The sequence below is a fragment of the Methanobrevibacter arboriphilus JCM 13429 = DSM 1125 genome (assembly GCF_002072215.1).
In the GTDB taxonomy this organism is placed as follows: domain Archaea; phylum Methanobacteriota; class Methanobacteria; order Methanobacteriales; family Methanobacteriaceae; genus Methanobinarius; species Methanobinarius arboriphilicus.
In genome coordinates this window covers 230,687-288,357 of record NZ_JXMW01000006.1, presented here as the reverse complement: position 1 = coordinate 288,357, position 57,671 = coordinate 230,687, and the positions used below count along the sequence as shown (strand labels likewise).

The following is a 57,671-nucleotide window of genomic DNA, read 5'->3' as shown; positions in this document are numbered from 1 at the left end:
CATTTGATACTTAATAAAGATACTTATAATCCAGATCCTGAAAAAAGTAGAAAAATGATTGGTATAATTAAAACAGAAAAACCATTTGACACATCTAAAGCAATAAGAGAAATAAGAAATATGGAGTATTGATTATGATTTTTTTAGATGCTAACTTCTTAATTAATTTATATGTTGAAACAAATAATGAGCATGAAAGAGCTAATGAAATATATAATTTAATTGAGAATGAAGAAAAGATAATATCTAATCTTGTAATAATGGAAGTTATAACTGTTATGAACATTAAATTAAAGCTAGACCTAGATTTAATATCAGAAGTTTATGAAGAATTGAATATTGCTTATAAAGTTTTAAATGATACTAATTTTTATAATAAAGGATTTGATATACTTAAAAGGGAATTTAATAGAAATAAAGAAAAAATATCTTTATTTGACTGTGTATATGTGGCATTAATGAAAGATTTAGGTATTGAAAAGATAGCTACTTTTGATGATCATTTTGATAATATTGAGGGCATTGTTAAAATTTGTTGAGCTTATTTTTCTAATTATTATTAATGATTATCCTTATTTTCAATTTATTTATACTTTTAAAAGATTTTATAGGTTTTAAAAAGAGAATTTCATTTTTTAATCATGTTTATATTTGTTTTTACTCTATAATTTAAAAATATTTAATAATTATTTTATAATTTAAAATAGATGAATTCATGTTACTATTTTTTATCGTATATGTTTTTTAGACATATATTACTTTTCATATGCTTGGTATTTCTTTATATTAGTAAAAATTTAAATTATATGTTAATGATTTTTATGATAAACTTAGTTATAAAAGTTATATCGGTATAAAGAAGCAATTATATATGAAGATTGGTTTGATTTAATAGATTGATTATATTTAAATCATTAATAAAAACCAATTAAACAAAAAAAAACATTTGGGATAACATGGAATCTAAACAACTTTTAAAGAATTATTTTGGTTATGATTCATTCATTTCAGGTCAGGAAGATTTGATTAATTATATTTTATCAGGTAAAGATGTTTTAGGGATAATGCCAACTGGTTCTGGAAAATCTATTTGTTATCAATTGCCTGGGCTAATTTTTGATGGGCTTACTATTGTTGTATCTCCACTTATTTCTTTAATGAAAGATCAGGTGAATATTCTTAAGGCAAGTGGTATTGATGCTGCTTATATTAATTCTTCTTTATCTCCTAGTGAATATTATTCTGTAATAAATGATATCAATAGTGGAAAATATAAAATTATTTATATTGCTCCAGAAAGATTGGAATCAGAGGATTTTTTAGAAATTGTTGAAAAAAATAAGATAAGTATGGTTGCGGTTGATGAAGCACATTGTGTTTCTCAGTGGGGGCATGATTTTAGACCTTCTTATCTTAAAATCCGTGATTTTATATCTAAACTTGAAGGAACCCCTGTTATATCTGCTTTTACAGCAACTGCTACTGAAAATGTTAAAAAGGATATTGTTAAAAAAATTGGTCTTAAAGAAGCTGAAATTGTTAATACTGGTTATGATAGGGAAAACTTGTATTTTGAAGTTCGAAAACCTAAGAAAAAATTTCAAGAACTTCTTAAGATATTAGTGTCTGAAGAGGGCAGTTCTGGTATAATTTATTGTAATACTCGAAAAGCAGTAGAAGAAGTATATAGTAAATTGATTGACGATGGATATAATGTAACTCGTTATCATGCAGGTTTAGCTAAAAATGAACGTAATATTAATCAAGAAAAGTTTATTTTAGATGAAATGCCTATTATTGTAGCTACTAATGCTTTTGGAATGGGAATAGATAAATCTAATGTAAATTTTGTTATCCATTATAATATGCCAAAAAATTTAGAAAATTATTATCAAGAAGCTGGTAGGGCAGGAAGGGATGGTTCACCAGCTAAATGTATTTTACTTTATTCTCCTCAAGATGTGATGATAAATAAATTTTTAATAGAGAAAACAGCTGAATATGATTATAAAAATGATGAATTAAAAAAGAAAGTGATAAATCAAAATTTTCAATTATTAAATAAAATTCAAGAATATTGTACAACAAGGGACTGTTATAGACAATATATACTAAATTATTTTGGTGAAAATACAAATGGTTATTGTGGGAATTGTTTTAATTGTACTGGAGATTTTGATGAATTAGATGTTGAAGAGGAAACATTTCACATAATCTCAGCTATAAACTATATCAATAATCTTAATAAAAGCTTTGGAAAAGGAATAATAACTAATATTTTAAAAGGAAGCAATACTAAAAAAATAAGAGATTTAGGGCTTGATAAAAGTCCTGCTTTTAATAAATTAAATCATAAGTCTAAAGAAGAAATTGCTTTAATCATTGATTTTTTAGTTAATAAAAAATATCTTAGGATTTCTGGTAATAGGTATCCTGTAATTAAATTAGGAAAGAATTATGAAGATATTATTAATGGTTTAGTATCTCTAAATATGAAAATTTCAAAGGATGAATTGAATACATTTAAAGAAAAAACAAACAATGGTAAAAATAATTCAAAAATTGTTCCTAATATTGATAAAACTAATATTGATAAAAATTTGAATAAGATAGATAATAATAATATAAATAATGTTAAGATAAATAATGATAAGATAGATAAGAATAAAATAGATAAAAGTAAGACTGATAAAAATAAAATAGATAAATCTTCTCAGGGTAATCAAAATAATGATATTTTGTTTGAAAAGCTAAGAAAACTTAGATTAAAACTTGCAAGAGATAAAAATATTCCTCCTTTTATGATTTTTCATGATTCTACTTTAAAAAATATGTGTAATGAATTGCCTATTTCTAAAAGTGAATTCTTAGAGATTTCTGGTGTAGGTAAAAATAAGTTAAAAAACTATGGAGATTTATTTATTAATGTGATAAAAGAGTATATTGATAAATCCACCGGATCTCAAGAAAATACTTATAAATCTGGAATAAAGAAAGAATATAGCTTTAAAAAAATTAACTCAATTAATTCAGATAATTATGGACCTGAAAATCTATATAACAATATTAATGTAGAATATATAGATAATGAAGTAAAAAATAAATTAGAAGAATCAAAACCTCAGGATGACACTTTTTCTCCTATAGAATTTAATAATAAAGGAAAAATCACATTTAATAATAATTCTAATAAAGCTTTTAATAATATTATTGATAGTGATATTGGTACTGATAATATTAATGATGTTAATAGGGATATTGATAATAATATTGATTTTAATAGGGGTATTAATAATATTAATAATATTATTGATAGTAATGAGAGTATTGATAATATTATTACTAGTACTGATAATATTGGTGATGAAAAAGATAATTCAATTATTAGTGATTCAATTGATAATGGTTTGATGGAAAAAATTAAAAATTTTGTTTTGGAAAATGAAAGTAAAAATATTGAAAATCCTTTTAATTTAAGTTATGAAGATCTATTAGAAAAGAAAGTAGATTTGTTAAGTTTACTAAAAGATGGTGATAGATATTTACTCGCAATTAACCATCAGATTAAAGAAGAAGACATTAGAATAATGAAAATTTTTAATAATTTACCTAAGAAAGAAAAAGAGAAACATGGAAAGAATAAAGATACAATAAACGTATTTAAAGAATTTAATCTTAATGTGGAAGTTAAAGTAATAAAAGAAATGCAAAAATATGTCAATTTTTGTCATGGATTATGTCAAAAGAGAAATAAATTTAATTGACCAAACAATTAATATAAAATTAGGATTGTTTAAATTCAGAAAACAAATATTAATATTTATTAAGCAATTAGATTTAAACAATTACTATATAGATTTTTTAATTTACCTATTCAGCTATCCATCTGTTTACTATTCAGCTATTTAGCTATTCATCTGTTATTATTCAGTTATTTGCCTATTTAGCTATTATTATTTTTATTGTAAAGTTGAAATTAATATAAAAGATAAATTTATTTATTAAAATAACAAACAATTAATAAAACAATAAGTTAAAAATATAAATTATAATATTTAATTTAAAAAATAGATGAATTGATGATACTGTTTTTTTATTGTATATGTTTTATTTTAATATCTTAGGTTGAGAAGATAGTTGTGGGTATCATACACATATATTAAAAACTAATACATCAATTCATTTTCTACCTATTAGAGAGTATTTAGGTAGGTAAATTATGACATATATTGAACTGTATATATATTCACATCGTTACTTTATTCTTTTTAATATATAAATCTTTCGAAATATTTTTTATAATTATTAAAAAATCAAAGATTTCTTAATTTTATAAAAATAAAAATTTTTATAATTATAGAAAACTATACTTATTTTTAAAGTATCTTAGCTAATATTTTTAGTATTTAAAAAAAATAATTATCTAAAATGAGTTTTATCTATAAATTTTATTATTAAAACCTTCTTTAAAAATAGATGGGTTGATGATTAATTATTATATGCATATGTGTTTTTAACAGTGTTTGTTTTTATATCCTAGGTTGAGAAGATAATTATGGGTAACAGACATTTGCATTAATTAAACATCAACTCATAGTTCTACCTATTAGAGAGTATTTAGGCAGCTGAATCATGACATATATTGAACTGTATATATGTTCACATCGTTACTTTATTCTTTTTAATATATAAATCTTTCGAAATTTTTCTAAAAAAGTATATGATTTATAGCTAATGACTTTTAACTGTTCATTATCTATAAATCCAAATTATATATTTTATAGTATTTTCTATTTTTAATTAAAAAAACTAGTAATAAGGGCTTTTATATCTCCGTTTGCATTATCTCCAGACCAACTTATAGCTACAGTACTATTTTTAATCTTGAAAAATGCTTTTGATGTTCCCTTATCACTAAATATTTCTACTTCATGTCCATTAATATCTAAAACAGTCATAATTGCTGAGTCTGAATCCATAAATTTGTTTAAATCATTAGTCCAATTTGTACTGTTGATGATGATACTCAAATCTTCAGATTTATAGCTATTTCCTGTATTTACTCCATCAATTATATTTCCACTTTGGATCGTTCCTTTTTCATATTTTGGAGGAATTTTAAATGTTATTCCAGATAAATTTTTGACTTCCCAATCACTACTATCACTAGTTTGATTATTATCAAAAATTCCAAGTGTAAATGCCCCTACTAAAGCTATTATAGCTATTATAACAACTATAATTATAGCTAAATATTTATTTTTCATTTAAACACCTTTATATTTATATTACTGTTATGTTTACATTTATATATTCATATTTACTATTATGCTTACATTTATTATTTATTTTTAAAATTTCGATATTAAAATTATTAATATAAGCTAATATTAAAGCTAATATTAATATATTTAGTATTTAGTATCAATATAATCTATTAAATTAATATAATTTAATAAATTACAATATTATTAAGTATATAATTGAATTAAACTAATATAATTGAGTATTTTCTTGTAAATAATCTTGATGATATTTATCTAGAATTCTAAGTGCAGATGCATTTTGTGGACTTGTAACTCCTCTTTCTTCAATGAGGTTTCTAAGAGCCTTATTTTTCATATGTTCTCTTACTTCACTTGTTACAAAGTCAAGAGTCTTCTTGTTACATTCAGTTATCTGTTTTTGATTCATTTCAGATAGTTTATAGACTTCTAAATCATAATTTTTAGTCGGAGTTGTTAATACATTTAAATAGCTATAATATTCATCTGATCCACTTAAGAATCCATCTATTCCCATATAGGAAAGCAGGGGTATGAATGAACATTCTGCAAATGTAAATATGAGGTAAGTGTTTGGTTTAAGGTTTTTTCTAAGTTCTACTATTAAGTTAACAAGGTCTCGGGGATGTAATAACAAGTCATCTCCATTAGCTATTATGAGTCCATTGTATCCAAGCTCTTCAAGTTTTTTTCCACATTCAATTCTTAAATCAACATATTTTGAGCCTTGAATAACAGCTATCCTAGAGTTGGGATTTTCATTTTTCTCATTTTTAGCTTTCTCGATAGTTCTTCTAACTCCCCATTCAGCTATTTCTCTTTCAATATTATATGCTGTTTGTTCATCATCAGCTAATATATTTTTGATCTCTTTTTCATCGAATATTGCTGGTGTTTGGATTTCTCCAAGTTTTCCAAGTCTTCCTGGTCCATCATGACTTTTTATTTCAAATTTTTCTACCATTTGTTATCCCTTTATAATCTCTTTATGAGAATATTTTTTATAATAAATTCTTGTTATAATGAATAATTCTTTTAATATAACAATTTATTGTTTAATAATTTTTAATATTAGTAATTTATGTATTATGTAATTTTAGGTATTATGTAATATGATATATAATAAAATTATAATTTTAGATTATAATATTATAATTTTAGATTTTATTAATAAAGAGATTTTATCAATGAAATATAAAAAATAAAAAAACTGTTGCCTTTTGGGTTACACTTTAGAAATTTTTAGTAACCTTTATATATAGAGTTTTTCTAATTATAATTAAGGATTTAAGAAATGTATTAAATACTTTTCAATGATTTTCCAAGGTGTGTTTTAAATGTCTGTTTTCAAACGTCTAAAGGCTCTATTTACAGGGTCAAACAATGATGTAGTTGAGAATAATTCTGAAGATAAGGTATTGGATCGGAAAAAATCAGGTGAACCATCTGATTTGAGACCTGAACAGACAAACTCAAATACAAAAGAAGAAAAAGAAGCTTTATCTTCTACAAATAAAAATTCTCAAGATGTTTCTAAAAAAGCTAATTATACTAAATCTACTGAAACTGAAAATATTAAAATTGAAGTAGTTGAGGTAGAAAATCCAACAATAACTTCTAAAAATAAATCTAAAAATAAACCTTCTGAAACTAAAGAAAAAATTGAAGAAAAGGTTGAAGGGGTCAAAGAAGATATTAAAGAAGTTGCTGATGAAGTTAAAAATAGTATTGAAGATACTATTGAGAAAGCTGATAAAGTTAAATCTGTAGATGAAAAAGCTGATGATTCTGAAGATGAAGATACTGAAGATCATTCAGATAATGATTCTAAGAATAAAGAAGAAAAGAGAGATACTATGACTCTATTAAATGAAGAAGAAAAATTAACATTAGGAAATGTTGATCCAGAATTTACTCAAATATTTAAAGATGCTGGAATTGACTCTGTAGAAATTTGTTTCCAATGTGGAACTTGTACTGGTGGATGTCCTTCTGGAAGAAGAACTCCATACAGAGTAAGACAATTAGTACGAAAATGTCTTATGGGATTAAAAGATGAAGTAATTTCTGATGATTCCTTATGGATGTGTAGTACTTGTTATACTTGCCAAGAAAGATGTCCTCGTGAAATCAAAATTGTAGAAATAGTCAAAATGGCAAGAAATGTTGCTGCACAAAACGGATTTATGGCTCCTGCACACAAGGCTACTGGTTCTTTTGTTATAAAAACTGGTCATGGTGTACCAATTAATGATGCAACCAAAGAACTTAGAAAAAGAGTTGGACTTGATGAATTACCACCAACTACTCACTCCCACCCAGAAGCTTTAGAAGAAGTACAAAAAATCTGTGAAATTACTGGATTCGATGACTTAATTGGATTCAACAAAGCTACTGGAGAGCTTGAATAAATTTTTTACTGGAGGAATAATAATGGAAATCGCATATTTCTTAGGTTGTATTATGAACAACCGTTATCCTGGTATTGAAAAAGCAACAAGAATTTTATTTGATAAACTTGATATAGAACTCAATGATATGGCTGGAGCTTCCTGTTGTCCTGCTCCTGGTGTATTTGGTTCTTTTGATAAAAAAACATGGGCTTCTATCGCTGCTCGTAATATTACTATTGCAGAAGATATGGGCTATGACATAATGACTGAATGTAATGGATGTTTCGGATCTTTATTTGAAACTAACCATATGCTAAAACATGATAATGAAATGAAAAATGAAATTAATGAAGTTTTAGCTGAAACTGGTAGGGAATATAAAGGTTCTATTGAAGTAAAACACCTTGCTCAAATTTTATACAATGATATTGGTGTTGACAAACTTTCTGAATTAGTAACCAACCCATTAGATTTAAATGTAGCTGTCCACTATGGATGCCACTTTTTAAGACCATCTGATGAGATTCAAATTGATAATGCAGAAAAACCAACTATTTTAGATGAATTAGTTGAATCTACTGGTGCTAAATCTGTACCTTACAAAGACAAAATGATGTGTTGTGGTGCAGGTGGAGGTCTTAGATCTAGAGATTTAGATGTAACTGCAAGCTTTACTAAAGAAAAACTTGATAATATGACTGCAGCAGGTGTAGATGCTATTGTAGATGTTTGTCCATTCTGTCACTTACAATTTGACGTAGGTCAAACTGAAGTAAACAAAATGTATAATACTGATTTTGGTATTCCTGTTTTCCATTTAGCTCAACTATTAGGATTAGCATTTGGATTAGGTGCTGATGAGTTAACTTTAGATTCTCATTTAATTGATTCTGCTCCAGCACTTGCAAAAATAGTTGCTAGTTCTGATAAAATTACTGGTGGAGAATAATTAATCAGTAATTTACTATTTTAGTGGTTTTTCCACTTTTTATTATTTTTTTTTTTAGTATTTTTTAGTATTTTTTTAGTATTTTTTTTTGTTTTTAATTTTGTTTTGTTTTTAATTATCATCTTATTTTTAGTTTTATAATCATACATTGTTTTGATTTATATGATTTTTTAATAATTATTTTATATTTTACCCATAATTTTTATTAATAATAGATTTATTTCACAAAAAATTATAAATCAACAACAAATCAATAATTTTTTATACTAGTTAAACCAATAGATATTAAATGAGTTATATATTGATTGATAGATTTTTAAAAGATTGAATGGTGATTATTAATGTTTATAGCGACATTGGGTGGAATATTTAAGTTTAAGGATATACCTGAGGAATATGGTCCTTATGTACAGTTTAAAGCTACAATTGAAAAAAGAGAAGTCAAAGATGATGATGAAATAGCTATATTGGATATTACTGGGACAGAAAGTCATCATGTTCTTTTTTTAGATTCTTATGATAATATTGAGCAGATTAAACATGAATTAGAAGATGCAGATGCGAAAGTTAATCATACTACTCTAAAGATAATAGAGGGACATTTAAGTTAATAAAAAGAATCAATTTTAATTTTTGATATTATTCTTTAAATTATTAATATTATTATTAATATTATTAATATTAATACTATTATTAATGCCATTATTAATACTATTAGTAATACTATTAATAATACTATTAGTAATACTAGTATTAATATGATTATTTAAATTATTATTTAGATTAAATATTATTAATTAAATATTATTATATAAATCAATTATATTATTATACAAATTATTTATATCATAAATTATTCATATTCAAATTAATTATATTACATTTAATATACTGTATTTAGCATTGGGATGATTTTTAGTGTTACCTATTGAACAAAATTGGTTAATTTTAGTCGAACTTCTTACTGACCTTAAAAAAAGAGGAATGGATATTCCTAGTTCTGTTAATAAAGATATAAGTCTTCTCAAGACGTCTATTAATTTCTATAAAAAAGACATGTCACATCCTGACATGATTAAAGAGTTTGATAAAGCTAATATTAAAATTACAGAGATTCAAGATAAACTTCTTGGATATGCTGAAGAAGTTAATGATGATTATTATAAGGATTGGATTGATAAATTAAGAAGAGCTAATCTAGGTGAAGAAATTTACAAACAGGCAGAGTCCTCTTCTAAATTTGTTGGAGGTGCTCCTCCAGGATTTTCCTCTGCAAAGATTCATCTTAAAAAACCAATATCTGAAGATCGTACTCAAGAAATAGCTGAATATTTTAATCTTATAATAGAATTTGAGGATGATATTACTATAGCTATTTATGGTGATTCTGAAAATATAAAAAAAGCATTAAAAGAGTTCGCTCCTTTTTTTAATGAATAACTTTATTTTATGATTATATAATTAATTTTCTATTATTTTTTCTTTATTTTTTTATTATTTTTTTATTATTTTTATTATTTTTATTTTTCTTTATTTTTTTTCTTTATTTTATTATTTTTTTATTATTTAATCATTTTTAGTTTATTATCTTTATTTTATTATTTTTTCATTATTTAATCATTTAATTTTATAATTATTTTTGTTTATTTTTTCTTATTTTCATAAAAATTATTATCTAAAAATTAGATATAAAAGTTTAATAATATTAAAACATAAATTAAATATGATTATTAAGGAATTTTTTTGAGGTGCTATTTTGAATATTCTAGCTATTAGTGATGTTCATGGTAATGAAAATAATAAGCTATATTCTTATTTAAATGATAATAAAATTGATTTATTGATTGTTTCTGGAGATATAACTAATTTTGGACCTGTAGATTTTGTAGAATACTTTATTAATAAACTATCTGAGTATGTAACTGAAATTTTTGCTATTCCTGGAAATTGTGATCCTGATGATGTAGAAAGAAATATAATTGATTCTAATGCTGTTTGTATTCATAATACTGTAATTGAATATGAAAATTTAGTTTTATATGGTTTTGGAGGGTCTAATCCTACACCTTTTGATACTCCTGGTGAATTTGATGAAGATACTCTTTATAAATCTATTAAATCTGTTTTAGAATCAAAAAATATTGATTCTGTAAAAGAATCAACCGATGAATTTCCATATGGAAAAATCCCAATTTTAGTTACTCATGCTCCTCCTAAGAATACAGAAGCAGATAAGATTGCTGATGGTTCTCATGTAGGGAGTGAAGCTATTAGAAGAATCATAGAAGAATATAAGCCTAGCTTAAATATATGTGGTCATATACATGAAGCAATGTCTATGGATATGTTGGATGATACTGTAATTATTAATCCTGGAATGCTTGAGGGGGGCCATGGATGTTTAATTGAAGTGGATAAAAATAATAACATTATAGCTAATTTTATTAAATTATAAATAGGGGTATAAAATGGTAAATGTTCATGAGTTTCTAAAAGATATTCCTAGAACTATTAGCAATACTTTTGAAAATAATACTTCTGAAGATAATGGTATTTCTGAGGATAAAAAGATTTTTGAAGATAAAAATAAGAATATTTCTTCTTTTAACTTAAATGGAAATGAAGATGGTATTTTGAAGAAAGATTCTTCAAAAAACTTAATTATTTTTTTAGCAGCATTAACATCTTTTATCACAGCATTTTCAACATCTGCTATAGCTGTTGCTCTTCCAGCTATAGCTAGTCAGTTTTCTATAAATGCTATTCTTCAAAATTGGTTAGCTACATCTTTTTTACTTTCTATAGCTATATTTTCAGTTCCATTTGGTAAATTAGCAGGTAAATATGGATTGAAAAAATTTTTTATATTCGGAATATTGATTTTCTTTGTAGGGTCTGTTGGAGCATCTATTTCATTTTCTGCTTATCATTTAATATTTTTTAGAGTTATTCAAGGAATTGCAGCATCTATGTTAAATATAGCTTCTCTTGCAATGGTAACTGAAGCTTTACCTCCTAAAGAAAGAGGAAAGGGGATTGGAATAACAATATCTAGTGTTTATATTGGATTAACTCTTGCACCTGTTTTAGGAGGAATATTGACTAAAAATTTAGGATGGCCTAGTATTTTTTATCTTACTTTACCTTTATTAATTATACCATTAGCTATATTAATATTTAAGGTTAAAAATGAATGGGTCACTGGTAAAGAAGATCCATTTGATTTTATAGGTACGTTTGTTTATTCTATTGGAATACTTTTATTTATGTATGGTTTTACTATATTGAATCAGTTAACTGGAGTATTTTTAACAGTTTTTGGTTTGATTCTTTTAGCAGGGTTTGCTTTTTGGGAATTAAGACAGAAATTTCCCGTTTTTCATGTTGAGTTTTTTAAGAATTTAAAATTTTCTTCATCTACATTAGCAGCTTTAATAAGTTATCTAGCTACTTTTATAGTAACTTATATATTGAATTATCATTTACAGTATATAAGGCATATGGATCCTCAAACAACTGGTTTGATTCTGATTGTTACTCCTGCACTCATGGCATTAATTGCACCATTTTCAGGTAAACTATCTGATAAGATTGAGCCTCAAAAACTCGCATCTTTAGGTATGGTTTTTGTTACAGTGGCTATCTTTATCTTAATATTTTTAGATAAATCTATGCCTTTATATGTTATTGTAGCTTCTATGGTATTACAAGGTATTGGTTATGGGATATTTTCTTCACCGAATACTAATTCGATTATGGGTTCAGTTCCAAGGAAGTTTGCATCTCTCGCATCTGCAACTGTTTCTACAGTGCGGGTTATTGGTCAGACAATGAGTTTAGGTATGCTTACTGTTATTTTTGCCGTGATAATGGGCTCGGTTCCGATTATTCCTAGATATTTCTCACTTTTAATACTAAGTTCTCAAATAGCTTGTGTATTTTCCACTGTTCTTTGTTTCATAGCTGTTATAGCTTCTTTGGTAGGGATGAAATCTAATAAAAAAATGATTGGCTGATAAATTAACATTTTATATTAAATTTTATAATATTAAGTTAATTATTAATTTAATTATAAATTTAATTATTAATTTAATTCTGATAAAAAAATATTAAGGGATTTATTAGATTCTAGGTTAATTATTAATTTAATTACTAATTTAATTATTAAGTTGATACATTTTTTATGATATTTTATTTAAATATTTAATTTTTATTATATTTTTTAATATTTTTTTTATTAGAAATGATTATTTTTAATTGTTTAATAGAAACTATTTTTAACAGAAATAAATAAAAAATTATATTAAATGCTTTAGATAATATATAATTAGTTGTGAATATTTTAGTTAATTATCTATTTTTAACTAAATATTAGTTGAGTTATCTGTACTTATTATAATTGATTAAGCATTTTTATTTAACTAAGGTTTATTCAAATTTAGTGTTAGTTAATTCAATAAATTATTAAATTAGCTATATTATTTAAATAGCTATTTTTCATAATATATAAATTAAAATTTGAATTATTTATGTTATTTATCATTTTAGCTAAATTTTCATTTTTATTTTCATTTATTAACAGGTGATTAAATGATTATGGTACAAGGAGAAGTTAGTGGAAAAGTATATACTGAACCTTTTTCAAAAGGCGTTCTTTCAAGATCACTTACAAGGGCAGAAATGGGACCTAATAAAGCTTATGCTTTTGCTTCTTGTATAGAAGCTAAATTAAAAGATAAAAACTTGAGTTTAATCACTATTGATGAATTAGTTGAGCTTATTGTAGATGATTTAAGGGATGAAGACCCAGAGATAGCTGAAAAATATATTGCTTGGAGACAGATAAAAAAAGGGACTGAACCTTTAATTATATTAATTGGTGGGGCTTCTGGTGTTGGAACTTCTTCAATAGCTTTTGAAATAGCTAATCGTTTAGGTATTAGAAATATGATAAGTACTGATATGATTCGTGAAGTTATGCGTAAAATTGTATCTAAGGAATTAATTCCTGTTATACATGAATCAAGCTTTACAGCATATAAGGGAATGAGAGTTCCCCCTCCTCCCGAGTTTGATGATGTTTTAGCTGGATTTAGAGATCATGTAGATACTGTGAGTGTTGGAATTGATGCGGTTATCGAAAGATCTTTAAAAGAAGGGATAAGCATTGTCATTGAAGGAGTTCATGTAGTTCCAGGATTTATTAAACAAGAATTAATTGAAAAAAATAATGTTGTAATGTTTGTATTGACATTACAAGATAAAGAAATACATAAGGGTAGGTTTTACTCAAGGTGTAGGCAGATGTGGGCTAGAAGACCTCTTCAAAGATATTTAGATAACTTTTTTGCAATTAGAAAAACTCATAAATATTTTGAATCACAAGCAAGTAAGTTCGATGTTCCTGCTATTGAAAATATTGATGTTGTAACTACTATAGATTCAATAATAAAACATATAACTGAGACTTATGGAGGTATAAATGATGTTAAAAAATAAAAAAATAAGTGAGGTAATGACTAAAAATGTTTTCACTACGAATCCTGATGAAGATGTTGTATTTGCATTTGAAAAATTAATGAAAAACAAGGTCAGTGCTCTTCCAGTTTTAGATGAAGATGGAAAGATGATTGGGATCGTTACAGCTTCAGATTTAGGATATAATTTGATATTAGACAATTATAAATTAGGAACAAAAGTTTCAAGTGTAATGGTTAAAAATGTAACTTCAGTAAGTCCTGAAGAATCTTTATATGATGCTATTTGTGCTATGGAAGAGAATGCTCCTGGTGGTAGCATTGTAAACCAGCTTCCTGTTTTAGAAAATGGTAACCTTGTTGGGATAATATCTGATGGAGATATTATAAAAGCTCTTAAATAATTATGGCGTTGATATTTAGGAGTTTATATTGTTATATACAATTAAATAATTGTATTATAAAATTGTAATATTCTTACATTATTTCAGATTATTATTACTTTTTCATTTATTTTTCATTCATTATTTTTCATATTGCTTTTCATATTGTTTTTTATATTACATTTCATATTATTTTTGTAATTTTTTTCTTTTTTATCTAACTATTTTTAATTTTTTAATTTGTTTTTAATTTGGTTTTGTTTTTATTTTGATATTTGAGAATAAATGCATTTTTTAATCATTATTTTGTTTCTAATTTTTAAAAAGATATTTTTAATTATTTTTAACCACTTCTATTATTTTTAAACATTTTTAAATATTTTTAATCATTTTTAAATATCTTTGAGTATTTTTTAATAGAATTTTGATATTATTTATAAATTTTATTTATAAATTTATAACCAATTTAAAAACATTTATATAACATTAAAAACAATATCTTTATTGGCTAGACTGGAGGGTTAGGGGTCCTCTGTAAGCACACACCCCCTTAGGTGCAGTTGAAGTTCAGAAGGCGGCTTTTGGATTTAATAACAGCCTTGAAAATTGATATAGAAACCTCGTCCTACAGGATCATTGGTCATAAGGTTTTAACTGGAGGGTTAAGATTAATTATGTTTTTTGTGGGAACGTGTCAGGCCTGGAAAGGAGCAGCTCTACCATAAACACTTGATGCTTGTAGATTAGCGGGGCGGAGTTGATTTTTGAGAGTACTGTTATTATTGATACTAGTCCACTTCTGAACATGCCGTTTATGATTATTATAATTTCAAATATTATACTTAATTGATAAATTGAATATTATAATTAAATAATTAAACTAATTATTTTGAAATAATATTAAAATAGATTTTTAGAGTTTTTCAGCTAATATTAATAGAGATACTAATATGGTGTTTTAATATAAACAATTATAGTCTTTTTATATATAGTATGTAAATGAAATAGCATAAGGTTTATAAGTAAAATCATACAAATACAAGATAGCTGTTTTAAATAGCATAAATCATTAAATTAAAATAGTAAATTACTAAAAATAAAATAAAAAATACTAAAGCTATTTTAATTATTTAGTAAATATTTTAAAAATCATATGTCGGGGTGGCCCAGCCTGGTACGGCGTTGGACTGCTAATCCAATGATCCCTTGGATCTCGCGGGTTCAAATCCCGTCCCCGGCGTTTCTTTTTTTGGATTGATAAATCATGTATTACATTTTATCAAGAGGTTCTTTGTGGTCATATTCTTCTCCATATGGGCAGGCATGTGCTATTACTAGTTGAACTATATCTATTTTTTCTGTTAGCTTATCTTGAACTTTATGTATTATCTCATGTGATTTTTTCAATGATAAATCAGGTTTAACTTCAACATGTAGTGTTAGTGTTGCATATGAACCAAAATAATTCACTCTTATACTGTGAACCCCACAAACTCCATTTATAGAATTAGAAATTTCTTTAATTTCATCAATCAATTCTTTTGATGGTAATTTTCCCATTATGTTATTTATATTATCTCTTCCAACTTCAAAGGCAGCTTTCAATACAAATATTCCTATAATTAATCCTACTAATGGATCTAAAAAAGTATAACCAAACTGTGATAAGATAACACTAATTAGAATAGCTATACATGATAATATATCCATTTGCTGATGTTTACCATCAGCCACTATTGCAGGACTGTTTATTCTTTTTCCAACGTTTATAATATACCTACTCATAAATATATTAATTATTATCCCTGCTAATGCCATTATTCCTGCTAAATATGTTGGTGAGGATATATTACTTCCGAAAAATAGTTTTTCAATTGCTAAACTTATTATTTCATAAGCTATTAATGTTAAGAATATAACTATAACAAGACCTGCTATTGCTTCAGCTCTTCCATGTCCTAATGGATGTTCATCATCAGGAGGTTTTTGACCTATTTTAAAACCAACATAAGCTATAACTGAGGTAGCTATGTCTGATAGTGTATGTGCTCCCTCAGCTACAAGAGCAAAACTACCTGAAATTATTCCAATGGTTATATTAAAAATTGTTAAAAATATATTTCCAGCTATTCCTATTGTAGCTGCTTTTTTTCCTTCTTTATTTCGTTTAAAATGTTCTATTTAAACACAACCTTTGGTTTGCTTTTTAAAATTTATATGTAATATTATATTATTGTTAATATTTTTTATTATTCTTACTATTATTATTCTTATTATTATTTTAATATTTTTTATTATTATTTTAATACTATATATTATTTTAGTATTTTTATTATTTTGCTACTATTGTTGTAATATTTTTGTTATTGTTGTAATGTTTTTGTTATTATTTAATATTATTTTTCATGTTTTATTATTTGATTTTCTCTAATCTATTCATAGCTTCTTCAATGTTTTCATAAGAGTTTGCATATGACATTCTTACATTACATTCGCATGTTTGACCAAATCCACTTCCAGGAACAGTGATAACACCAACATCCAATGCTTTTTTAACATAATCTTTAGCATTTTCTACTTGGGGAAATGCATAAAATGCTCCTTCTAAAGGAGTACATTCTAGATTTAAATCATCTAAACGTTTTGAAATTAAATCTTTTCGTCTTTTAAATTCTTTAACCATGGTTTTAACATATCCTTGGGGTCCTTTTAATGCTTCATACCCACCTATTTGTGAAATTGAAGGAGCACAAGCTGTATTATATTGATGCACTTTAAGTAGCTCTTCAATTATTTCTTCTTCTCCAGCCAAATAACCTATTCTAAGACCAGTCATTGCATAAGTTTTAGAAAAACCATTAATAATAATAGCATTATCAGTAAATTGTTTGGGAGAGTAATGTTTTTTATCATATATTATCTTTTCATAAATTTCATCACTAATTATGATAAAATCATGATCAGTAGCTAAATCAGCAATAGCTTTAATGTCTTTTTTATCCATAACTGCTCCTGTTGGATTTGAAGGAGAATTCATTATGAATGCTTTAGTTTTTGATGATATTTTTTCTTCTACATCTTCAAGCTTAATTTTATAATCATTACTAATTTTTGCTTCAACAGGAATAGTTGTGGCTTCAGAAATATCTACACAGGCTTTATATGATAAAAAACCAGGATCTGGAATTAATATTTCATCTCCTTTTTCAAAAAATCCTTGTGCACATATATACAATGCTTCACTTGCTCCTACAGTAACTAATATGGAATTAGGATCTATATTTACTTTATTATCACTTCTTAGTTTTTTTGATATTTCTTCTCGTAATTCTAAAAACCCTTTATTATGTGTATAGTGAGTAAAACCTTCCTCAAGTGCATTATTAATAGCTATTTTAACATTTTCAGGAATATCAAAGTCAGGTTCTCCTATCCCTAAACTAATGGCACTGTCATCACACACTTCGAACATTTTTCTTATTTGGGATAATTCAATTGATTTTAGTCTTTCAGCTGGTTTAACCATAGTTATCACTATTTTATTTATTTCCTTCGATTCTTTGATTTTTAATTAGTTATTTAATTAGTTATTTAATTAATTATTAAGTTGATATAATTTTTAATTAATTCCAATTATATTCAAGTCATATTCAAGTTAGATTCCAATTATATTCCAATTATATTCTAATTATATTCTAATTATATTATAATTATATTATAATTATATTTTAAATTATAATTTTTTTTTTTTAAATTATATGAAATATTTGATTTATTATATGATATTTTATTGATAGAATATTTTATTAATAGAATACTTTACTAATATGATATATTTTATTAATCTGAGTATCTATTTACAACTACCACATTTATAACATGATGCTCTTTGACACCATTCAGTATCTTCATAGTTAAATATTTTCTTTCTTTCTTCTCTTAGAAAGTTTTTATTTAATCCAATATCTATATTTTCCCAAGGAAGTTTAGTTTCTAACCCTAACACTCTCTCCATTATATTACTATTATTACTACTCTCTTTTTCTTTATCTAATACTTTATTTATATTACTGGTATTATTACTAATATTAGTATTAATATTAATATTATTATTACTAATACTATTATTAATATTAGTATTACTAATAATATTATTATTACTATTACTATTATTATAATATCCTTTGCTATGTTTTTCCCATTCTTTGATTGGAATTTTTAAATCAAGAGATTTTTCTAGGATATTTCCTATTTCTCTTCCTTTACAAGATAAAACATATTGTATTAATCCCATTTTTGGACTATCAAATTTAACATCAATCCCTTTTAATTCTTTTTTAAGATATTTTATCTTAGATTTAATATCTTTTAAATCATATCCTTCCCATTGCATTGGAGTATGAGGTTTAGGGATTAAAGGATTAATACTAAACTTTATAGAGTTTTTGTCTTTTAAAAAATGTATTTTTTTAATATATAATCCTAATTCTTCAATATCTTCTTCTGTTTCATTAATCAATCCTATTAAAAAATATAATTTTAAATTAAGCCCTAACTCAGTAGCTTTTTTAATAATTTTAAATATCTTCTCATCAGGTATATTTTTATTAATAGATTTTCTAAGAGGATAAATAGACTCTGGAGCTATTGTAATTGTTTTAGCACCACTTTTTTTCAAAAAATTAAGAGATTTTGTAGTTATAGATTCAATTCTCATAGAAGGTGTTGAAATTTGAAATCCTCTATCTAACAATCCTTTTATCAATTCATCAATCTTTGAATAATCAGAAACAGCTGCTCCAATTAATGAAACTTTTTTCAAGCCTGTATTAGCTCTAGCTTTTTCTGCAACATCAAATAGCTTTTGAAGTTTTGTTTCTCTTAGTGGACGATATAAATATCCTGACATACAGAATCTACATCCTCTTGCACATCCTCTTGATACATTAAGAAGTATTGAATTACCAAAAACTGGTAAAGAGTCTTCATCTTCTTTTTTTTCAGCTTTTGCTATTATTGGATTGGTTACATGGTAAGCATGATCCATATCTTCTACAATGATTCTTTTTACCTTATTATCTATTGAAGGGAGATAGATTCCTTTTAAAGATAAAAAAGATTCTAATTGTTTAATTGGATGTTTTAACTTTTTATATAAATCTAAAAAGTCATTTAATATAGGTTCAAATTCTCCAATAATGAATATATCAATAAAATCAGAAATAGGCAGTGGATTAGAAGTTGCACAGGGCCCTCCAGCTATAATTAATGGATAATCAGATTTTTTTTTATCAAAATCCTCTTTTATTTTTCTATCCTTTCTTCTTAGAGGAATTTCAGCTTTTTTAAGCATTTCTAACATATTAAAATAGTCTTGTTCATATTGAAGTGAAAAGCTAATTATATCAAAGTCTTTAAGAGGACTGTTAGATTCAATGCTTCTTGCATCTGGATAAACCACTCTTTCACACCAACTATCTTTTCTCTCATTTATCATTCCATATATTATTTGATATCCTAAAGAGGACATTGCTGTCTTATATACATTGGGATAAACTGATGCAAATCTAATATCAACCTTCAAAGGCTTTTTCATAATTACATTTTTTTCATATATCATTATTTCTCTATTTTAATACTTCAATAATTGTTATTAATTGTTTTTGATTATTCTTGATTGTTTTTAATTATTTTATATTGATTATGCTTAATTTTATAATTCTATATTAATTTAATTTTTTAATGATTTATAGTTTTAATATTTTTTATAGTTGTAATATTTTTTAAATATTCATTATTTTATTATCATTGTATTATAATATCATTATTATTTCCATTAAAATTATCCTTATCAATATCATTATATCTGTTTTATTATTGTTATTAGATTATTAGATTATTATAATATTACAATTATTACAATTATTATTACTATTATTATTACTATTATAAATATTATTATAATTATTATTATTATAATATAATTATTATAATTATTATAACTATTATAATTATTATTTTCATTGATATTTTTAATAGAATTAATAGTTAAAATTAATAGTAAAGTTAATAATAAAATTAAGTAAATTGTTAAGTAAATTGTAGAAAAATATAGCAAAAATCTTGACTAAATAAGATTTATATTTTCTTTTCTTAAACTGAATGAATTTTTGAACAATATGTTAATTTTTAACTAAATTCTCATTTTTAACATATTATTCTCTTATTTTTAATTAAAATACCTTATTATAAATGCTTAAATTATAATTAGCTTTATATTAACCTATATTTACTTTGACTAGGTTAATTTTCATGTAAAAACTAAGCATGACTTAACCTACTACTTTAAATGTTTATGCATAATATGAATAAATTATATCTGTATTCTAGGTATTCCCTTAATTTATAGTAATTATTAATAAATTAGCTCATTTTATTCTTTATTCTTATTTTAGAAACGTTTATAAGGGATTGGTATAATATACTAATTATCCATTATACAAATTGTTAATTTGAAAAGTGAGGTCAAAATGACAATGAGGATAATGAGATAATTCGAGGTGGAAAAATTTCGTTAAAGAAAAAAGCATTACTTATGGTAATGTTATCTCTGTTCTTTTTATCTATAGGGGTAACATTTGCAAGTGATGTAAATTATAATGAAAATGTTAATTTTGAAGATAAAAATATTTTAAATAACGTTAATAATGAAATATATGGCGAATCAGATGCATCAAATGTCTTAAATTCAAACGATCAGTTAAATTCAGATGTTAATAGTTCTGTTGATCCTATTAATACTTCTAGTGATAATCTATTAAATACTAACAATTCTAATACTTTGAATTCAAATAATACTAATGTTTCTAGTGATGGTATATTAAATACTGATACTTCTAATGTTAATACTTCTAATACAACTTCTTCTAATGTGAATTCTTCTAATATTACTAATAATTTAAGCTCAAATAATAGTACTAATCAGCATGAATCAATAAAGACAGACACTGAAAAGAAATTTGCTGCAGGTGGGGATGAAAAACCAAGTAAACTCACCCAAAGCCAGATATTAAATGCAGCTAGTTCAGTCTATAAATATATTAAAAAATACAAAAAGTTACCAAATTATGTTACTATAGCAGGATACAAATTTTCAATGCCAGAATTTATGTATTTAATGAGTGTAACAACTTATTACAAATATAATGGTAAAAATTCTCAAGTTACTGTGAAGTATGGGATTTCAAACCCATCAAAACCAACTGGTGTTACTGTTAAAGGGAAACTATCTAAAGCTCAGTATTATGCATATTCAAAGAATCTTATTAAATTCATGAAGAAATATAATAAAGCACCTAACTACTTATCAACTAAACTAGGGAAGATGCAATATCAAACAACAATATATCAGTTTTCAAAGCTACTTCATTGGAGTAACTCTCATGGCTCTAAGTTACCAAGTTCCTTATCAGTAAAAATAAGTAAAAACAACAAAATAAACAAGTATATTCCTAAATATTCTAGAGATAGTTCATCATCACCAACTACAGATTCAAGTAAAGAAAAAGTTCCTTCTAGTATTTTAAACAGTAAATATAATGGAGAATCATTAACTAAATACTTAAATCCTAGTAAAAATTGTCAATCTACAAATGCAAAAATACAATCATTAGCTAAAAGTATAACAAAAGGATACACTACACAGCTATCTAAAGCAAAAGCTATATTTAACTGGGTAAGGGATAAAGTATCTTATAGTTTTTACTATAACACAAAAAAAGGAGCTACTGGGACACTTAGTTCTAAAAGTGGTAATTGTGTTGATAAAACACATTTGCTTATTGCATTACTAAGATCTTCTGGAATAGCAGCTAGATATGCTAATGGTCAAGCTCAGTTTACTAGTGGAAATACTTATGGACATGTTTGGGCTCAAGTTCTTATTGGAGATACTTGGGTAGTTGCGGATACAACAAGTTCAAAAAATAGTTTTGGTGTTGTAAATAATTGGAAACCTAGTAGTGCTAAAATCTATGGTTACTATTCTTCAATAAGTTTCTAATTTGGATAATTTAAGTATTACTCATTGATTAAGGTTTATTTTTTGAATTAAAGATTTCCTTAATCAAAAATTTTATTTTTTTATTTTTAAATTTTTCTTATCTTTTAAACTTTTTTAAATTTCAATTTTAATTCTTATTTTCTATTTAAAGCTTTTTCTAAAATTTGTTTTTAGTATGATAATCCTTTTATTCTTAACTACTTTACTATATCAATAAATATATATGTATAAAAATAGAATATTAAACTAATTATTTTTAGATTTATTATCAACAAATTCTATTAAGGATTGAAATGACAATAGAAAAACAATATAAGAAGGTAGCTGTTGGTGGAACTTTTGATAGGTTTCATAATGGCCATAGGAAGCTATTAGAGGAAGCTTTTTCACATGGTGAATTAGTAGTTATTGGAGTTACTTCAAATGCATTTGGAGGTAAAAAAGGAAATATTGATTCTTGTGATAAAAGAATGGGTAATTTGAATGATTTTTTATATTCAAAGCATAATAATTTCCAAATTGCTAAATTAGATGATTCTTATGGGTCTACTATTTATGAAGATGATTTTGATGCTATTGTTGTAAGTGAAGAAACTGAACCTACTGCCATTGAAATCAATGAAATTCGTAAAAATAAGGGTATGAAAGCTCTTGATATTATTGTAATTAGTTTTGTTTATGCCGAAGATGGAATTCCTATATCTTCTACTAGAATTCGTAAAGGAGAAATAGATACTAAAGGTCATTTATTAATATGACCTTTTTATTATACTTTTAATAAAATTTCATCTCTTCCTTTTTCTATCAGTTGTTTTAAACTATTATTTATTGAATTTGAAATATTAAAGATATAATTTCCTGTTAATATAACAATGATTAATATTAATCCAATTAATAATATTATTTCAACACTTCCTTGCCCTTCTTCCTCTTTATAAGTCTTATTTTTTATTTTCATTAGATTCTTCTTTTTAAGTTGCATTCATAGCATTTCTAAGATCTTCAAAGTCCTTACTTGCATTTAAATTTGTTTGTGCATTTGAAAAATAGCTTTTATATATCATTAATGCAGCTATTGCTATTACAATCACCCCTCCAAATAATAATATATATTCAGCTGCTCCTTGCCCATTAGTTTCTCTTTTGAGAATTTTTAATTCCATTTTTAGAAATTCAGCTTTTGTGATATTAATTTTTTGAAGTTTATGTTTTATATTATTTATTCTATTTTCAGTTATCTTATTTTCATTTACTTTATTTTCATTTATTTTATTTTCATTTATTCTATTTCTATTTATTTTACTTTCATTTACCTTATTTTCAGTTATCTTATTTTTATTTATTTTATTTTTATTTGTTTTACTTTCATTTACCTTATTTTCAGTTATTTTATTTTTAAAAATTTTCATATTATTTTTTCTCCATAAGTTATTACTCTATTGTTTATATTTTCAACTATTTAATATTAACTATTTTAAAAAAAGTATTACGATATATTTGTTATTATTTAATTCTATGATATGAAACATCATATTTATAAAGAGAAGAAACTATAAATAATATATTATAGATGAGGATTAAAATTATCATGATTATATGAAATTTATGTTACTAAATTAGAATTTTTATCTATTATTAAAATTCCTTATTAAAATAAGTTCATTAAAATAACTTCTTAAAATAATTTCTTAAAATAGCTTCTTAAAGATATTAAAATAAATAAAAAAGAATTTTGTTGTATGGTGATTTAATGGCAAATATAGTCAAAATATTTGGAGGATTAGTTTTAGTAGCTGCAGGGATAATTATCATTTATGAAAGCTATGTTTTTCATCTTATAGACATTTTTACTATTTTTGGCATTATTTTATTTATTATAGGAACATATTTACTAATATTGTCTCTTTTTGAAAGAGGAAAGGTTTCTAAATTGAAAGATTTTCAAAAAAATTTAAATAATGAATCTAAAGGATTAACATTAGATGGAAATCTTAAAAATAAGAATAGTATTAAAAGTAAGGATAACTATCTTAATAAAAATATTAAAAAAACTGGTTTATCTAATAGTTTAGGGAATAGTTTAACTAATAATAAATTGGGGTCTATTGATACTAATAAAATAAAAGATAAAGTTAAAAACACTTCAAAAAGGAAAAATCCAAAATCTGTATTAAAACCAATAAATCCTAAATCAAATGAAAATAACAAAAAGTTGAGATTTACTCCTAACTATGAAAAGCCTATGAAAGTAACTAGAAGACCACAGAAAAAGAACAAAAAACTTTTAATGAACGATAAAACTAATTATATAGAACCTGATAATGAAAAGAATTTGAATACTGATGGAATGAGAAAATCTGATGCAATTGTAAAAGCACTTGCAAGTGATGATTTTATAAGGCCTGTTCATAATGAATCAAATTATCATAATTTAGATGACAATTATCATGATTTTAGTGATAATATTGATGATAATAGTGCTGATATTACTGATAAACCTAATATTGATAATAGCTTTGATGATAATATTAATGATGATAATATTGATAAAATTAAGGATAATTTTAATGGAAATAATAATGGTATTAATAATATTCCTTTTGATGATGATAAGAATTCTTCCAAATTTTTAAGAAGTTATGTTATTTGTTCTAAGGGGTCTATGAATTCTAAAGATGCATTTGATGAGTTAGCTAAACATGCTAAAAAAGAAATGTCATTAAAAATAGATTCAATAAATGATATTGATGATGATAAATTTTTATCAAAACTTTCATCTTTAGATGTAAGAATTATTATTAAGGAATTTGATATTAAAAATATGTCTCATGTTCTTTTAATTACTTCTCTTCTTGAACAAGGAGTTGAAATAAAAACTTTACCTTCAATAGATACAATTAATTTAATAGCTGATGAATCAAACGCATTAATTATTTATAATAATGATTTTAAGAATGATTTAGATGTTGGTGCTGTTTACAATGATTCAAAATCTATTTCTAATATTAAATCAATGTTTGATAAATCATGGAAGATAGCTAATGATTTAAAAATATGAATAGATTAATATTTATTATAGCTTAATATCATATGCTTATATTATAGGTTTATATTTATTTAAACTTATATTTGTCATAGGTTAATATTATTGATTTATATTGATTATAGGTTAATATCATATGCTTATATTATGGGTTTATATTTATTATGGACTTATATTTATTATAGATTAATATTATTAACTTCTATTGGTTATGGGTTAATATTACAGACTTATATTTATTATATATTGATATTTATTATACTCTATATTTTATAAGCTAATATTTATTATGGGATGATATTTATTAGCTAATATTTAGAAATAGGGTATTTTATTATAAGAAGTGGTGAAATGGTAGAAATTACTTGGTTAGGGCACTCTGCCTTTGAAATAATCTCAGATAAAGGACTTAGGATTTTAATAGATCCTTTTATAAGCAATAATCCTTCATGTAATATTCCTGTTGAGGAAATTGAAGTAGATTTAATTTTAGTAACTCATGGACATGCGGATCATTTTGGAGATGCTATGGAAATAGCTAATAGAACTGGTGCAAAGATTATTGGAAACCATGAGGTTTCTTTATTTTTATCAAAGCAAGGATTAGAGTCTGTGGGAATGAATATGGGTGGATCAATTTACATCCAAGATATAAAAATCACTATGCTTGATGCAAAACATTCTTCAACTTTAGATTTCTTAGAAGAAATCATTCCTGGTGGATGTCCAACTAGTTTTCTTATAACTTCTGAAGAAGGAACTAAAATATTCCATGCTGGGGATACTGGTTTATTTGGTGATATGGAAAAGGTGATTGGAGATATTTACAAACCAGATATTGCTTTGTTACCAATTGGGGATAAATTCACTATGGGTCCATTTGAAGCATCTATAGCTACGAAATGGATTTCTCCTAATGTAGTTATTCCAATGCATTATAATACTTTCCCAATAATTGAACAAAATACAGCTATATTTTCTAATTTTGTGATGCAGATGGCTCCTGAAATACAAACTGTTATTTTAAATCCTGGAGAAACCTTCAAATCTTAAAAATATAGTTTATTATTAAAGTATTATATGCTATAAATTACATAATATTACATAATAATATAATCTTAATAATTTAACTTTCAATTGTATTAATAATAAGGATAATAATTATAATAATATAATTATTATAATAATAATTAAAAATAATATTAATAATTATAATACTAGTAATTATAATAGTAATAATTATAATACTAATGATTATTTTAGTAATAATTATTTTTGAATAATATTTAAAATAATATATTAATATAAATATATTCCTTAATGTTAAACATATTTGATATAAATATATCTATTATAAATATTAATATAATCATTAGAGCTTTTAATTCATTATTTATTCTGAGTGATAAAATGGGTTTATTTGATTTTATAAAAAATTTATTTAAAAGAAATAAAAAAGTCAGTATAGGACTTTATGGACATCCCAATTCTGGTAAAACAACTTTAGCTAATCAAATAGCTAAAGATTGGATGGGAAAAGATATTGGTTCAGCTTCTAATATTCCACATGAAACTAGAACTGTTTTAAAACAAGAAAAAGTAGTAATTAAAAATGGAGAAAATGAATTAGATTTTGATATTATTGACACTCCTGGAATAGCTACTAAAATTGATTATCAAAACTTTTTAGAATTTGGATTAGAAGAGGATGAGGCGAAAAACAGAGCTAAAGAAGCAACTAAGGGAATTATTGAAGCAATTAAATGGTTAGATGATGTTACAGGAGTTCTCCTCGTTGTTGATGCTACTTCTGATCCCTTAACACAAACTAATATAACTATAATCGGTAATTTGGAAGCAAGAAATATTCCTTTCATTGTGGTAGCTAATAAAATTGATATTGAAAATTCTAATCCTGATAAAATAGTTTCAGTTTTCCCACAGCACACTGTTGTTCCTATTTCTGCTTTGAATGGTGAAAAAATAGAAGAACTTTATAAAGCAATGTTTGATAAGTTTAATTAGGAGAGTGTATAAAATGGAAGGACTAAAAATGGATTTCATATCCTCCGAAGCTCTTGAAAATGTCACAAGCATGGAAAAAATTTACATGATTATTGACAAGGTTAAAAATGGTGCTGTTGTTGTTATGGAAGGAGGATTAACTCCTTCAGAAAGAGCAGAGCTTATTGAAACTACTATGAGAGAAATTGATATTGAGAATTTTGTTGGTATTGATGTCCATACATTAGAAAAAGATTCTGCTTCATTTTTTGGTTTATCAAAAAAGAGAACTGTTGTTATTACAATTATTGGCCCTGCTAATGTCATGAAAACAGTTAAAAAACAATCTAATCTTTTATCTATGGTTGCTGATCTTAATAGTTAAATTTTTATTATTATAATATATTTATATTATTTTTATATTATTCTTATAGGATTAATCTGATTTATTATTAGTATTAAGTTTAATTTATTAAGTTGATTATTTTTTTATTATTTATTTTTTTATTAATGGTGATTTATTTGAATATATGTAGTAAGTGTGGAACAGAATTAGAAGGTGATGATTTATTAGATGGATGTCCGAATTGTGGGAGTAAACTTTTCAAATTTGTTAATACTAAGGCTATTGAAGAGAAAAAACGTAGAGAAAAAGAAAAAGAAAATTCATCATCTGAAGATCTATCTGAAGAAAAAGTAAGTGTTAATAAAAATTCTGTTGAGAGCATAAAAGTAGAAGATAAAGGTGTTTATGAAGTAAATCTTCAACATATTTTAGAAGGAGAAACTGATGTTTTCTCTGATAAAGAAGGAAATTATGCTATAAATATAAATTCTCTTTTAAAAAAAAGTAGAAAAGGAGATAAAAAGGATTAGTTCTTCTATTTTTAATAATTTTACTATTTTTCAATTTTTAATAATTTTAGCTTTGTCTTTTTGGACTATTAAAAAGATTATTTCCATGAGAATCCATAGCTACTATAAGAGGTCCAAAATTTTCTACTTCTAATTCCCAAATGGCTTCTGGCATACCTAAATCAAGCCAATGAACGTTATCTATATTTTTTATTGAATCAACATAAAGAGCAGCACAACCTCCAACTGCAACAAGATAAATGGCACCTTCATTTTTTAAAGCCTCTTTAACAGTATTGTCCATTCCTCCTTTTCCAATTATAACTTTTGATCCCATTTCGATTACTTCTTTTTCATAAGGATTCATTCTCATACTTGTTGTTGGTCCAATAGCTACTATCTCAAATCCAGATGTTTTATTTCCTGTGATGATGGGTCCAGCATGGAATATAGCAGATCCTTCGATATTACAGGGTATCTTATCTTTCCCTTGTTCTATCATTCTTTTATGAGCTTGATCTCGAGCTGTAAGAATTTTTCCACTAATAGTAACAATATCTCCAGCTTTTAAATTTTTTATATCATTAAAACTCACAGGAGTAATTAATCTTTTCAAAAAACCACCTAAAAATTTATTAAAAATATTTCCAAATGCTTTATTATAATTTAAATTATATTTTGCATTTTTTAATCTTAATTTATAATTAGATTTCTAATTAAGATTTTATTTAAATTCTTATCTACTCATTTTTCAAACAATTAATTTATATTTTAATTATCCACTCATATTTTCTTTATTATTTATTATATATTAATTTTTATATTGAAATTAGATAATATATTTAATAACTATAATATCTAAATATTAATATCTATAATATTTAAATATAAATATAATTTTATGATATAATTATATTATAAAAATACATTTTTTGTAAAACTATATTTTTAATAATAATTATCTGATAAATAGTATTAAACTTATTTAAAATATTTTAATTTAAGATTTATTCGATATAATTATTTAAAATTTATTCAATATATTTTATTTAAGATTTATTCAATAATATTACAAATAAAAATCATTATATAGATAAGTATGATTTTTGATTATGTTATAATGGTTATTTTTAAATAAAATTATTATATATTATTATATTGATATTAATAATTAGAATAATATTATATTAAAATAGCTTTATATCAGAATAGGTTATATTAGACTAATATTATATTAAAATAGTTTTATATCAGAATAGGTTATATTATAATAATATTATATTAATAATATTATATTAGAGTATATTTATATTAGAATAAGTTAATTTGAATAAGTTAATTAGTAATTAGAAAAACATTCGGAAACTAAATATTTAGCATTGTCTATTAATTGTTTTTATTTGAAGCAGAGTTAGGTGTTAATTAATGTCAAGTATGAGTAATGTAGCAGGTTTATCAAAATATATTAGAACATTCCCTAGCACTAAAATATCAATCTTTTCCATGATATTTATTAGTTTTATATCAGGAGTATTGATTTTTTTTATAGATCCTTCTATGAATTTAACTGTTCTTGAAAAAATATTTTATGGTGGTGCATTTGGCTTTGGAGCTTTTGGTATTAGTTCTATTATTGGGGGAGCTTTAAGTCAACAGCTAATAACTTCAATGAAAGGTATTAATTTAAAAACAAAACATTCAATGCTTTTAGCTCTTATGTCTATGGTTTTAGTAGTTTTAATTGCTATTATAGGAACTATAATATCTTCAATATTTAATATAGAACTATTAACTAACGCTGTTTTGTTTGGTTGTGTCCTTGTTTTTGCTTTTTTAATTTTTGTTTTCTGGAGCACCTCATCTATAGGACTTTTTAAATCAGCAATTGTAGCTTGTTTACAGCCTTTATTAATCTTAGCTATGTTGGTTGTAGTACTTTTCCTTGGAAGTGCAGATAAAGTATTTGAGTTTGGATTTTTATCATTATTTGTAAAGGTTATTGTTGCTAATATAATCTTTTTACTGGCTATATACTCATTTGTAGCAGTAATTGAGTCTCCTATGAGAAAAAATTTAGGTATTGGTCTTTTAGATTTTGTTAGTCTATTTATATCTCATCTTAGTGATGGTAGTGGTTCTCTTGAAAAGATATTTGAAGATATTGGAGAACCAATTGATACATTAGTTGGTATTGTTAGTTTTAGAAGAAAAATTAAAAACCCCTCTGATGAAAATGAATCTGTTGAAGAAATTAACTACTCGGAAACTGATATAAAATCTCTTTTTATTAGTCCTTGTGTTCATCCCGGTCCTATTGGAAGTATTGGTGGTTCTAATATGCCTACAATTCTTGCAGATAGATTTGAAAATTTCACTATGGTTGCTCATGGTCCTTCTACTCATGATTTCAATCCAGTTTCTCAAAAAGAGATTAATAAAATTGAAGATACTGTTAAAAATGCTTTAAAAGTTATTAATTATGGTGATAAAGCTAGTAAATTTTTAAGATATTGTGAAGTAAATGCTAAGGTTGGAATTCAATTTTTTAATGATAGTATGGTTATGTTAAGTACCTTTGCCCCTTTTGGTAGTGATGATATTGAGTTTGGCGTAGGTTTATCTATGATGAGTCAAAGTAAGAAACATTGTAATGTTAAAAATAGTATTATAGTTGATTGTCATAATTCTTTTAATGAAGAAAAGGGTAGGGTACTTCCAGGAAACCCTGAAGTATTCCATCTTTTAGATGCCATTGATAAAATTAAATGTCATTCTACTGAAAAAGGGATTAAAGTAGGATGTGCAGAGGATTTAATGGAAGATTTAGATAAAAACAATGGTGTTGGTGAGAGTGGTCTTAAATTAATGGTTATAGAAACTCAAAGTCAAAAAATGGCTTATATTCTTTTAGATTCAAACAATATGGAAATAGGTTTTAGGGAAGAAATTATTAAAGCTATTAAATCTGATGATGAATTGCCTATAGATGAAGTTGAAGTTATGACAACAGATACTCACTTTGTAAATACTTTATCTAATGGATATAACCCAGTAGGCCTTACTAAAAGAGAAGAAATAATTAATTACATTAAAATTAGTATTAAAGATGCTATTAATGATTTAGAACCTGTAGAAGTGGGTTGTTCTGTTGAGAGGATTGTTGGACTTAATACCTTTGGACCTAATAACTCTATAGAATTAGTTTCAACAATTAGTTCAATTGTGGCTGTTAGTAAAATAATGGCTCCTATTATATTTATTTTAGCAATATTGTTTGTCTTTGTATGGATTTTTTATTTGCCAGGAATATAGATTTAAAATATTATAAAAATAGATAAAAAATAATATAAAAATAATATAAAAATAATATAAAAATAATATAAAAACAAATATAAAAAATAATAATATAAAATTTAGAAAAGTCAATAATAAAAAATGAATTTGAGAAAATTTAAGTAATTTAATAAAAAATAATTTTTAGAAAATTACTGGTGCATAATTTATTATAAGAGTCCAAACTACAAACCATGCAAATGCAAATGGAACGATTCCATCCCATAACCATTTTGTGAATCCTTCTTGTTTTCCAAATAATCTATCGCATAGTTGACCCATTGCATAAAGTACAATAATTCCAATTACACCAGCTATAAGGTCGTTTTGACCAATTCCTGGTACCATTCCTAAACTTATTAAGGAAGTTATGTAACCTGTAATTATAGCAGCTACAATATGTATTGAGGTGATTTTAACACCAGTATCTATCTCCATTAAGTTTCCTCCATAAATAAAGATTATATAATAAGTTAAATTTTATTATTAATAAATTGTATTATCAAGTTATATTTATTAATTTAATATATTTAGTATCTAATATATTTAGTGGTTTAATTATTTTATTGATTTAATATATAAATTAATTAATGTGTAATTATCATATATTAAATATATAGCTTATAAATATAACTGTGTTTCTTAAAAGATTTCTTAAAAACTCATCAAAATTAATATAATTTACTTATTTTTATTTTGTTTAAAAAACTAAATTATTAATTATTTTATTAGAAATCTATTACTAATAATTACTTTATTAAAAATATGGCTTTGTAGAAATCCTTTTAATATCAATATAATTATAAAAAAGATTATGATTAAAAATCCTTTATTTTGAAATTAAAGAATTATTTTAACAATTTAATTTCACAAAAGTAAAAATTTCAAGTGTAAAAAATAAGGATTTCTACAAAGCCAAAAATATATTAATTGATAATATTTTATTAGAAATCTATTACTAATAATTACTTTATTAGAAATATATTAACTAATTATTTTATTATTAATATAAAAATTGATAACATTAATTTATTTGATTACTTAAATTATTATATAACTAATTTATTATATATTTATGAAATTTAAATATCATGATTAACTTTATAATATGAATTAAAAGGGTTTTACCAATGAAAACAATGTCAAATGTGGATATTAATGCTATATGTTATGAATTAAATGAACTTTTAGAAGGTGCAAGAGTAGATAAGTCCTTTCAACCTACTAAAGATACGGTTATTATGAGATTTCATGTAAGAGGTACTGGAAGGGTTGATGTTGTATTTCAAGCAGGTGTAAGGATTCATACTACTAGATATCCTTTAGATAATCCAAAAATCCCTCCTTCATTTCCAATGGTTCTTAGAAAACATTTGAAAGGAGCTAATATTATTTCTATTAAACAGCATAATTTTGATCGTGTTGTTGAAATAAAAATTAAAAAAGAAAAAACTTACAATCTTGTGATTGAGTTGTTTTCTAAGGGTAATATAATCCTTTTAGATGAAGAAGGCAATATTGTTATTCCTTTGAAAAGAAAGCAATGGAGTGATAGAGATATTAGTTCTAAAAAAGAATATAAATATCCTCCAAAAAGAGGTATAAATCCTCTAGAACTTCAAAAAGAGGATTTAATCCAATTATTCAATGATTCTGATACCGACTTAATAAGAACATTAGCTCGAAGTGGTTTAGGAGGGATATATTCTGAAGAGATTGTTTTAAGAGCAGGTATAGATAAAAAAACTATAGCTTCTAATTTAGAAGATGAAGAAATTAATAAGATTTATGAAACAATTTTAGATATATTTACTCCTTTAAAAAATCATAAAATTGATCCAAATATTGTTATAAGAAATGATAACATTTCATATAATTCTAAAGGCTTAAATAAAATAAATAAACCAAAAGAAGATGTTTTACCTTTAAATATTCAACTTTATGAAGATAATAATGAATATAAAAAAGAATATTTTGATACTTTCAATGAAGCTGCTGATGAATTTTTTTCAAAGAGAATCAAAGATGAAATTAAGGGTGTTCAAGAAGATATATGGGATAAAAAAGTTGGAAAATATGAAAAAAGGCTTAAAATACAAAATGAAACATTAACTGGATTTAAAAAGACTATAAAAGTTTCTAAACAAAAGGGAGATCTTTTATATGCAAATTATTCTCAAATTGAAAATCTTTTAAATGTTATTCAAAATGCAAGATCTAAAGAATATCCTTGGAAAGAGATAGCTAAAACATTAAAGGATGCTAAAAAATCTGGGATGGATGAAGCTCAGATTGTGGAATCTATGGATAAGTTAGGCAATTTAGTTCTTGATATTGATGGTGAAAAAATTTCTATTGATTCTAAGATTCCTATTCCTGAAAATGCTGAAATGTATTATGAAAAAGCTAAAAAAGCTAAAAGAAAGATTGAAGGTGCTTTAATAGCTATTGAAAATACTGAAAAGCAACTAAAGAAAATGGAGGATAAGAGAGATATAGCTATGGATAATATTATGGTTCCACAAAAGAGAGTTAAAAAGGAGCTTACTTGGTATGAAAAATTGAGATGGTTTGTTAGTTCTGATAATTTTCTTGTTATTGGTGGTCGTGATGCAAATACTAATGAGGCGGTTGTTAAGAAATATTTAGATAATAATGATATATATCTTCATTCTGATATACATGGGGCATCTTCAGTAGTAATAAAAACTGAAGGTAATGAAGTAAATGATAATACTCTTAAAGAATCTGCAATTTTCGCAGCTTCATTTTCAAGTGCATGGTCAAAAAATTATGGAACTCAGGATGTATATTGGGTTAATCCTGATCAAGTTTCAAAATCTCCAGAGTCTGGTGAGTTTGTAGCTAAAGGCTCATTTATAATTCGAGGAAATAGAAATCATATTCGTGGAGTGAATTTAAAAATTGCAGTAGGTATTGTTGATTATGAAGGGAAAAGAATCATGGCAGGTCCAGTTGATGCAGTGAGTTCTCATACAGACAATTATGTTATTATAAAACCAGGCTATACAAAAAAAGAGGCTATAGCTAAAAAAATTTTGTATAAGATTAATGAAGATAATATAATCAGTTTAGATGATGTTGTAAGAGTTTTACCATCTGGTAAATGTGATATTGTTGATTCCTAGATAATTTACCAATATCTTTATTTTTATCACTATATTTTATTATTATTATTTTATTATTATTCTTTTATTCTATCGTTTTATCACTATATTTTATTACTATTATTTTATTATCATTATATCATTATCATTTTATTACTATCATTATTTTATTTACATTTTATATATAATTAAATACAAATTATTACATAGTTAATTATATTTTTAATAAATTATTATATAAAAATAAGTTTATAAAATAAGTTTATAAAAAAAGTTTATAAAAAACAAATTATTACATAAAATAAACTATTACATAAATAATTTATTTATAAAATATTATAATGTACATGACAATTCATAATAATAATTATAATAATTATACGTAATAATTATTAATAATTATATAATAATTATAATTATATAATAATTGCATTTATGGGGTGTAATTATATCAAGAAAGAACGATGATGATAGTATATATAATGGTAAAAAAGGAAGTAGAAGTATGCTTCCTGGTTTATTAGTAATAATTGTTGTATTAGTTGTAGGAATTGCTTCTTTATCTATTTTATCACCAGGTGTATTTAATCCAATTAGTGAAATGTTTTCAAACAATACTAATGATAGTTCAACTACATCAAAAAATATAACTGCTGAAAATAATTCATCTACTAAAAATAATTCTGATATAAAAATCGAACCAAAAGAAGGTTATTCTAAAATAACTATCAATGGACTTAAAGGTTTTATTAAATCAGATTATGATGATTTTGTTATCTTTAATAATAAAACAGAATATGATGGTATTGATGGCTATTTGAATTTAACAGCTAATAAATCAGTTGATTTTGTGGATTATGATAGCTTTTCACAACTTTTTGTAAGAAATAGTTCATTTTCTATTGTTGTAACTAATGATTCTAATGTTGAAAATCCTTTAAACCGTATTAATTATGAGTATGCTAATGATAATGTTGTTAATGATACAAATATAATGTTACTTGATAAGCGTCTAAGAATAGTTCAGTATGATAACTATTCTACTCAAGACTTTAATGGTCAAATGACATGGGCTTATTTTACTATCAATGATAAAGATGTTGCTATTGGATGGAAAGGAGATAATTTAGATATTTATGTAATCGAAAGTTTTATTAAATTGAATTGAAAATTTTCTACTTATTATTTTATAAATAAGATATTAATTTAAAAGAAATTTATATGAAAATTATAGAAAAATATAATTATAATAGAAAAATATATTTATAGAAAAATATATTTAAAAAAATTATAATAATAAGTATATTTATAAAGATTATTAATATATTTATAAAAGTATTAATGCATTTATAAAAAGTTTTTTATTTAATTAATATCTTTTTTTATTTGTCATTAATTATCATTTCATATTGTTTCACTTAATGTTTAATTCTAATATTACTTTATTCAAAAAAAACTTGTATTAAAAATATTTCATAGTATTAAAAGGTTTTTATAAAAAATTTCTATAAACATTTATATACTATTATAAGGTTAAATAATACTACTTTGTTAATTTAATTTAAAATTTAGATAGCTTAAATTTCATATTAAATATAAATTTTATATCAAATGTAAATATTCTAAGTTTAATAAATTTTAGAATATAAAAATACACAAACAAAAGATCAAATTTAAAATCTAATAGTTTAAAATTTAATACTTTAAGATTTATAGATTATGATATACTGAATACACTATATTAATTATATTATTAGAATAAATATATTATTTATTGTATTATTAGAATAAAATATATTATTTATAATATATTTCTAGATTAGAATAAGGGTGATATTATGGCTGATATTACAGAAGCTGCAGAAAAAAAATTGAAATCAAGAATTCGAAAATTTAAAAAGGTTGCCAAAGATGAAAATGAAAAAGAAAAGTTTTTCGATCAATTGGGAGCATCCGTAGAAATATTTTTACCTACAAAAGATCCAGAAAAACAAGGAGATAGTATAATATTCTATACTACTGCTGAAGGTAAAATAATCGATGCAGAATATTCTTATAATGAAGGAGAAGAGAATTTCACTTCTTTACCTATTCTTGACAAAGATTTAAATGTTCTAACTGAAATATTCAAAGCTAATTTTAAATTAGATTAATATTTTTATTAATATTTCTAATTTAAATTAGATATAACATCTTATAGAAAATCTTTAAAAAATTATTTAATATTATTTTTAAAATATTATTTTTAATATTTAACTCTATTTCTTTTTTTACTTTATATGATTCTATATTTTTTATTTTTACTTTTTGAAAGGATTAATTTTGCATGATCCTTCAATTATTTATTATTTTATTTATTATTTTAGTATTTTATTAATTATTTTAGCATTTTTGTAAAAAATATATATAATATGTTGAATAAATATATTATTAGAAAAAAAATATGTAATAATTCTGTTGATTGTTTATGAGAAAATTTGAGAAATTAGCTTCCCTAAATCGATATATGCCTCTTAGGAAAAAAGGTGCTGAAGATAGTAACATTGGACTTCTAGTTGATGGTCCAAATATACTTAGAAAAGAATTTGATTTAGATTTAAAAGTTATAAAAAATTTGTTAGATGCTTCTGGTGATTTGAGAATAGCTAAAGTTCTTTTTAATCAATATGCTTCAGATAAGCTTATAGAGGCTGTTGTAAATCAAGGATTTACTCCTTTAGTCGTTGCTGGGGATACTGATGTTCATATGGCTGTTGAAGCGATGGAGTTAATTTATAATCCTAATATCGATATAATAGCATTAATGACTAGAGATGCAGACTTTTTACCTATTATAAATAAAGCTAAAGAGAATGGTAAAGAGACTATAGTTATTGGTGTTGATTATGGTTTTTCAATTGCTTTAAAAAATTCTTGTGATAAGTGTATTATTCTTTCAACAGAAGGAGAGGTTTTAGAAAGCTAATTTAAAAGAATGTTTTAATGTTTTGATAATATCATTTGAATATTTTGATTTTTAATTTTTCAAATTTCTAAAAAGAGCTTATAAAAAATAGTTTAAAAAAACCTATAAAGAATCTATAAAAAAGATTTTATAAATATTATTAGTTATTTTTGTAAAATATGTTTGAAACTTCTATAAAGCTTATTTTAAGCTATTTAAACCTTACCTTAAATAAACTAAAAATTTCATATTTAGACATCCTTTTTATTAGAATCTTTAATTATTTTTATTTTATAATTTAATATTATTATTTGCTAATATTATTATTTAGTTAACAATGTTGTTTGTTTAATATTGTTATTTAGTTAGTTGTTGTTTGTTTACTATTATTAATTATTTAGTTAGATTGTTATTTGATTAGATTGTTATTTAGTTAGTATGTTATTTGGTGATTATATGTTAATTAAAAATTCATTAGATGAGATGAAGAAAAGAGAGATTTCTCTTAAAGTAATTAAATCAATAATTGATAAAAAGGGTAAAAACTCATTATGTGATTTAACTGGTTTGTCTGGAGGATTTTTAGCTACACAAAATGATTTAAATCTTTTAGAAACATACATTGGTCCTGCAATTTTCGAAGAAGAATTACAAATTGTTGGTAAAGAACATCTTGGTGGTGAAAAAATATTTGCAGTCAATAGAACTAGTTCTGGAATTTTAGCTACTATATTAGCTATTGTTAAGAAAAATACTAAGGTAATACACTTTTTACCAGAATTTCCTGCTCATCCATCTATCCCTCGTAGTTGTAAACTTGTAGGTGCTAAATATTCAGAATTTGATAATATTGATGATTTTAAAAATAATTTTTCAGAAGATACTTCTTTAGTTGTTATCACAGGATCAACTATGGATCATAAAATATTAGAAATGAATGATTTTAAAGCTGTTATAAGTATTGCTAAGAATAATAATATTCCTGTATTGGTTGATGATGCTTCTGGTGCTAGGCTTAGAACAGCTATATATTCTCAAGATAAAGCTATTGACTTAGGGGCTGATTTAGTTGTTACAAGTACAGATAAACTAATGATGGGTCCAAGAGGTGGTTTAATGGCTGGAAGATCTGAATTAATAGATAAAATAAAGACTAAAGCTCATCAATTTGGATTAGAAGCTCAACCTCCAAGTATTTTGGCCATGGTTAAAGGTCTTGAAGAATATGATGGAAATAATCTGAGAGAATCGCTATCTAAAAAGGAAAAATTGGTACTTTTGGTTGATAATAATTTTTCTATGTTTGAAGGAACTCCTACTGGAATTATGGTCTCTGAGAAATCTCTTGAAAAAGAAGTACTACTTAATAATGAAATAAATCCAAATATTTCATCTAAGGATCTTTGTTTTTTATGGGCTATGATACTTTTAAAACAGGAAAATATAATTACAATTCCTGCGGTTTCAATGCCTGGAGCTTCGCCAACAATTAGATTTGATCTAGCAGCTAATGATGCTAAAAATTTAAATATAAATTTTCTATTTGATAAAATAAACAGTTCTTTTAAGACTTTATTAAGTGTCTCTAAAGATGAAAATTTGGCTAGAAAAGTTTTATTTAATATAGAATAATTATAGAAAAATTTGAAGTATATAGAATTAAGATATAATAAAATAATAGTTAAATAAAAAACAACAACTAGTAAAAAAATAATAATTAATAAAAAATAAATAATAAAAAAATAACAATAAAAAAATATAAAATAAATTAAAAATTATAATATAAATTAAATATTATAAATAGAAAGTATAATAAATAAAAAATTAAGTAATGTTATGGGATTAAAATATATACTAATTTTCTTTAAGTGTGCATTCTCCAGAGATTACTTTTTTTAGTTTTCCATTGTTTAGTTCAAGTATTAAAGCCCCTTGATTATTAATCCCTACTGCAGTTCCTTTTAATACTTTTCCTAATGGCTGTTTTATTTCAACATAACTTCCAATCGTTTGTGACATTTTTCTCCAGTCATATAGTATATCATCAAACTGTTCAAGTTTGAATAAGTCATATATTTCTTCAAACTCATTAAGGAAGTTTGAAATAGTTTCAGATTCACTTATTTCTATTTTTGCTTCAACACTTAGAGAAGTTGCTCTTTTTTTAACATCTTCAGTTAAAACATCAACATTTAAGTTTGTGTCAATGCCTACGCCTACAATAACATATTCTACTGTATTAAATTTAGCATTTGCTTCTGTAAGGATTCCACAGACTTTTTTATTATTTATAAGTATATCGTTTGGCCATTTTATTCTAGCATCAATGTTCATTCCTCTGAGAGTTCTAGCTACAGCAACTCCAGTAGCTAAAGTTATAAGTGGTGCTTTTGAAGGGTCAATATCTGGTTTAAGTATTATGGAAAGCCAAATTCCCCCACTTGGTGATTCCCATTTTTTACCTCTTCTTCCCTTTCCTTTAGTTTGAGTTTCAGATATAATTACAGTACCTTCAGGAGATCCTTGTTTAGCTAAGAATTTAGCTACACTATTTGTAGATTCAACCTCATTAAAACTATAAATTTCTTTTCCTATATACTCAGTAGTTAATCCTTTTTTAATCATTCCACTAGGTATATAATCTATTTCCTGGCTTCCAATTTCTCTTAAAATTTCTGCAATTTCTGCTTCATCAATTTTAAGAATTTTTTCAGCGGATTCTTTTGATATTTTCTCTTTATTCTTTGATAAAAGTTCTTGCATACTTTTTTTCATAAGATCACGCAGTAGAAATATTATAATTTTTCAATTTATTTTATAATTTTTCAATTGTTATTTTATATTTTTTTTATTGTTATTTTTTACTAGTTGTTGTTTTTTATTAATTATTATTTTTTTACTAGTTGTTGTTTTTTATTAATTATTATTTTTTTACTAGTTGTTGTTTTTTATTTAAATATTATTTCTTATTCTTAATCTATTTATTATTTTATTTTAATTATAATATTCTAATTATGTATATCTTAATTATGAATAATATTCTAATTAAAAATTTTTATAATTGTAAATATTCTAATTATAAATATGATTATGCATTATTAAATCACAGGTTTTAAATTATTTTTTAATTTGTTGATTTTTAGCTGTGTTTAAGTAAGATCCTACAGCTGCTGAAATAGCAGCTACTTTTTTACCAGGCATAAATGTAGATCTCATACGATTTATTCTTTCAGTTTCTTCTTCCATTATTTCTCTTATATCATCATCAATTCCTTTTCTATAATCATCAACAAAATGAGTGTGAAGATCACCAGATAAAAAATGATTATTTCTCATTATCGCCTTATGGAAAGGAATAGTTGTTTTAACACCAAGAATAATATACTCACTCAAAGCTCTTTTCATTCTAGATATAGCTTCATTCCTATTGCTTCCCCAAGTAATTAATTTTGATATCATTGAGTCGTAAAAGGTTGGAATTGAATAATTCATATAAACTCCACTATCGAGTCGAACTCCTGGACCTCCTGGAGATCTATATCCTGTAATTTTCCCAGGATTTGGTGCAAAATCTGCTAATGGATTTTCTGCATTTATTCTACATTCAACTGCATGTCCATTAACTTTCACATCTTTTTGAGAGTATCCTAATTCTTTTCCTGAGGCTATTTTTAATTGTTCTTTAACAAGGTCTATATTAGTAATTATTTCTGTAATTGGATGTTCTACTTGTATTCTAGTATTCATTTCTAGGAAATAATATTCTCCTTCACTGTATAAAAACTCTACTGTCCCTGCACTAGTATAATTAATATATTCTGCAGCTTTTATTGCACTTTCACCCATTTTTTCTCTCAATTCTTCAGTCATAATTGGTGATGGTGCTTCTTCAATTAATTTTTGGTGTCTTCGTTGAATAGAACATTCTCTGTCAGCTATATGGATTGTGTTTCCATGGTCATCAGCTAAAATTTGAAATTCAATATGTCTTGGCTTTTCAATATATTTTTCAATAAATACTGTTGAGTCTCCAAAGTTTGTTGAAGCTACTGATTGTGTGGATTCAATTGCGCGTATTAATTCATCTTCTTCATAAACAGTACGCATACCAATTCCTCCACCTCCTGCTGATGCTTTAACAATAACAGGATAACCAATAGATTCTGCAATTTTTACAGCTTCATCAATATCAGTTACTCCATTTTCTGTTCCTCCAATAACAGGAACTCCTGCCTTTTTCATCAACTTTTTAGAGGTGATTTTATCTCCCATAGATTCAATGACTTTTCCACTTGGTCCGATAAGTGTTATTCCATTTTTCTCGCATTGTTTTCCAAGTTCTGAATTTTCAGCTAAGAAACCATAACCTGGGTGAATAGCTTCTGCCCCTGATTCAATAGCTATGTCCATTATTTTATCAATGTTAAGGTAGCTCTTTGAAGGAGAGGGATTACCTAATGCATATCTTTCATCTGCATAATTAGTATAAAGAGATGTTTTATCAGCATCAGAGTAAATGGCTACGCTTTTAACATCTAATTCACGACAAGCTCTCATTATTCTTATAGCTATTTCTCCTCTATTGGCAATTAATACTTTATCAAACATTTAGAGCCTCTTTTAGTTTTGATTAACATATAATTCTTTAATTAATATTTAATTATTTAAATATATAATTTTTAATTTTAGTTTATTTCAGTTTTCTATAGATTCTAAGTTTCTATAGATTTTAATAAATTATTTAAACATTTTATATCTATTTAAATACTTTATACTTGAGTAATATAATAATAAATTATGATAGTTATAGATAAATTATAATAATAATTATAAGTAGACTATAATAGTTAAGATAAATTATAATAATAATTATAAATAGACTATAATAGTTATAAATAGATTATAATAATCATAAATAGAATATTGATAATTAATATAGATTATAATAAACATATATATTATTAATATATTATAAATAATTTTTTAAAATTTTTTTAGTATAATATTAATGAGTTATCTAATAATAAGAATGAATTAATTAAATAGAATTAATTATTAGAATTAATATAAAATATAAAGAGAATCAATATAAGAAATCTAATATAAGAAACCCAATATAAGAAATTTAATATAAAAAGAATCAATTAGTATTGAATCATTAAATTATATAAGGTCAAATATGAAAATCACAAAAAAAAGGCATTTAGAAATAGCTATTGAAAATATTCCAAGATTTGAATCTCCTAAAATTGATTTTGAACAGTATCCTACTTCTGCTTCAATTGCTGCTGATCTTTTATGGAATGCAAGAAGCTTAGGTGACATTTCTAATAAATCAATTCTTGATTTAGGTTGTGGGACTGGTGTATTTGCTATTTCTTCAATGTTTCTTAATGCTAATTGTGCAACAGGAGTTGATGTTGATTCTTCTGCTATAAAAATTGCACGAAATACTGTTAATGATATGAATATTTCCAATATTAATTTTATTGTTGATGATGTTTATAATTTACATAAAAATGATGGTTTTAACTTTAAATTTGATACAGTTATTACAAATCCTCCTTTTGGAGCTCAATCTAGAGGTAAAAGAGGTGTTGATAGAATTTTCATGGAATTAGCTATGGACTTTGCAGATGTTGCTTATTCATTCCATATAGCAGAAACTAGGGATTTTGTAGTTAATTATTATGAAAATTTAGGAGGAAAAATAACTCATGAATTTTTTTATAAGTTTCCATTATTAAATACTTATGAATTTCACACTCAGGAAAGTAGAGATATTGACGTGATTGTTTTTCGAGTTGTTAATTCTTCTTAATTCTTTTTGTTTTTAATTCTATTTAAAATTCCAAATTTTTATTACATTATTTATTATAAATATTAGCAAAGTTTAAATACTTATTTAACTAAAATTTAATAATATATATTCAATTGAATATATCAAGATTATTAAGAAAATATAGAGAAATTTGTAGCTGGTATTTAGTTAACCCTAATATATTAATATACAAATAATATACCAATTTTAATTATATATCATTTTTAAATCATTTTTGATTATATAATTAATAATTAAATTTAATTATTAAATTTAATATTAAATCTAATCATTAAATGATTAAAATCTAAAAAGTTTAATTATAGTTTAATTACCAATAAGTTTATTAAAAGTTAATAAATTAGGATGCTAATGTAATAATTCTCTGGCTACCAGTATTATAATTGATATAATATTGAGTTGTAATTTACTTAGTGATAGCTATGTCAGTTTAATGACAAGCTTTATATATAGATGAAGATAAATATCTATAAATGCATAAAAAACAGGTTTCTATATTCATTCCAGATTCATTCTTAAGTGAGACATCTGATTTAAAAATTAAAACTTCTAAAATTGGAGTTATAGGTAGGGCTTTAGCTTTATTTAAAATTGATCAGATTGTTATATATAAGGATCTTTCTCAAAATGATGATAAATATGTAACTGACGCTGATTTCATGGCTGATGTACTCGAATATATGGATACTCCTCAATATCTTAGAAAAAAAGTATTTCCTATTCGTTCTGAGTTAAAGCATGTAGGGATCCTCCCTCCTCTTAGAACTCCTCATCATCCTACTGAATCTGATTTAAAAGTCGGTGATTATAGGCAGGGATTCACTGTCAAGAGAAATAAGAAAGGGACTTATATTGATATTGGTATGAAAATGGATAGTGATATGAAAGGTATGGAAAATCTGGCTTTTTGCAAAGAACAGCTAAGTGTAAATAAAGTTTTTAGCTTTAGAGTCACTAAATTAGCTAAAGAGGTAATAGTCACACCCGATGAACCGGATGACGTTTACTGGGGATATAAGACATTATCCACACATAAAAGTCTTAAAAATAGCTTGAAATTAGTTAATCCCGATTTTGTTGTTGAAACAACAAGATATGCAGATACAATAAATTCTATTTTTAATGAATTTGAAGAAAAATTAGATAAAGCTGATAATATTGCTATTGTCTTTGGAGGACCTTATTCTTCTATTTCGGAAGATTTAAGTGGATTTTCTTGGGATTTAGTTAAACTAAATACAATTCCTTCCCAGGGAACTGAAACTGTAAGGACTGAAGAGGCAGTCATTTCGACTTTGTCAATTATAAATATGTTGCTAAATTTCTGTTGATGAAATTAACTTTAGAAATAATAAATCTTCGAGATAATAAATTTTTAAAAGATAATAAGATAATAAATCTTCAATAATTTATTATATGCTTTATTTATAGATTTATTATAATATGTTAATGGAAATGAAAGTAAGCAAGCATTAATGTTTTGATTATAGTATTGAACTATAATTTGTAAATCGAGCTTTTATATTGCTATTTGTTAGCCATAATGCTATTTTAATTAGATGTTCGTTGCTCAAGTGACTTTGCTCTTTGATTAACATTCGTTATTAATTTAGCTAGAGCTATCTAAATTTCATGTTTATCTAGTAATATTGCTATATTTAACATACTAAAATTGTTAGGATTATTTTATGCAATATTCTAATTATTAGATATATTCTATCTATTAGATATAATTCTAACTATTAGTATTCTATTTATTAGATATATTCTAATTATTAGAGATATTGTAAATATTTAGAAATATTGTAAATATATATTGTAAATATTAATAATATTCTAATTAGATGTATTCTAATTAAGAATAATATTCTAATTAAATTCTAATCAAGTATGCTAAATTATTACTTTATTACTATTTATTAAATAAATCTAAATTTAATTAATAAGTAAATTTAATATTGTTTAATTAATATTGAACTAATTAATAATTATTAATTAAGGAAACTAATATACAGAATAAAAATAAATACAAAAAGATGTAATAAAAGGAGGTTAAATAAATGGTTAGACATCACCAGCCAAGGAAAGGATCAGTTGCATTCAGTCCTAGAAAAAGAGCTGCTAAAGAGACACCAAGAATAAAATCTTGGCCTCAAGAAGATGAGTCAAAGTTATTGGGACTCGCTGGATACAAAGTTGGTATGACACATGCTATGATGGTTGATAATGATAAAAATTCTCCAACCAGTGGTATGGAAGTATTCACACCTGTAACTATTCTTGAAGTACCCCCTGTTGTAGTAATGGGAGTACGTGCATATGAAAAAACTACTTATGGATTAAAAGTTATTACTGAAGTTCTTGCAGATAATTTAGATAAAGAACTTTCTAGGAAAGTTTCACTTCCAAAGGAATATAATCAATCTGAAGCTATTGCAAAGATTCAGGAAGCTTTAGAAGAAACTGTAGATATTAAAGTTTTAGTTCACACAAACCCTAAAGTAACATCTGTTCCTAAGAAAAAGCCGGAAATATTTGAATGTGGTATAGGTGGAAAAACTGCAGAAGAAAAATTAAACGCGGCTCTTGAATTGTTGGGCAATGAAGTAAAAGCTACTGACGTATTTTCTGATGGTCAGTATGTTGATTCTATTGCTACTACTAAAGGAAAAGGATTCCAAGGCCCTGTTAAAAGATGGGGTATTAGGATACAGTATGGTAAAGCTGCTAGGAGTAGTAAAAAGAGACATATAGGATCTATGGGTCCATGGACACCATCAAGAACTATGTGGACAGTACCTCAAGCAGGACAAATGGGTTACCATAAGAGAACAGAATATAACAAAAAAATCTTGAAAATTGGAGATTCATCTGAAGTCGATGCAGTCAACCCAGATGGAGGATTTATTAAATATGGTTTAGTTAAAAACGACTATATTATGGTTAAAGGGTCTCTTCCTGGTCCAACTAAAAGATTAGTTATTCTCAGAAAAGCTATGAGGGCAAAAGGTAAGTCCAATGACGCACCTCAAATTAATTATATAAGTACAAAATCTAAACAAGGTGTCTAAATATTCAAATGTTATTTTTCTCGGATATCAAAGTTTTTAGTGTTTAAAAGGTGTAGATCATGAAAGTTAATGTTTATACAATGGAAGGAGAAGTCAAAGAAGAGATTGAACTTCCAGCTATTTTTAATGAAGAATTTAGACCAGATCTTATAAAGAGAGCAGTTATTTCTTCACAAACAGCAAGAATACAACCATGGGGATCTGATCCTATGGCAGGTAAGAGAACTTCTGCAGAATCTTGGGGTTCAGGTAGAGGTGCAGCTATGGTACCAAGAATTAAAAATGGTTCTAAAGCAGCATTTATTCCACAAGCTATTGGTGGAAGAAGAGCTCATCCTCCAAGACCTCAAAAAGTTTATCATGAAAAGATAAATGTCAAAGAAAGAAGATTTGCTATTAGATCTGCTATTGCAGCTACATGTAATCAAAATCTTGTGGAAGAAAGAGGACATAATGTTGAAAATGTTCCACAACTACCTTTAATTGTTGATGACGAACTTGCAACTATTAAGAAAACCAAAGAAACTAGGGAAATTTTCAAAAATTTAGGAATTTTTGAAGATATTTCTAGAGCAAAAAAAGGTAGAAAAATTAGAGCAGGTAAGGGTAAACTAAGAGGTAGAAAATACAAAAAAGCTAAAGGACCTCTAATAGTTGTTGCTGATGATAAAGGAATTAGCTTGGGTGCGAGAAACCATGCTGGTGTAGATGTTGTAACTGTTGAAAATCTTAATGCGGAATTATTAGCTCCTGGTACTCATCCAGGTAGATTAACTATATTTACTAAATCCGCTATCGAAAAATTAGGAGGATTATTCCAATAGATTCCTTATTGGGAATTATTTGTTGGAATAATTAAGAAGGTGGATAACATGGATCCGTATTCAGTTATTGTTAGACCTCATGTTACAGAAAAAACTATGAATCTAATTGATCAAAGAAATGAACTTACTTTTGTTGTTTTAAGAGAAACTGATAAAAAAGCTATCAAAAATGCTTTTGAATATTTATTTGATGAGAAAGTTAAAAGCGTAAATACTCATATAAATTCAAAAGGACTTAAGTTAGCATATATTTCTTTAGTTGAAGAAAATGCTGCAGAAGATGTAGCTGTTAAAATGGGAGTATTCTAGATAGGGAATATAAAGGATACAAACATATAAGGAGAATAAAAAATGGGAAAACGATTAATACACCAAAGAAGAGGAAGAGGAACTCCTGCTTATCGTAGTGCTTCTCATCGTTTTAAAGATAAGATCCAATATAGGACTTATGATGAAATTGAAAAAAAGGGAAGTTTAAAAGGAAAAGTTATGGATATTGTTCATGATCCTGGAAGGTCTGCTCCTATTGCTCAGGTTAAATTTGAAAATGGTGAAAAAAAGTTCATATTAGCTCCTGAAAGTATTCAAATTGATGATGATATTGAATGTGGTGTTTCAGCTCCAATAAGTTTTGGTAACTCTTTACCTTTAGCTGAAATCCCTGAGGGAACTCCAATTTATGATATTGAAAATAGACCAGGAGATGGTGGAAAATTTGTAAGATCTTCTGGAACTTATGCTTCTTTAATTACACATGATGTTGATAAGGCTGTTATTGAACTTCCATCTGGAGAGTTAAAATCTTTCAATCCAGCATGTAGGGCAACTATCGGTGTTGTAGCAGGTGGAGGAAGAAAAGATAAACCATTCCTTAAAGCAGGTAAGAGATGGCATGCCTTTAAAGCTAAGGGTAAGAAATCTATGACTGTAAGAGGGGTAGCTATGAATGCAGTAGATCACCCGCATGGTGGAGGAAACAGACAACATCCTGGACGACCTACTACAGTTTCTAGACATACACCTCCAGGAAGAAAAGTTGGTTCTATTGCGGCTAGAAGAACCGGTAAGAGAAGATAATACTAAGGATGTGACTGTTTGGCAAGAAAAATATTTAAATATCAAGGTTATACTCTAGAGGAATTACAAAAAATGTCTTTAGAGGATTTAATGAAAATATTACCAGCAAGGCAAAGAAGATCTTTAAAAAGAGGATTTTTACCAAGGCAACAAACTGTGCTGGATAAATTTAGAAAGTTGAAAAAACAAGAACAAAAAGGTGGAAAACCTCTGGTTATCAAAACTCATTGTAGAGATATGATGGTTTTACCTGAAATGGTAGGAACTATTTTTGGTATTTACAATGGTAAAGAGTTTGTTGAAGTTGAATTGACTGCTGAAATGATTGGTTGCTATTTTGGTGAATTTGCACCAACTAGGCAAAGAGTTCAACATGGAGACCCAGGTATGGGAGCTACCAGATCATCTATGTTCGTGCCTCTTAAATAGGGTTGCAATGAGTAAGATTTGTATATAAGAACAAAATTGGCTTGTTGTTAAATAAATAAGGAGATTATTTTATGGCTGATATTAAATATGCTTATAATGATGAAGATGGCTCTAAAACAGCTCGTGCTATGGGTAAAACTCTTAAAATTTCTCCAAAGCATTCTGTTGAGATATGTAGGGCAATAAGAGGAATGGATGTAGAAAAAGCAAAAAATTACTTAATTGAAGTAATTGACATGAAAAAGGCAGTTCCTTTTAAAAGACACAATAAAAAAGTGGGACATAGAAAAGGATTAAATGGATGGCCTAGTGGAAGATATCCAGTTAAAGCAGCTAAACAAATTTTAAAAATTTTAGAAAATGCTGAAGCTAATGCTGAATATAAAGGTATGGACACTGAAAACTTAAAGATTGTACATATTTCTAGTCATAGAGGTTTTGTAATAAAAGGTGGAATTCCAAGAGCATTTGGAAGAGTAACTCCATTTAATACACCTACAACCCATGTACAAATTGTTTTAGGGGAGGCTTAAATTAATGATTGAAAAAGATTTTGTCACTGAAGGTCTTAGAAGGACTAAAATTGACGAATATTTAGAAAATGAACTTGAAAGAGCCGGTTATGGTGGAATGGATGTTCAGGTAACTCCTTTAGGTACAATGGTAGTTGTATATGCTGAAAGACCAGGAATGGTTATTGGTAGGGGTGGAAAAACTGTAAGGGCTATTACACAAACTCTTAAAAATGATTTTGATCTTGATAATCCTCAAGTTGAAGTTAAAGAGGTTGATGTACCTGAGCTCAATCCAAAAATTATGGCTTATAAAATTGCATCAATGTTACAAAGAGGAATGCACTTCAGAAGGGTAGCTTATTCAACTATTCGTAGAATTATGGGTGCTGGTGCTCAAGGTGTAGAAGTAACTATTTCTGGTAAAATTAGAGGATCCAGATCTGCTGTTGCTAAATTTGTAGAAGGATATATTAAAAAATGTGGAGAACCATCAACAAGGTTTGTTAAAGAAGGTTTCGCAACTGTACAATTAAAACCTGGTGTTTTAGGGATTTTTGTTAGGATAATGCCTCCTGAAGCTGTTTTACCAGATAAAGTTGATATTTTGCCTCCAACATTGGAATCTTCTGAAGAATCTGAAGAATCTACATCTAATGAAGTTGTTGTTGATTTAGAAGTAGATGATGTAGCTGATGCTAAAGTTGCTGAAGAAGAAGTAGAAATTGATGAAGTAGAACTTGAAGAATTAGAGGAGCTTGAAGAAATTGATTCTGAATCTGAAGATGAAATTGCTGATGAAGAAATTTCAGAAGAATCAGAAGAATCAGAGGAATCTGAAAAATCAGAAAAAGCTCCAGATGAGACTTCAGAAGGATAGGATAATTAAAATCCATCCTTTAAAATTAATATTTATTTATTAAGAGTTGAAGTAAATGGCGATTTTAAGAAGTAGAGAAATTTGGGAAATGGAAGTTGAGGACATTCAAGAAAAATTGATTGAACTCAAAGCAGAACTAGCTAAAAATATTTCTAAAAGTTCTGCTGCTGGGGTTAATGAAAATCCTGGTAAAATCCGAGAACTTAAAAGGACTATTGCTCGGGTTCTTACAATTATGAACCAAAAACAGAAGGAGAACTAAATGAAAATCTGTGATGTATGTGGTCTTCCTGAAGAACTTTGTGTTTGTGAAGAAATTGCAAGAGAAGTTCAAACTGTAAAAGTTTATACAGTTAGAAGAAGATTCGGAAAACTTATGACAATTGTAGAAGGTATAGACGAACATGATATTGATATTAAAGAGCTTACTAAAGAATTAAAAGCTAAATGTGCTTGTGGAGGTACAGCTAAAAAAGGTCAGATAGAACTTCAAGGTGACCATAAAAGGAAAGTTAAAGAAGTTTTATCTGATATGGGGTTCTCTTCAGACACTATTGAAATCAGAGATTCTGATAAAAAATTCAATAAAAGGAGACATTAATCTTTAGAAAATTAAGTTAAATGATTATTATATTATTATTAATAAAAATTATTAGTAAAATATTTTTTAGTAAAATATTTTAGTGAATATATTTATTGGTAAAATATTATTATTGATAATAATACTATAAATATCTTATAAATTTTGTTATAATTTTTAATAATCATATAATTATCTATATCATTTATATTATATCATTTAATGTCATTAAAACCTACTATCCAATTATTAGATAATATGATTACCTCAAAAAATATTTTTCATCATGAGTTGATTGGATTATATTTAAAGGTTGTTGAAAGTTCTAATAGTTTTTTAATTGGAATTAGTGGGAAAATCATAGATGAAAGGAAAAAAACTATCTCTGTTGAAACTGAAACTGATGAAATTAAAATTATACCTAAAGATGTTTCAATTTTTCAATTATTCCTTCCAAATGGAGAATTAGTTGAAATAGACGGAAAGATTTTAGTTAGCCGTCCTGAAGATAGAATTAAAAAGAAATATAAAAAATTGTAATATTAAAAATTGTAATATTATGATATTACTGTTAAAAAGTTATATTGGTGATAATATGGTTGGTCTTAATGTTCAACAAGTAGAAGCTGAATGTAATGATTCTAACTGCCCTTTTCACGGAACTTTACCAGTTAGGGGACAAGTCCTTGAAGGAATTGTTGTTAGTGATAAAGCAGAAAGGACTATTACAGTAGAACGCAGTTTCTACAAGTTCATACGAAAGTATGAAAGATATGAAAAGAGAAAATCAAAAATTAATGTTCACAAACCTGATTGTTTCAATGTAAAAATCGGAGATTCAGTCAAGGTTGCAGAATGCAGACCTTTAAGTAAAACTAAACATTTTGTTTTAGTAGAAGTAAAAGGAGACAACTAAATGAAAACTCTCACATCTAATGTATCTAAATCTCTGCCTATTGGGGCTCGTCTCAGTTGTGTAGATAATACAGGTGCACGTGAAATAGAAATTATATCTGTTAAAGGATATAAAGGAGTACGTAGAAGACTTGATGTTGCAGGTGTTGGCGATCTTGTAGTTGCTTCTGTAAAAAAAGGTACTGCTGATATGCGTAGAGAAATTGTCAATGCTGTTGTTGTAAGACAAAAGAAAGAATATCGTCGTGCAGATGGTTTTCGAGTGAAATTTGAAGATAATGCGGCTGTTATTATTACTCCCGAAGGAGTATTAAAAGGGTCTGAAGTTAGAGGGCCTGTTGCTAAAGAAGCAGCAGATAGATGGCCTAGTGTTGGAAGTGCTGCAAGCATTTTGATTTGATTAATGAATGGTGATAAAATGTCAAAACAACCAAGAAAACAAAGAAAAGCTCTTTACAATGCACCTTTACATCTTCGCCGTAACATTATGAGTGTCACTTTAAGTAAAGATTTAAAAGAAGACTTTGGAAAAAAATCTTTACCTATTAGAACTGGTGATACTGTACAAATCATGCGTGGGGAATTCAAAGGGCATGAAGGAAAAGTTGAAAAAATAGACTCTAGAAATTATAAAATTATTATTGAAGGAGCTACTTTAAGTAAACCTGATGGAAATTCAGTTTTCTTCCCAATTCACCCATCTAATTTGATGATTGTTAATGCAGATTTAAAAGACGAAAGAAGAAGCAGAATTATTGACAGGAAGGGATAAAATGGCAAAAATGGGATCAAGAAAACATCTTAAAAGATTCAAAGCTCCTAAAAGTTGGCCTATTAGTCCAAAAGAAAATAAATGGACGGTCAAACCTGCAGCGGGACCTCATGCTATTGAAGATTCTTTATCTTTACTCGTTGTAATTAGGGATATTTTAGGTTTAGCTGATAACTCAAGAGAAGCAAAAAGAATTATTAATACTGGCAAAGTATTAGTTGATGGTAGAGCTAGAAAAGATTACAAATATCCAGTAGGTTTTATGGATGTAGTTGAAATTCCAACATCTGAAGATTTTTATAGAGTTTTACCAGATTTAAAAGGTAGGTTAACTCTTCACCCTATTTCAAAAGAAAATAGTGGATTTAAATTGTGTAAGATAACAAATAAAACTACACTCAAAAAAGGTAAAACTCAATTAAACCTCCATGATGGTAGAAATGTTCTTGTAGAAGATTCTTTTTCTGCTAGTGATGTAGTAAGTTTAGCTGTTCCTGAACAAGAAATTACAGATAATTTCAAGTTTGAAGAAGGTGCTTTAGTACTTATTACTGGTGGTAAACATATTGGTGAGATTGGTAAAATTAATGAAATTAATATTAATAAATCATCTAATCCTAATACCGTTGTTGTTGAAAATGATAAAAAGGAGAATTTCCTTACATTAAAAGATTATGCGTTTGTTATAGGTAAAGACAAACCTGCAATATCACTTCCAGGAGGTAAATGATGAATCCTATGGAAGAAATTGTCATAGCTAAAGCTACTTTAAATATTGGTGTTGGAGAGTCTGGAGAAAGATTATCTCGTGCTATGAATCTTTTATCTAATTTAACTGGTCAGGAACCAGTAAAAACTTTTTCTAAAGTTACCAATCCTGAATTTGGTATTAGAAAACACCAACCTATTGCTTGTAAAGTTACTTTACGTGGTGAAAAAGCTGATAAGGCTATTAAAATGGTTTTAGATGGTATTGGCAATAGTTTAAGAGAAAAACAATTTGATGATCAAGGTAATGTTTCTTTTGGTATAGCAGAACATATTGATATTCCAGGAATTCGTTATGATCCAGATATTGGTATATTTGGTATGAATGTTTCTGTTACTTTTGAAAAACCTGGTTATAGGATTAAAAGAAGAAAAATTCAACAAAAGAAAATTCCTAAAAGACACATGGTCAAAAAAGAAGAGACTATTAAATATATGAAAGATAATTTCCAAGTAAATATTGATCAGGAATGATTTTTATTGGATTTATGTTTATAATTAGTTAATAATTAATTTGAATAATTAATTTTTAAATAATTAATTTTAATAATTAAGGTTAAATTGATAAGGTGATATGTTGCCAAGAAAATACGGAAAAGCAGCAAAAAAATGTAGTCGTTGCGGTGATCATTCTGCTATGGTTAGTCGTTATGGACTTATGTTATGTAGGCAATGTTTTAGAGAGATTGCTCCTAAAATTGGATTTAAAAAATATAATTAGAGGTGTTAATTATGACTCTTATGGATCCTCTTGCTGATGCTCTTACTAATATAAGAAATAATGAACTTCAAGTTAATGAATCATGTTCTATTTCTCCTGCCTCTAAATTAATTGGGCAAGTTTTGAGTACAATGCAAAGAGAGAATTATATTGGTGAATTTGAATATATAGATGACAAAAAGGCAGGAAAATTTCAAGTTGAACTTGAAGGTAACATCAATCAATGTGGTGTTATAAAGCCGCGTCATTCTGTTAAGAAAGATGAATTTGAGAAATTTGAAAAAAGGTATTTACCAGCAAAGAATTTTGGAATTTTAATAGTAACCACTCCTGAAGGTATCATGACTCATAAAGATGCCAAAGAAAGGGGTATTGGTGGCCGTTTGTTGGCTTATATGTATTAGGTGATAGAATGGTTTTAGCTGCTAATATTACCGAAGAAATAGATATTCCTGAAGATGTAAATGTTACAATTGGGGATAATGTAATAATTAAAGGACCTCAAGGTGAAGTGTCTCGAAAATTTACATATCCTAATATATCTATGAAAAAAGAAGATGATAAAATAGTTTTAGAAACTTCTTTTCCTAAAAAGAAAGATAAGTCAATGATTGGAACTACTCGTGCTCATATTAATAATATGATTACTGGTGTTACTGAGGGATTTACTTATCATATGAAGATTGTATTTGCTCACTTTCCAATGAATGTAAAAGTAAACGGAAATAAAGTTAATATTGACAATTTCCTTGGTGAAAGGCATCCTCGTACTGCTAAAATTGTTGGTAGTGCAAAAGTTAATGTTAAAGGGGATGAAGTTACTGTCACAGGTATTAATAAAGAGGATGTTGGTCAAACTGTGGCTAACTTAGAGCAAGCTACTAAAATTAAGGGAAGAGATCCAAGAGTATTCCAAGATGGAATATATCTTATAGATAAAGCTTAAAATAAAGAAGTTTAAAATAAAATACTAAAAATTCATTATTTATAATATTTATTGGTGATTCAATGAAGAAAAAATTCAAAAGACAAGAATACGCCAGATATAAAAAGCTTGGAATAAAATGGAGACGTCCAAGAGGGAAAACTAGTAAAATGAGAAGATATGAAGCAGGAAAACCTGCAATGCCTTCTATTGGTTATGGTTCTCCTAAATCCGAAAGGGGATTACATCCATCTGGATTTAAAGATATTCTTGTTAGAAATATGTCTGAATTAGAAAATTTAAATCCTGAAACTGAAGCTGGTAGAATTAGTGCTAGTATTGGTAAAAAAAAGAAGGAAATGATGTTAAATAAGGCATCAGAATTAGGAATTAAAATTTTAAATAAGTAAATTAAATAAATTAATTAATAAAATTAAATGTATTGCTATTAATGTATTAATATTTAATATATTACTATTAATGTATTGAATAAAATCTATAGGATGAAAATCATGGAATAAATTTAAATCTAGGAATAAGTTTATGATTTATGGATTTATTGGGTATATGTTTATACTTTATTCTAATAGCGTTTTTTAATAGGTATTTTTTAATAGATGTGTTTTTAATTTATTAATGTTAAAAGTTAAGGGAGCTTGAATAATAATTATAATTGTTATTTATAACATTATATTTTTAATATTATTGTTTATAATATTCAAGCTAATAAAAGCTAAAATGGAGGTTTATTATGAATCTTACCACTCAAAAGAGATTAGCTGCAAGTATACTTAAGGTTGGGGTTAATAAAGTATGGATTGATCCTGAACAAATTGAAGAAGTATCAAGGGCTATTACAAGAGAAGGTGTTAAGCAGCTAATTGATCAAAAAGCTATAAAAGCTAAACCTCAAAAAGGTATTAGTAGTTATAGATCAAAAAAATTAGCTGAACAAAAGAAAAAAGGAAGAAGAAAAGGTAGAGGTAGTATTAAAGGAGCTAAATACGCAAGAACTCCTAAAAAACAAGCTTGGATGACTACCATCAGAGCTTTGAGAAAAGATCTTAAAACTATGCGTGATGCAGAGGAGATCGATGTTACTACTTATCGTAAATTGTATAGAATGGCTAAAGGCGGAGCTTTTAGAAGTAAATCTTATATGAAAACCTATGCCAGGGATCATGATTTGATTAAATAAGGAGGAATGAATTTGGCACAAGGATCAAAATATAAAGTAGCATTTAGACGAAGAAGAGAAGGAAAAACTAATTATAATGCTAGAATGAAACTAGTAGATTTAGATAAGTCTAGATTAGTAATTAGGATTTCTAATGCTAATGTTATTGCTCAAATTATTAATGTGGGGGAGAACGGAGATGAAACTGTTGTTTCTGCACATTCTAAAGAATTACAAAAGTTAGGTTGGTTAGGTGGAACTAAGAACACCAGTGCAACTTATTTGACTGCTTATTTATGTGCTAAGAAAGCTTTAGATAAAGGTGTTAAAAAAGCTGTTTTAGACATTGGATTAAAATCATCTATTAAAGGGGCTAAAGTTTTTGCTGGTGTTAAAGCTGCAAATGATGCAGGATTAAATGTTCCTTATGGTGAATCTATTGTACCTGATGATGATAGAATAGCTGGTGTACATATTGCAGAATATGCTAAGTCTTTAGACGATGAAGAAGTTAAAAAACATTTTTCTAAATATTTAGAAAGAGGACTTCAACCTGTAGACTTACCTAATCATTTTGAAGAAATTAAAAATAAAATTGAGAAGGCTTGAGGGGTACTATGAGTTTTAATATGGAAGACTGGGAACCTAAAACAAAAGTTGGTAGAATGGTCAAAGATGGTACCATTACTGATATTGATGAAATATTTGAAAAAGGTTTCCCAATAATGGAATTAGAAATAGTTGATGCTTTACTTCCAGATTTAGAAGAAGAAGTAATGGATGTAAATTTAGTCCAAAGAATGCACAAATCTGGAAGAAAAGTTAACTTTAGAGTAATTGTTGCAGTTGGTAACAAAAATGGTTATGTTGGCTTAGGTCAAGGTAAAGCTCGTGAAGTAGGTCCAGCTATTAGAAAAGCTGTTGATGATGCTAAATATAATATTATCAAAGTTAGAAGAGGCTGTGGAGATTGGGGTTGTGTATGTGGAAGAGAACATACTGTTCCATTCAAAGTAGAAGGTAAAACTGGAAGTGTTAGTGTTATTTTAATGCCAGCTCCTGCTGGTGTTGGATTAGCTGTTGGAGATGTTGGTAAAACAATATTGAAGCTTGCTGGAATTGCTGATGTATGGTCTCAAACTAGTGGTCAGACTCAAACTACTGTTAATTATGCTAATGCAACTTTTGAAGCATTAAAACAATTAACTAAAGTTAAAGCTAGTGAAAAAGATCTTAAAAATATGGGTGTATGCTCTAGCTAATAGCTATAAATATAGGCTATTATACAATATTTAGGTGATTAAATGTTTTTCGTTGTTAGA

The 57,671-nt window shown here is 25.8% G+C and carries 60 protein-coding genes, 1 tRNA gene and 1 other RNA gene (2 of these 62 running past the window's edge); 51 read left to right on the top strand and 11 right to left on the bottom strand.

The features are described 5' to 3' along the window. The 3 genes from MBBAR_RS10225 to MBBAR_RS05130 form a co-directional block, all read left to right on the top strand. Positions 1–132: the 3' portion of a hypothetical protein gene (locus MBBAR_RS10225; protein WP_080460223.1), read on the top strand. The gene continues 312 nt to the left of window position 1, outside the view; the window shows 132 of its 444 coding nt (coding positions 313–444); its start codon lies beyond the left edge, outside the window; its stop codon occupies positions 130–132. 2 nt (positions 133–134) lie between these two features. After that, positions 135–539, top strand: a complete 405-nt coding sequence (locus MBBAR_RS05135) for a type II toxin-antitoxin system VapC family toxin (RefSeq protein ID WP_080460221.1) — start codon at positions 135–137, stop codon at positions 537–539. A gap of 417 nt (positions 540–956) precedes the next feature. Then, the gene (locus MBBAR_RS05130) at positions 957–3,764 is read left to right on the top strand and encodes a RecQ family ATP-dependent DNA helicase (protein WP_080460219.1); all 2,808 of its coding nucleotides are present in this window, start codon (positions 957–959) and stop codon (positions 3,762–3,764) included. A 1,032-nt stretch (positions 3,765–4,796) separates the two neighbouring features. Here MBBAR_RS05130 and MBBAR_RS05125 read toward each other — a convergent pair. Continuing rightward, a complete protein-coding gene (locus tag MBBAR_RS05125) occupies positions 4,797–5,267 on the bottom strand; it encodes a hypothetical protein (protein ID WP_080460218.1) in 471 nt (156 codons plus the stop codon). 226 nt (positions 5,268–5,493) lie between these two features. After that, positions 5,494–6,249: an archaeosine tRNA-ribosyltransferase gene (locus MBBAR_RS05120; RefSeq protein WP_158082532.1), complete on the bottom strand. Its 756-nt coding sequence runs from the start codon at positions 6,247–6,249 to the stop codon at positions 5,494–5,496. A 373-nt stretch (positions 6,250–6,622) separates the two neighbouring features. Between MBBAR_RS05120 and hdrC the strand changes: the two genes are divergently transcribed. The 10 genes from hdrC (at position 6,623) to MBBAR_RS05070 (ending at position 15,727) form a co-directional block, all read left to right on the top strand. Next, entirely contained in the window at positions 6,623–7,696 is a 1,074-nt protein-coding gene (gene hdrC / locus MBBAR_RS05115) for a CoB--CoM heterodisulfide reductase subunit C (RefSeq protein WP_080460216.1), read from the top strand. Between the two features lie 22 nt (positions 7,697–7,718). Then, a complete protein-coding gene (hdrB, locus tag MBBAR_RS05110; RefSeq protein ID WP_080460254.1) occupies positions 7,719–8,627 on the top strand; it encodes a CoB--CoM heterodisulfide reductase subunit B in 909 nt (302 codons plus the stop codon). A 341-nt stretch (positions 8,628–8,968) separates the two neighbouring features. Beyond that, entirely contained in the window at positions 8,969–9,238 is a 270-nt protein-coding gene (locus MBBAR_RS05105; protein ID WP_080460214.1) for a DUF749 domain-containing protein, read from the top strand. 307 nt (positions 9,239–9,545) lie between these two features. Continuing rightward, entirely contained in the window at positions 9,546–10,067 is a 522-nt protein-coding gene (locus MBBAR_RS05100) for a DUF2096 domain-containing protein (RefSeq protein ID WP_080460213.1), read from the top strand. Between the two features lie 316 nt (positions 10,068–10,383). Beyond that, positions 10,384–11,082, top strand: coding sequence for a metallophosphoesterase family protein (locus MBBAR_RS05095; RefSeq protein ID WP_080460212.1), 699 nt, complete (start codon positions 10,384–10,386; stop codon positions 11,080–11,082). Positions 11,083–11,095: 13 nt separating this feature from the next. Further along, a complete protein-coding gene (locus tag MBBAR_RS05090; RefSeq protein WP_080460210.1) occupies positions 11,096–12,643 on the top strand; it encodes an MFS transporter in 1,548 nt (515 codons plus the stop codon). A gap of 574 nt (positions 12,644–13,217) precedes the next feature. Further along, a complete protein-coding gene (locus tag MBBAR_RS05085; protein WP_080460208.1) occupies positions 13,218–14,126 on the top strand; it encodes a 2-phosphoglycerate kinase in 909 nt (302 codons plus the stop codon). Then, positions 14,113–14,508, top strand: a complete 396-nt coding sequence (locus MBBAR_RS05080; protein WP_080460253.1) for a CBS domain-containing protein — start codon at positions 14,113–14,115, stop codon at positions 14,506–14,508. Before MBBAR_RS05085 ends, MBBAR_RS05080 begins: the two co-directional genes overlap by 14 nt. A gap of 480 nt (positions 14,509–14,988) precedes the next feature. After that, positions 14,989–15,302, top strand: an RNA gene (gene ffs, locus MBBAR_RS05075) — signal recognition particle sRNA. Positions 15,303–15,642: 340 nt separating this feature from the next. After that, positions 15,643–15,727 (top strand) — tRNA-Ser (locus MBBAR_RS05070). A 29-nt stretch (positions 15,728–15,756) separates the two neighbouring features. Here MBBAR_RS05070 and MBBAR_RS05065 read toward each other — a convergent pair. From MBBAR_RS05065 to MBBAR_RS10755, 3 genes are all read right to left on the bottom strand, one after another. Next, the gene (locus MBBAR_RS05065) at positions 15,757–16,668 is read right to left on the bottom strand and encodes a cation diffusion facilitator family transporter (RefSeq protein WP_080460207.1); all 912 of its coding nucleotides are present in this window, start codon (positions 16,666–16,668) and stop codon (positions 15,757–15,759) included. Positions 16,669–16,900: 232 nt separating this feature from the next. Then, a complete protein-coding gene (locus MBBAR_RS05060; RefSeq protein ID WP_080460205.1) occupies positions 16,901–18,013 on the bottom strand; it encodes a pyridoxal phosphate-dependent aminotransferase in 1,113 nt (370 codons plus the stop codon). 327 nt (positions 18,014–18,340) lie between these two features. After that, the gene (locus MBBAR_RS10755) at positions 18,341–20,107 is read right to left on the bottom strand and encodes a radical SAM protein (protein ID WP_080460203.1); all 1,767 of its coding nucleotides are present in this window, start codon (positions 20,105–20,107) and stop codon (positions 18,341–18,343) included. A gap of 975 nt (positions 20,108–21,082) precedes the next feature. Between MBBAR_RS10755 and MBBAR_RS05050 the strand changes: the two genes are divergently transcribed. Further along, positions 21,083–22,549, top strand: a complete 1,467-nt coding sequence (locus MBBAR_RS05050; RefSeq protein ID WP_080460201.1) for a transglutaminase-like domain-containing protein — start codon at positions 21,083–21,085, stop codon at positions 22,547–22,549. Positions 22,550–22,842: 293 nt separating this feature from the next. Then, positions 22,843–23,307, top strand: coding sequence for a phosphopantetheine adenylyltransferase (locus MBBAR_RS05045; protein WP_080460200.1), 465 nt, complete (start codon positions 22,843–22,845; stop codon positions 23,305–23,307). Between the two features lie 8 nt (positions 23,308–23,315). Here MBBAR_RS05045 and MBBAR_RS05040 read toward each other — a convergent pair whose 3' ends face one another. Further along, positions 23,316–23,507, bottom strand: a complete 192-nt coding sequence (locus MBBAR_RS05040) for a class III signal peptide-containing protein (protein ID WP_080460199.1) — start codon at positions 23,505–23,507, stop codon at positions 23,316–23,318. A 13-nt stretch (positions 23,508–23,520) separates the two neighbouring features. Then, a complete protein-coding gene (locus MBBAR_RS05035; protein ID WP_080460252.1) occupies positions 23,521–23,712 on the bottom strand; it encodes a class III signal peptide-containing protein in 192 nt (63 codons plus the stop codon). A 587-nt stretch (positions 23,713–24,299) separates the two neighbouring features. Between MBBAR_RS05035 and MBBAR_RS05025 the strand changes: the two genes are divergently transcribed. The 5 genes from MBBAR_RS05025 (at position 24,300) to MBBAR_RS05005 (ending at position 28,472) form a co-directional block, all read left to right on the top strand. After that, positions 24,300–25,607: a hypothetical protein gene (locus MBBAR_RS05025; RefSeq protein WP_080460197.1), complete on the top strand. Its 1,308-nt coding sequence runs from the start codon at positions 24,300–24,302 to the stop codon at positions 25,605–25,607. 336 nt (positions 25,608–25,943) lie between these two features. Further along, positions 25,944–26,645, top strand: coding sequence for a metal-dependent hydrolase (locus tag MBBAR_RS05020; protein WP_080460196.1), 702 nt, complete (start codon positions 25,944–25,946; stop codon positions 26,643–26,645). 357 nt (positions 26,646–27,002) lie between these two features. Further along, a complete protein-coding gene (locus MBBAR_RS05015; RefSeq protein ID WP_080460194.1) occupies positions 27,003–27,617 on the top strand; it encodes an Era-like GTP-binding protein in 615 nt (204 codons plus the stop codon). Between the two features lie 13 nt (positions 27,618–27,630). Beyond that, entirely contained in the window at positions 27,631–27,981 is a 351-nt protein-coding gene (locus MBBAR_RS05010; RefSeq protein WP_080460192.1) for a DUF2073 domain-containing protein, read from the top strand. A gap of 137 nt (positions 27,982–28,118) precedes the next feature. Continuing rightward, complete coding sequence (locus MBBAR_RS05005) at positions 28,119–28,472, top strand: OapC/ArvC family zinc-ribbon domain-containing protein (RefSeq protein ID WP_158082531.1); 354 nt, start codon at positions 28,119–28,121, stop codon at positions 28,470–28,472. 46 nt (positions 28,473–28,518) lie between these two features. Here the strand turns inward: MBBAR_RS05005 and MBBAR_RS05000 are convergent, their stop codons facing one another. Further along, the gene (locus tag MBBAR_RS05000; protein ID WP_080460188.1) at positions 28,519–29,067 is read right to left on the bottom strand and encodes a FumA C-terminus/TtdB family hydratase beta subunit; all 549 of its coding nucleotides are present in this window, start codon (positions 29,065–29,067) and stop codon (positions 28,519–28,521) included. 809 nt (positions 29,068–29,876) lie between these two features. Between MBBAR_RS05000 and MBBAR_RS04995 the strand changes: the two genes are divergently transcribed. Further along, a complete protein-coding gene (locus tag MBBAR_RS04995) occupies positions 29,877–31,763 on the top strand; it encodes a DUF2070 family protein (RefSeq protein WP_080460186.1) in 1,887 nt (628 codons plus the stop codon). A gap of 165 nt (positions 31,764–31,928) precedes the next feature. On the opposite strand, the gene MBBAR_RS04990 is transcribed toward MBBAR_RS04995, so the two are convergent. Further along, entirely contained in the window at positions 31,929–32,222 is a 294-nt protein-coding gene (locus tag MBBAR_RS04990) for an EMC6-like membrane protein (RefSeq protein WP_052332057.1), read from the bottom strand. A 692-nt stretch (positions 32,223–32,914) separates the two neighbouring features. Here MBBAR_RS04990 and rqcH point away from each other — a divergent pair. From rqcH to MBBAR_RS04965, 5 genes are all read left to right on the top strand, one after another. Continuing rightward, positions 32,915–34,933 carry a ribosome rescue protein RqcH gene (gene rqcH, locus MBBAR_RS04985; RefSeq protein WP_080460184.1) on the top strand — a complete coding sequence of 673 codons (2,019 nt, stop codon included), beginning with the start codon at positions 32,915–32,917 and terminating at the stop codon, positions 34,931–34,933. 406 nt (positions 34,934–35,339) lie between these two features. Continuing rightward, entirely contained in the window at positions 35,340–36,080 is a 741-nt protein-coding gene (locus MBBAR_RS04980) for a hypothetical protein (protein WP_143746138.1), read from the top strand. A 670-nt stretch (positions 36,081–36,750) separates the two neighbouring features. After that, on the top strand, positions 36,751–37,065 hold the full coding sequence (locus MBBAR_RS04975; RefSeq protein WP_042701612.1) for a hypothetical protein: 315 nt from the start codon (positions 36,751–36,753) through the stop codon (positions 37,063–37,065). Between the two features lie 314 nt (positions 37,066–37,379). Beyond that, positions 37,380–37,877 (top strand): TIGR00288 family NYN domain-containing protein, encoded by a 498-nt coding sequence (locus tag MBBAR_RS04970; protein WP_080460181.1) that lies wholly within the window; start codon positions 37,380–37,382, stop codon positions 37,875–37,877. Between the two features lie 435 nt (positions 37,878–38,312). After that, positions 38,313–39,488 carry a TIGR03576 family pyridoxal phosphate-dependent enzyme gene (locus MBBAR_RS04965; protein ID WP_080460180.1) on the top strand — a complete coding sequence of 392 codons (1,176 nt, stop codon included), beginning with the start codon at positions 38,313–38,315 and terminating at the stop codon, positions 39,486–39,488. A gap of 222 nt (positions 39,489–39,710) precedes the next feature. Here the strand turns inward: MBBAR_RS04965 and MBBAR_RS04960 are convergent, their stop codons facing one another. Both MBBAR_RS04960 and MBBAR_RS04955 read right to left on the bottom strand, forming a co-directional pair. Continuing rightward, on the bottom strand, positions 39,711–40,631 hold the full coding sequence (locus MBBAR_RS04960) for a biotin--[acetyl-CoA-carboxylase] ligase (protein ID WP_080460179.1): 921 nt from the start codon (positions 40,629–40,631) through the stop codon (positions 39,711–39,713). 342 nt (positions 40,632–40,973) lie between these two features. After that, positions 40,974–42,464 (bottom strand): acetyl-CoA carboxylase biotin carboxylase subunit, encoded by a 1,491-nt coding sequence (locus MBBAR_RS04955; RefSeq protein WP_080460177.1) that lies wholly within the window; start codon positions 42,462–42,464, stop codon positions 40,974–40,976. A gap of 571 nt (positions 42,465–43,035) precedes the next feature. On the opposite strand from MBBAR_RS04955, the gene MBBAR_RS04950 reads away from it, so the two are divergent. The 25 genes from MBBAR_RS04950 to rpmD form a co-directional block, all read left to right on the top strand. Further along, positions 43,036–43,677: an METTL5 family protein gene (locus MBBAR_RS04950; protein ID WP_080460167.1), complete on the top strand. Its 642-nt coding sequence runs from the start codon at positions 43,036–43,038 to the stop codon at positions 43,675–43,677. A 494-nt stretch (positions 43,678–44,171) separates the two neighbouring features. After that, positions 44,172–45,029, top strand: a complete 858-nt coding sequence (locus MBBAR_RS04945) for a putative RNA uridine N3 methyltransferase (RefSeq protein ID WP_080460166.1) — start codon at positions 44,172–44,174, stop codon at positions 45,027–45,029. 729 nt (positions 45,030–45,758) lie between these two features. Further along, on the top strand, positions 45,759–46,769 hold the full coding sequence (rpl3p, locus tag MBBAR_RS04940; protein ID WP_080460165.1) for a 50S ribosomal protein L3: 1,011 nt from the start codon (positions 45,759–45,761) through the stop codon (positions 46,767–46,769). Between the two features lie 59 nt (positions 46,770–46,828). Continuing rightward, positions 46,829–47,593, top strand: coding sequence for a 50S ribosomal protein L4 (rpl4p, locus tag MBBAR_RS04935; protein WP_042701591.1), 765 nt, complete (start codon positions 46,829–46,831; stop codon positions 47,591–47,593). Between the two features lie 48 nt (positions 47,594–47,641). Beyond that, positions 47,642–47,902: a 50S ribosomal protein L23 gene (locus MBBAR_RS04930; protein ID WP_042701588.1), complete on the top strand. Its 261-nt coding sequence runs from the start codon at positions 47,642–47,644 to the stop codon at positions 47,900–47,902. A 42-nt stretch (positions 47,903–47,944) separates the two neighbouring features. Next, the gene (locus MBBAR_RS04925; RefSeq protein WP_080460163.1) at positions 47,945–48,670 is read left to right on the top strand and encodes a 50S ribosomal protein L2; all 726 of its coding nucleotides are present in this window, start codon (positions 47,945–47,947) and stop codon (positions 48,668–48,670) included. A gap of 18 nt (positions 48,671–48,688) precedes the next feature. Further along, a complete protein-coding gene (rpsS, locus tag MBBAR_RS04920; protein ID WP_080460162.1) occupies positions 48,689–49,099 on the top strand; it encodes a 30S ribosomal protein S19 in 411 nt (136 codons plus the stop codon). A 71-nt stretch (positions 49,100–49,170) separates the two neighbouring features. Beyond that, positions 49,171–49,632 carry a 50S ribosomal protein L22 gene (gene rplV / locus MBBAR_RS04915; RefSeq protein ID WP_080460161.1) on the top strand — a complete coding sequence of 154 codons (462 nt, stop codon included), beginning with the start codon at positions 49,171–49,173 and terminating at the stop codon, positions 49,630–49,632. Positions 49,633–49,636: 4 nt separating this feature from the next. Further along, positions 49,637–50,491: a 30S ribosomal protein S3 gene (locus tag MBBAR_RS04910; protein ID WP_080460160.1), complete on the top strand. Its 855-nt coding sequence runs from the start codon at positions 49,637–49,639 to the stop codon at positions 50,489–50,491. Positions 50,492–50,546: 55 nt separating this feature from the next. Next, on the top strand, positions 50,547–50,753 hold the full coding sequence (rpmC, locus tag MBBAR_RS04905; protein WP_042701575.1) for a 50S ribosomal protein L29: 207 nt from the start codon (positions 50,547–50,549) through the stop codon (positions 50,751–50,753). After that, positions 50,754–51,092 (top strand): stress response translation initiation inhibitor YciH, encoded by a 339-nt coding sequence (gene yciH / locus MBBAR_RS04900; protein ID WP_042701572.1) that lies wholly within the window; start codon positions 50,754–50,756, stop codon positions 51,090–51,092. It begins immediately after the preceding gene. A 237-nt stretch (positions 51,093–51,329) separates the two neighbouring features. Further along, complete coding sequence (gene rnp1, locus MBBAR_RS04895) at positions 51,330–51,611, top strand: ribonuclease P protein component 1 (protein ID WP_080460251.1); 282 nt, start codon at positions 51,330–51,332, stop codon at positions 51,609–51,611. A gap of 55 nt (positions 51,612–51,666) precedes the next feature. Further along, complete coding sequence (locus MBBAR_RS04890; protein ID WP_042701570.1) at positions 51,667–51,987, top strand: 30S ribosomal protein S17; 321 nt, start codon at positions 51,667–51,669, stop codon at positions 51,985–51,987. Further along, positions 51,988–52,386, top strand: coding sequence for a 50S ribosomal protein L14 (locus MBBAR_RS04885; RefSeq protein ID WP_054834725.1), 399 nt, complete (start codon positions 51,988–51,990; stop codon positions 52,384–52,386). It begins immediately after the preceding gene. A gap of 18 nt (positions 52,387–52,404) precedes the next feature. Beyond that, positions 52,405–52,758 (top strand): 50S ribosomal protein L24, encoded by a 354-nt coding sequence (rplX, locus tag MBBAR_RS04880; RefSeq protein ID WP_080460158.1) that lies wholly within the window; start codon positions 52,405–52,407, stop codon positions 52,756–52,758. Between the two features lies 1 nt (position 52,759). Further along, positions 52,760–53,488 (top strand): 30S ribosomal protein S4e, encoded by a 729-nt coding sequence (locus MBBAR_RS04875; RefSeq protein ID WP_080460157.1) that lies wholly within the window; start codon positions 52,760–52,762, stop codon positions 53,486–53,488. Next, on the top strand, positions 53,488–54,000 hold the full coding sequence (locus MBBAR_RS04870; protein WP_080460156.1) for a 50S ribosomal protein L5: 513 nt from the start codon (positions 53,488–53,490) through the stop codon (positions 53,998–54,000). The genes MBBAR_RS04875 and MBBAR_RS04870 overlap by 1 nt, the downstream gene beginning before the upstream one ends. Positions 54,001–54,100: 100 nt before the next feature. After that, positions 54,101–54,247: a 30S ribosomal protein S14 gene (locus MBBAR_RS04865; RefSeq protein WP_042701553.1), complete on the top strand. Its 147-nt coding sequence runs from the start codon at positions 54,101–54,103 to the stop codon at positions 54,245–54,247. A gap of 11 nt (positions 54,248–54,258) precedes the next feature. Then, the gene (locus tag MBBAR_RS04860; protein ID WP_080460153.1) at positions 54,259–54,651 is read left to right on the top strand and encodes a 30S ribosomal protein S8; all 393 of its coding nucleotides are present in this window, start codon (positions 54,259–54,261) and stop codon (positions 54,649–54,651) included. An 8-nt stretch (positions 54,652–54,659) separates the two neighbouring features. After that, positions 54,660–55,193 carry a 50S ribosomal protein L6 gene (locus MBBAR_RS04855; RefSeq protein WP_080460151.1) on the top strand — a complete coding sequence of 178 codons (534 nt, stop codon included), beginning with the start codon at positions 54,660–54,662 and terminating at the stop codon, positions 55,191–55,193. A gap of 62 nt (positions 55,194–55,255) precedes the next feature. Continuing rightward, positions 55,256–55,582, top strand: coding sequence for a 50S ribosomal protein L32e (locus tag MBBAR_RS04850; RefSeq protein ID WP_080460150.1), 327 nt, complete (start codon positions 55,256–55,258; stop codon positions 55,580–55,582). 341 nt (positions 55,583–55,923) lie between these two features. Next, positions 55,924–56,370 (top strand): 50S ribosomal protein L19e, encoded by a 447-nt coding sequence (locus tag MBBAR_RS04845; RefSeq protein WP_042701544.1) that lies wholly within the window; start codon positions 55,924–55,926, stop codon positions 56,368–56,370. Positions 56,371–56,382: 12 nt separating this feature from the next. After that, positions 56,383–56,958, top strand: a complete 576-nt coding sequence (locus MBBAR_RS04840) for a 50S ribosomal protein L18 (protein WP_080460148.1) — start codon at positions 56,383–56,385, stop codon at positions 56,956–56,958. An 8-nt stretch (positions 56,959–56,966) separates the two neighbouring features. After that, positions 56,967–57,611 (top strand): 30S ribosomal protein S5, encoded by a 645-nt coding sequence (gene rpsE, locus MBBAR_RS04835; protein WP_080460147.1) that lies wholly within the window; start codon positions 56,967–56,969, stop codon positions 57,609–57,611. A gap of 42 nt (positions 57,612–57,653) precedes the next feature. Continuing rightward, on the top strand, positions 57,654–57,671 hold the beginning of the coding sequence (gene rpmD / locus MBBAR_RS04830) for a 50S ribosomal protein L30 (protein ID WP_080460145.1). It continues 441 nt past the right edge of the window; the window shows 18 of its 459 coding nt (coding positions 1–18); the start codon lies at positions 57,654–57,656; its stop codon lies beyond the right edge, outside the window.

Bases quoted from the DNA above. Each gene is read 5' to 3' on its own strand.
- MBBAR_RS05060 (WP_080460205.1), bottom strand. From the start codon at position 18,013: ATGGTTAAACCAGCTGAAAGACTAAAATCAATTGAATTATCCCAAATA.
- rnp1 (WP_080460251.1), top strand. From the start codon at position 51,330: ATGATTACCTCAAAAAATATTTTTCATCATGAGTTGATTGGATTATAT.
- MBBAR_RS04890 (WP_042701570.1), top strand. From the start codon at position 51,667: ATGGTTGGTCTTAATGTTCAACAAGTAGAAGCTGAATGTAATGATTCT.
- MBBAR_RS04945 (WP_080460166.1), top strand. From the start codon at position 44,172: ATGCATAAAAAACAGGTTTCTATATTCATTCCAGATTCATTCTTAAGT.
- rplX (WP_080460158.1), top strand. From the start codon at position 52,405: ATGTCAAAACAACCAAGAAAACAAAGAAAAGCTCTTTACAATGCACCT.
- rpl4p (WP_042701591.1), top strand. From the start codon at position 46,829: ATGAAAGTTAATGTTTATACAATGGAAGGAGAAGTCAAAGAAGAGATT.
- MBBAR_RS04965 (WP_080460180.1), top strand. From the start codon at position 38,313: ATGTTAATTAAAAATTCATTAGATGAGATGAAGAAAAGAGAGATTTCT.
- MBBAR_RS05090 (WP_080460210.1), top strand. From the start codon at position 11,096: ATGGTAAATGTTCATGAGTTTCTAAAAGATATTCCTAGAACTATTAGC.
- rpmC (WP_042701575.1), top strand. From the start codon at position 50,547: ATGGCGATTTTAAGAAGTAGAGAAATTTGGGAAATGGAAGTTGAGGAC.
- MBBAR_RS05120 (WP_158082532.1), bottom strand. From the start codon at position 6,249: ATGGTAGAAAAATTTGAAATAAAAAGTCATGATGGACCAGGAAGACTT.
- MBBAR_RS04875 (WP_080460157.1), top strand. From the start codon at position 52,760: ATGGCAAAAATGGGATCAAGAAAACATCTTAAAAGATTCAAAGCTCCT.
- rpsE (WP_080460147.1), top strand. From the start codon at position 56,967: ATGAGTTTTAATATGGAAGACTGGGAACCTAAAACAAAAGTTGGTAGA.
- MBBAR_RS05035 (WP_080460252.1), bottom strand. From the start codon at position 23,712: ATGGAATTAAAAATTCTCAAAAGAGAAACTAATGGGCAAGGAGCAGCT.
- MBBAR_RS04860 (WP_080460153.1), top strand. From the start codon at position 54,259: ATGACTCTTATGGATCCTCTTGCTGATGCTCTTACTAATATAAGAAAT.
- MBBAR_RS04955 (WP_080460177.1), bottom strand. From the start codon at position 42,464: ATGTTTGATAAAGTATTAATTGCCAATAGAGGAGAAATAGCTATAAGA.
- MBBAR_RS04870 (WP_080460156.1), top strand. From the start codon at position 53,488: ATGAATCCTATGGAAGAAATTGTCATAGCTAAAGCTACTTTAAATATT.
- MBBAR_RS04865 (WP_042701553.1), top strand. From the start codon at position 54,101: ATGTTGCCAAGAAAATACGGAAAAGCAGCAAAAAAATGTAGTCGTTGC.
- MBBAR_RS10755 (WP_080460203.1), bottom strand. From the start codon at position 20,107: ATGATATATGAAAAAAATGTAATTATGAAAAAGCCTTTGAAGGTTGAT.
- hdrC (WP_080460216.1), top strand. From the start codon at position 6,623: ATGTCTGTTTTCAAACGTCTAAAGGCTCTATTTACAGGGTCAAACAAT.
- MBBAR_RS04975 (WP_042701612.1), top strand. From the start codon at position 36,751: ATGGCTGATATTACAGAAGCTGCAGAAAAAAAATTGAAATCAAGAATT.
- MBBAR_RS05010 (WP_080460192.1), top strand. From the start codon at position 27,631: ATGGAAGGACTAAAAATGGATTTCATATCCTCCGAAGCTCTTGAAAAT.
- MBBAR_RS04850 (WP_080460150.1), top strand. From the start codon at position 55,256: ATGAAGAAAAAATTCAAAAGACAAGAATACGCCAGATATAAAAAGCTT.
- MBBAR_RS04960 (WP_080460179.1), bottom strand. From the start codon at position 40,631: ATGAAAAAAAGTATGCAAGAACTTTTATCAAAGAATAAAGAGAAAATA.
- MBBAR_RS04995 (WP_080460186.1), top strand. From the start codon at position 29,877: ATGTCAAGTATGAGTAATGTAGCAGGTTTATCAAAATATATTAGAACA.
- MBBAR_RS04925 (WP_080460163.1), top strand. From the start codon at position 47,945: ATGGGAAAACGATTAATACACCAAAGAAGAGGAAGAGGAACTCCTGCT.
- MBBAR_RS05015 (WP_080460194.1), top strand. From the start codon at position 27,003: ATGGGTTTATTTGATTTTATAAAAAATTTATTTAAAAGAAATAAAAAA.
- MBBAR_RS05040 (WP_080460199.1), bottom strand. From the start codon at position 23,507: ATGAAAATAAAAAATAAGACTTATAAAGAGGAAGAAGGGCAAGGAAGT.
- rplV (WP_080460161.1), top strand. From the start codon at position 49,171: ATGGCTGATATTAAATATGCTTATAATGATGAAGATGGCTCTAAAACA.
- MBBAR_RS05020 (WP_080460196.1), top strand. From the start codon at position 25,944: ATGGTAGAAATTACTTGGTTAGGGCACTCTGCCTTTGAAATAATCTCA.
- MBBAR_RS04990 (WP_052332057.1), bottom strand. From the start codon at position 32,222: ATGGAGATAGATACTGGTGTTAAAATCACCTCAATACATATTGTAGCT.
- MBBAR_RS05050 (WP_080460201.1), top strand. From the start codon at position 21,083: ATGGTAATGTTATCTCTGTTCTTTTTATCTATAGGGGTAACATTTGCA.
- MBBAR_RS05080 (WP_080460253.1), top strand. From the start codon at position 14,113: ATGTTAAAAAATAAAAAAATAAGTGAGGTAATGACTAAAAATGTTTTC.
- MBBAR_RS05130 (WP_080460219.1), top strand. From the start codon at position 957: ATGGAATCTAAACAACTTTTAAAGAATTATTTTGGTTATGATTCATTC.
- MBBAR_RS04910 (WP_080460160.1), top strand. From the start codon at position 49,637: ATGATTGAAAAAGATTTTGTCACTGAAGGTCTTAGAAGGACTAAAATT.
- MBBAR_RS05135 (WP_080460221.1), top strand. From the start codon at position 135: ATGATTTTTTTAGATGCTAACTTCTTAATTAATTTATATGTTGAAACA.
- MBBAR_RS04855 (WP_080460151.1), top strand. From the start codon at position 54,660: ATGGTTTTAGCTGCTAATATTACCGAAGAAATAGATATTCCTGAAGAT.
- hdrB (WP_080460254.1), top strand. From the start codon at position 7,719: ATGGAAATCGCATATTTCTTAGGTTGTATTATGAACAACCGTTATCCT.
- MBBAR_RS04930 (WP_042701588.1), top strand. From the start codon at position 47,642: ATGGATCCGTATTCAGTTATTGTTAGACCTCATGTTACAGAAAAAACT.
- MBBAR_RS04950 (WP_080460167.1), top strand. From the start codon at position 43,036: ATGAAAATCACAAAAAAAAGGCATTTAGAAATAGCTATTGAAAATATT.
- MBBAR_RS04885 (WP_054834725.1), top strand. From the start codon at position 51,988: ATGAAAACTCTCACATCTAATGTATCTAAATCTCTGCCTATTGGGGCT.
- MBBAR_RS05025 (WP_080460197.1), top strand. From the start codon at position 24,300: ATGGCAAATATAGTCAAAATATTTGGAGGATTAGTTTTAGTAGCTGCA.
- MBBAR_RS04970 (WP_080460181.1), top strand. From the start codon at position 37,380: ATGAGAAAATTTGAGAAATTAGCTTCCCTAAATCGATATATGCCTCTT.
- yciH (WP_042701572.1), top strand. From the start codon at position 50,754: ATGAAAATCTGTGATGTATGTGGTCTTCCTGAAGAACTTTGTGTTTGT.
- rqcH (WP_080460184.1), top strand. From the start codon at position 32,915: ATGAAAACAATGTCAAATGTGGATATTAATGCTATATGTTATGAATTA.
- MBBAR_RS05125 (WP_080460218.1), bottom strand. From the start codon at position 5,267: ATGAAAAATAAATATTTAGCTATAATTATAGTTGTTATAATAGCTATA.
- MBBAR_RS04845 (WP_042701544.1), top strand. From the start codon at position 55,924: ATGAATCTTACCACTCAAAAGAGATTAGCTGCAAGTATACTTAAGGTT.
- MBBAR_RS05045 (WP_080460200.1), top strand. From the start codon at position 22,843: ATGACAATAGAAAAACAATATAAGAAGGTAGCTGTTGGTGGAACTTTT.
- MBBAR_RS05105 (WP_080460214.1), top strand. From the start codon at position 8,969: ATGTTTATAGCGACATTGGGTGGAATATTTAAGTTTAAGGATATACCT.
- rpl3p (WP_080460165.1), top strand. From the start codon at position 45,759: ATGGTTAGACATCACCAGCCAAGGAAAGGATCAGTTGCATTCAGTCCT.
- MBBAR_RS05085 (WP_080460208.1), top strand. From the start codon at position 13,218: ATGATTATGGTACAAGGAGAAGTTAGTGGAAAAGTATATACTGAACCT.